Origin of the sequence: Streptomyces sp. NRRL S-350, from assembly GCF_000719705.1 — a bacterium.
Taxonomy (GTDB): Bacteria; Actinomycetota; Actinomycetes; order Streptomycetales; family Streptomycetaceae; genus Kitasatospora.
The window spans coordinates 57,672-113,273 of record NZ_JOHO01000019.1 but is presented as its reverse complement, the minus strand read 5'-3'; the positions used below and the strand labels follow the sequence as shown (position 1 = coordinate 113,273).

The following is a 55,602-nucleotide window of genomic DNA, read 5'->3' as shown; positions in this document are numbered from 1 at the left end:
GACTGCGGTTCGAAGTCCCGCACCTGGCCCGCGATCCTGAGCGGCAGCCCGGTGCAGCCCTCGCGGGAGATCCGGTCGAGGACGCTCACGCCCTGCCGGGTGGCCTTCCAGAAGGCGTCGGCCCCGACACCGTTCGGTGCCACCACGCCGAGGCCGGTGATGACCGCCCGACGGTTCTGCTGACGTGACGTCATGGAACTCACCCCGTTCTGTTGAGCACGACGGCGGACTGGAATCCGCCGAATCCGCTGCCGACCGAGAGGATGTGGCTCAGCGGCAGCTCGCGCGCGGTGCGCGGCACGTAGTCGAGGTCGCACTCCGGGTCCGGAGTCTCGTAGTTGGCGGTCGGCGGCACGACACCGTGGGCGAGCGCCAGGGTGCAGGCGACCACCTCGATGGCGCCGATGGCGCCGAGCGAGTGTCCGACCATCGACTTGATCGAGCTCATCGGGGTCTCGAAGGCGTGCCCGCCCAGTGAGCGCTTGACCGCGGCGGTCTCGTGGCGGTCGTTCTGTTTGGTGCCCGAGCCGTGCGCGTTGACGTAGTCGACGTCGGTGCGGTCGACCCGGGCGTGGGCGAGCGCGTGGTCGATCGCCCGGGACATCTCCAGCCCCTCCGTGGTGAGGCCGGTCATGTGGTAGGCGTTGCCGAAGGTCGCGAAGCCGCCGACCTCGCCGTAGATCCGGGCTCCGCGGCGTCGGGCGTGCTCCAGCTCCTCCAGTACCAGGACGGCGCCGCCCTCGCCGAGGACGAAGCCGTCGCGGTCGGCGTCGAACGGCCGGGAGGCGTGCTGCGGGTCGTCGTTGCGTTCGCTGGTGGCCTTGATGGCGTCGAAGCAGGCGACGGTGATGGGCGAGATCGGGGAGTCGGACGCGCCGGCGATGCAGATGTCGGCGCGGCCCTCCTCGACGGCCTGGAAGCCGTAGCCGATCGCGTCCAGGCCGGAGGTGCAGCCGGTGGAGACGGTCTGTACCGGGCCGTGGGCGCCGGTGCGCTCCGCGACGGCGGAGGCCAGGGTGCTGGGGGCGAAGGCCCGGTGCAGCTGCGGCTCCGCCTGCCGGTGGTCCACGTCCCACCGGGCGCCGGAGGCGCTGACCAGGGCGTAGTCGTGCTCCAGCCGGGTGGTGCCGCCGACGGCGGTGCCGAGGGAGACGGCGATCCGCCACGGGTCCTCGGCGGTGAGGTCCAGGCCGGCGTCGGCGATCGCCTCGTCGGCCGCGACCATCGCGAACTGCACGTAGCGGTCCGCCCGCTGGACGTCCTCCGGGCTCAGCCCGTGGGCCGCCGGGTCGAAGTCGACTTCGGCGGCGATCCGGGAGCGGAACCCGGCGGGGTCGAAGAGCGTGATGCCCCGGGTCGCGGTGCGGCCGGCCGTGAGGAGGTCCCAGAACGCCGGGACCCCGACCCCGCCGGGCGCGACCACACCGATCCCGGTGACGGCGACGCGCCGGGTCACGAGGCCACCTTGGCGTGTTCCGGCGGTCCCGAGGCGGCGGTCTCCTCGGTGTCCACGTGGCCGAGTTCGGGGCGCGGGGCGAGCGGGCCGAGGTGGAAGACCATCCGGGCCTCGGTGTCGCCGACGTTGCGGAAGCGGTGGCGCATGTTGATCGGGATCATCAGGCCCTGGTTGGGCTTGAGCGGGCGGGCCTCCCCGTCCAGGTCCACCTCCAGGTCGCCGCAGACGACGAACACGAACTCCTCGGAGTACGGGTGGTAGTGCTCGCCGATGCGCTCGCCGGGCTGGACGATCGCCAGCCCCATGAAGCCGCTGGTCGCCCCGCAGCTGGTCGGGGTGAGCATGGCGCGCAGGTCGCCGCCGCGGCGGCGGTTCTCCGGAGCCTCGTCGACGTTGACGATCCGTGGGTACTGCGTGGTCATGGTGGTCTTCCTCCGGGAGGGCTGACGTACCGTCAGTTGGCTTGGGGTTCGCTGGAGCTGCGGTCGGTGACCGGGTTCATGGCGCGGGCGGCGAGGAAGGCGCTGAGCCCGGCGACGGAGCGCAGGTCGCCCTGCGGGCCGAGGTCGAGCAGGCCGGCGAGCGCTGCCGCCTCCCGCTCGTCCGCCACGCCGAGGGCGGCCGCCGGGTCGGCCTCGGCCGGCACCCGCAGGTCGACCAGGCGCACCACCACGTCCTCGCGCTGGAAGACCGTGCCCGCCGCGACCGGACCGGTCGGGTCGGCGGTGGCCAGGTTGTCGTACCGGGCCAGCCGCTCGGCGACCGCCTGGCCCTGGCCGGGGCGGACGGGGTAGAGCACCGCGTGCCGGTGCAGGCGGCCGGAGGCGGGGGAGCTGGCGATCGCCTGGTGCTTGGCGGGCAGCGCCGCCTTGGCGAAGAAGGCGCGGGCGGCCTGCGGGTCGCCGAGCTGGCGGGCCTCCTCCAGGTACGGGTTGATCGCCTCCTCGACGGCCCGCACCTCGGGCTGCATCGCCACGTGGCGCAGCGCGTCGCCGAGGTCGCCGACCACCTCGACGGCCCGCACCACCCGGTTGCCGTGCATGAACAGCGAGGTGCGCCGCAGCCGGGTGTGCTCGTCGACCTCGGCCTTGGGGGAGGTGTAGCCGGACAGGATCCGGGCCACCTCGGGCTCGGTGCCGGGCTTGACCGTGAAGGTCAGCGCGTGGCGAATCACGCCGTCCGGGCCCGGGTCGGCCTTCGGCGGGCCCATGTGCCCGGCGGGCGAGGTGCGCGGCAGACCGGGCGGCACCTCCATCGGGGCGCGGGTGCCGGTCGAGCCGGCCGCCGAGGTCTGGCGCAGGACGGCGTAGCGCAGCGAGCGGAAGTTGTCGCTCACGCAGCCGTGCATCGGCTTGACCATCTCGCGGTGGGCGGGGCTGTCCACCCACTGCAGGAAGGTCTCCTGGTCCTCCCACTCGCTGGTGATCAGCCACTGGCGCGGGTCGTTGATCGACTGGCACAGCTGGTCGCTGACGTGCCCGGGGACCGACGCCACCTGGTGGCGCAGCTGTTCGTAGACGTCGAGGAAGCGCTGCTGGGCGCCGTCCTGGATCTCCAGCATCAGCACCACCCGCAGCCGGGTGTCGGACTCGGCGTGCTGCTTCGGCTGGGGTTCGGACAGAGTTGTCATGATCCACTTTCTGCTCTGGGCCGCACGCTGCGGGCCGTGTCGGCCGTGCCCGGCGGGTGCTCCCCGGCCTGGGAGGCGGTGCGACGGCGGTCGGCCCGGGCAGTCGGCGCCAGGCCTGAGGTCGATCGTGGGCGGCGCAGCGGGCGCGGCGCGAGATTTGCGGGCCATCCGGGCGAAGGGGCGCCGCAGGCCCCCTCGGGCGGGGGATGGAAGAGCGGGGCCCCCGGCTGCGCGGGCCCGTCGAGGGCGGCGCCGAGCCCAGTCGCCGGGCCGCGGAATCCCCTTACAGGGTGGAGCGATTGATGAATCCGAAGGTTGACGACCGGGTACCGGTCCTGATCGTGGGCGGCTCGCTGGTGGGGCTGTCGGCCTCACTCTTCCTCGGCCGGCTCGGGGTCAGGCACCTCCTGGTCGAGAAGCACGCCGACACCTCGCGTCACCCGCGCGGACGAGGGAACAACGTCCGCACGATGGAGCTGTACCGGGTGGCCGGGATCGAGCCGGCGATCCGCGAGGCCGCGTCGGTCCTCGCCCCCAACCACGGCATCCTGCAGGCCCCCTCGCTGACCGGCGCCGAGCAGGAGTGGCTGTTCCGCGAGATCGACCCGGGCGGGCGGCTGGCCCGGTTCAGCCCCAGCGCCTGGTGCCTGTGCAGCCAGAACGACCTGGAGCCGGTGCTGCTGCGCGCGGCCCGGGACCTGGGCGGGGACCTGCGGTTCGGCACCGAGCTGGTCTCCTTCGAGCAGGACGCCGACGGCGTGACGTCGGTGCTGCGCAGCCGGGAGACCGACGAGGAGCGGGTGGTGCGCTCGGAGTTCCTGATCGCGGCGGACGGTCCGCGCAGCCCCGTCCGCGAGAGCCTGGGCATCGGCCAGACCGGCAAGGGCGAGCTGTTCCACAACGTCAGCATCACCTTCCGGGCGAAGCGGCTGGCCGAGGTCGTCGGCGACCGGCACTTCATCGCCTGCTACCTGACGAACCCGGAGGCCGACGGCGCACTGCTGCCGGTGGACAACCAGGAGGAGTGGGTCTTCCACGCGCCCTGGCACCCGGAGCACGGCGAGCCGCTGGAGGCCTTCACCGACGAGCGCTGCGAACGGCACATCCGCACCGCCGTCGGCCTGCCCGACCTGGACGTCGAGGTGACCGGCCGGGCGCCCTGGCACGCCGCCGAGCGGGTGGCCGAACGGTACGGCGCCGGGCGCGTCTTCCTCGCCGGGGACTCCGCCCACGAGATGTCCCCGACCGGCGCCTTCGGCTCCAACACCGGCATCCAGGACGCGCACAACCTGGCCTGGAAGCTCGCCGCCGTGCTGTGCGGCTGGGCCGGGCCGCGGCTGCTGGAGACGTACGGGCTGGAGCGCCGCCCGGTCGCCCAGGTGACCGGCGAGCGCGCCTCGGCCCGCTCCGCCGAGCACAGCCACCCGGGCTACGCCGTGGTGCCGGGCGTCGGCCGGCAGGCCGGGGTGCTGGCGGTGGCGCTCGGCTACCGCTACCCGGTGGGCGCGGTGGTCGGGGCGGACAGCTCGGGCCCCGTCGTCCCCGAGCAGTTCGAGTCGACGGGCGAGCCGGGCAGCCGCGCCCCGCACCAGTGGCTGCTGCGGGCGGGCGTGCGGCTCTCCACGCTGGACCTGTACGAGCAGGCGATGGTGCTGCTCACCGGGCCGGAGGGCGGCGGCTGGCTCGCGGGCGCCCGGCGGGCGGCCGACCGGCTGGCGGTACCGCTGGACGCGTACCGGGTCGGCGACGGCGCGGAGGACGACCTGGCGCCGGAGCCGGGCACGGACTTCGCCGCGCTGCACGGCATCGACCCGGACGGCGCGGTGCTGGTCCGTCCGGACGGCTTCGTCGCCTGGCGTTCGCCCGGCCCGGCGGCGGACCCGGAGGCGGAGATCGGCGCGGCCCTGCGGACGGTGCTCGCCCTCTGAGGCATGCGGAAGGGCCCGCCGGTCGCACCGGCGGGCCCTTCCTCGGTTTCGTGGGGTCAGTGGTTCGGCGTGCGGGGGTGCCGGGGGTCAGTGGCCGCCCGCGTCGACCACCTCGACGTCGGCGACCTCGCGCTCGATCGCCTCGGCGGGCAGGGCGACCCGGATCGCCCAGTAGTAGATGGCGATCGCGAACACGGCGACCACGCCCATGTCGTACCACATCGGGATCCGGCCGGCGCCGTTGCCGAAGCCGCCCTGCCAGGAGATCAGGCCCAGGCCCAGCAGGTAGACCGGCAGCCACTGGGCGGACTTCCAGTTCAGGCGCGGCGCGTTCGGCAGGCCCTTCTTGATCGCGTACACGGCGTAGCCGCCGAGCAGGACGTAGCCGAGCACGATGGCGATGCCCAGACGGTACAGGGTCTCCCAGCCGGCCCAGTAGATGATCAGGCTGGAGACCACGAACGCGGCCGGGGAGATCACGCCGCCCAGCGGCAGCCGGTAGGAGCGCTCACGGTCGGGCAGTCGGCGGCGCAGCGCGCCGAAGGCCAGCGGGGCGCCGGCGTACATCAGCACGCTGGCGGAGGTGATGAAGTTGACCAGCTCGTGCCAGCTGGGGAAGGGCAGGAAGCAGATCACGCCGGTGACGAAGGAGAGGATCAGGCCGAACCACGGCACGCCGTTCTTGTCCAGCTGCTCGAACTTCTGCGGGGCGTAGCCGTTGCGGCTGAGGCCGTAGGAGATGCGCGAGGTGGAGGTGGTGTAGATCAGGCCGGTGCCGCCGGGGGAGATCACCGCGTCGACCTTCAGCACGTAGGACAGCCAGCCCAGGCCGACCAGGGTGGCGAGGCCGGCGAACGGGCCGTCGATGCCGGGGAAGTCGAGCTTCGCCCAGCCGTCGGCGAAGGCGGTGACCGGCAGCGCGCCGATGAAGACGACCTGCAGCAGGGTGTAGATCAGGGTGCCGATGGCGACCGAGCCGAGCACCGCGCGGGGGATGTCGCGCTTGGGGTTACGGCTCTCACCGGCGATCTGGATGGCCTGCTCGAAGCCGAGCAGCGCGAAGATGATGCCGCTGGTGCTGATCGCGGCGAGCACGCCCTTGGCGCCGAACGGCGCGAAGCCGTGCGAGGTGAAGTTCGAGCCGTGGAAGCTGGTGATCGCCAGCATGAAGATCGTGAACAGCGGGACGAAGATCTTCAGCCAGGTCGTGATGCTGTTGGTCCGGGCGAGGATCTTCACGCCGAGGAAGTTGATCGCGACGAACACCGCCATCAGCACGGTCGCGACGATGAATCCGCTGGTGGTGAGGGTGCCGTTGGCGTTCTGCAGCCCGCTGGCCCAGGGCGTGTCCTTGGCGTAGCCGATCATGGCCTCGACCTCGATCGGTGCCACGGTGGCCGCCTGGAGCCAGGAGAACCAGCCGAACGACATGCCGGCCAGGCCGCCGAAGGCGTAGTGCGGGTAGCGCGCGGTGCCGCCGGCGACCGGGAAGAGCCCGCCGAGTTCGGCGTGCACGAGTGCGAGGAGCACGATCGCGACGGCGCCGATGCCCCAGGAGATGACGGCTGCCGGTCCGGCGGTGGTGACGGCGTTCTTCGCGCCGAACAGCCAGCCGGAGCCGATGATCGAGCCGACCGAGGCCCACATGAGGCCGACGAGCCCGATGTGGCGGTTGAGCGACCGGGTGGTGGTGCCGGACTCGGAGCCGGCGCTCTGGCCGGGCGGCGAGATCTGGTTGAGGGAAGCCATTGACGATCTCTCTGTGTGTGGGGGCTCCGGGGTGGGCGGAGCGCGGAGAGTTGCCACACAGTAGGGCTATTCATAGAGCTCTGCACAGATTTCATTACTGAATGTTTACTTTCTTTGCCGGATATCCGTGCAGGTAGGAGGCATTCTGTTCAGTTGTCTGTTACGTTACTTGTGGGTAAGTCCAGTATTTGAGCGTGAATTGAGCATGACCGGCCGGTCGGGCAGTATTGACCGCCCGGCCGGTCATAGAAATAGCGGAAACCGCATAGGCATGCCGACGACCCGGAGTGGGACGGGCCGCCGGCGGCTCTGGGCGGGGGTGCGGCGCGGGGTGGCGGGTCGTCAGCTCGCCAGGTCGGACGGGTCGGTGTTGGCGCCGCAGAGCAGCACCGCGACGCGTTCCCCCTCGGCCTGGTCGAGGGCGGCGAAGGCGGTGGAGGCGGCGAACTCCACGGCGATCCGGTGGCCGTCCCAGAGCCGGCGGCGCGCCCGCACGATGGCCTCGTCGTCCACCAGCACGGAGCGGACGCCCTCGTGCGCGGCGGCACCGACCGCCAGCGCGGTGGCGCGACGGGCGCCGAGCGCGTCCTGGGCGACGGAGTCGACCGGCACGTCCACCGGCTGGCCGGCGGCCAGGGCGGCGTTCAGGGCGCGGCTGCCGACCGGCTCCACCGCGAGCACCCGGACACCGTGCTCGCGGGCCGCCACCGCCACGCCCGCGAACAGCCCGCCGCCGCCCACCGACACCACCACCGTGTCCAGCCCGGGCACCCGGGCGCGGATCTCGTCCAGGACCGTCCCCGCGCCCGCGGCGATCAGCGGGTGGTCGTACGCGTGCGAGGCCAGCGCCCCGCTGCCCGCCGCGAACTCCTCGCACGCGGCCAGCGCCTCCGCGTACTCCCGGCCCACCAGGCGCACCTCGGCGCCGTACGAGCGCAACCGCGCCAGCTTCACCGGGGAGGCCGTCTCCGGGAGGAACACCGTTGCCCGCACGCCGAGTTCACGCGCGGCCCAGGCGCAGGCCAGCCCGGCGTTGCCCCCCGAGGCGATGGTCACCCCGGCGTCCGGCAGGGTGCCCGCCTCGGCGTGCGCGAGCAGGAAGTTCTGCGCGCCGCGGGCCTTGAAGCTCCCGGTGTGCTGCAGGAACTCCAGCGCCAGCCAGGCCCGCCCGCCGCCGTCACCCGGCGCCACCGCCACCGGGCGCACCCGCCCGGCGATCCGCTGCCCGGCGGCCTCGATCTCGTCGTACGTCAACTGGTCCGTCACTGCTGCTCCTTCACTGAGAGGGCGGTCCGATCGAGGCCGACGGTACGGGGCGCGGCCGGGCGGAGAAAAGATCGTGATCGCATGACCGGCGAGCCGTACGCTGGGCCCGTGCGTCACGTGATCCTCCCCCCGCCCGCCCGCTGACGGGCGGCCCACTCCACCCACCCCGGCCGGCGGGACTCCGCCCGCAGCCGGGGCGATGACTGCCGCCCGCGCACCCAGCGGACCCGAACCGGCACCTCACCGTGGAGTACCGACGCATGACCTCGAACGCCGCCGCGCCCTTCCGGCACGGCCTGTTGTCCATCTCCGCCGCCGCCGTCGCCTGGGGTGCGGGCGGCGCCGTGGCCGCGCTGCTGATGCGCACCAGCGGCCTCGGCCCGGTGGCCGTCTGCTGCTGGCGCTTCGGCGTCGCGGCGCTCTGCCTGGCGCTGCTGCCGGCCGGCGCGCCCCGGGCCGGGCGGGCCGGCCCCCGACGGGGCACCGCGCGAACCGACGCCGGGCGTGCCGGCACCGGACGTACCGATGCCGGACGTACCGATGCCGGACGTACCGATGCCGGGCGCGGCACCGCCGTGCTGACCGGGCTGGGCCTGGCCGTCAGCCAGTGCTCCTACTTCGGCTCCGTGCACTACGCGGGCCTGGGGCTCGGCACCCTGGTCACCATCGGCGCCGGGCCGGTGCTCACCAGCCTCGGCGCCCACCTGCTGCTCGGCGAACACCTCACCCGCCGCGCGCTCGCCGCCGTGACCCTGGCCCTCGCGGGCCTCGCCGTGCTGGTCGCCGCCCCGGCGGCGGGGCCACGCCCGGTGCTGGGCGTCACCCTGGCCGTCCTCGCTGGCGCCGGCCAGAGTGCCCTCACCCTCTGGGCCCGCGGCGGCTCGGCCCGGGCCGGCACCGGAGCCTTCACCACCGGCCTGCTCTGCCTGCTGCCGCTCGCGGCCGTCCAGGGCGTCGTGCCGACAGCCGGGGAACCGGCGGTGACCGGGGCCGCGCTGCTCTTCCTCGGCACGGTGCCCACCCTGCTCGCCTACCGCTGGTACTTCACCGGCCTGGCGGCCGTCCCGGGCGCCATGGCGGCCGTGCTGGTGCTGCTGGAGCCGGCGACCGCGGCGGTGATCGGCGTGCTCTTCCTCGGCGAGCCGGTCACGGCCGCCCTGCCGGTGGGTTCGGCCCTGCTGCTCGCGGCGATCGCCGCGCTCGCCCGGGGGTAGCCGGGCGGTCACGCGGGGGCGGCCACCCGGGCGGCGCCCTGTGGTCGCAGGGCGCCGGCGGCCGTGCTGTCGTGGTCCGCATGAACCGCTCACTGCTGGCCCGGGTGGCCGCCACGACCGCGTCCGCCGTCCTGCTCACCGCCGCCGGTGCCGCGGCCGCCACCGCTGCTCCGGCGGCGGCGACCGGGCTCCGCGATGTGACCGCCGATCAGTGCCGGGGCGCGGGCGGGCACGTGGAGGGCAGTGGCTACTGCGTCGACGCGGCCGGCGACGACGCCTGGGGCCAGCCCGTCGACGGCCAGGCGATCAACCCGGACCCGCGCCCCGGAGAGGAGTGAGCACGCTCCCCGCGGCGGCGCGTCCGCTCCTCCCCGGGGCGCAGCTCACGGGACCGGTCGCAGGGCCACCGGGGCGGGGGTGAGGGCGCGCAGGACCAGGTCGATGCGGACCCTGGCTGCGCCGGCCCGGTGGAGGGCGGCGGCGACGGTCCGTAACTCCTCGGGCCCGGTGCAGGCGAGGCGGAGCTCCAGGTCGGCCTCGCCGGCGAGGGCGAGGCCGCTGCGGACGGCCGGGAACTCGGCGGCGAGCCGGTCGAAGTCGAGCGGCACCGGGCCGTAGCTGACCCGCGCGATCGCGTGCAGGAGCCGGGCCGGCTGCGGGTGGCCCTCGGCGGCCGGCCCGCCCGGGACGAGTCGGAGCGGGGCGGTCACCGGCGCTGGAGCTGTGCGGTCGGGGTCGGCGGGTGCGGCGCGGCCGGGGCGCTCGCCACGGCAGGGACGGCGGGCAGCCCGGCCGGTGCCGCGGCGGGCGGGGCGGCAGCGGGCGGGGCGGCGGGCGGTGCGACCAGCCTCGGGTCCAGTACCAGGGTGTCGACCCCGAGCGGGGCGACGAGGGCGCGCAGGGCGGGCTCGCCGAACTCGGCGGAGGCCTGGTCCGGTCCGAGCAGGGCGGCCAGGGCCCCGGGGCTGGAGAATCCGACCGCGCAGCGGCGGCCGTCGCGGAGGCGGAAGAGGCGGAGGGCGGTGGTGCTTCCGGTGCCGGAGATGGTGACGGGGACGTGCCAGACGACGCGGGCCGTGCGGATGCGGGCCATGCGGATGCTCCCGAGTGGGGTGGTGGTGCCTGCCGGAACTGCTGTCTCGACGCTAGGGCCGCCGGCCCCGCCCGTCGCCGGTCCTGACGCGGCATTGACCGAATGGGGTGGTGCGTTGACGCACTCCTGACGTTCGGCTCACCCGAGTGGACTACACCACTGTCCCAGGGCTGCCCGGTTGCCTCGCGCCGCTTCTCGGACGAGCGTGGAGTCCGTCCCGCGCCGAGGCCCCCGGAGCGCCCCGGACGCGCCCGGCGCGTGCCCCGGAGCGGGGGGAGGTGGAGCGAGGGGCCCGTGACGAGATATCTTGACGTCAAGACGTTGGAGACGTGAAGCGGAGTACCGATGACTGACTCGACCATCATCTATACGCACACCGACGAGGCTCCGGCCCTGGCGACCTACTCGTTCCTGCCGGTGGTCCAGGCCTACGCCTCGACCGCGGGTGTGCGGGTGGAGACCCGCGACATCTCTCTGGCCGGGCGGATCATCGCGAGCTTCCCGGAGTACCTGACCGAGGCCCAGCGGATCGGCGACGCCCTGGCCGAGCTGGGCGACCTGGCCAAGACCCCGAGCGCCAACATCATCAAGCTGCCGAACATCTCGGCCTCCGTGCCGCAGCTGAAGGCCGCCGTCGCCGAGCTGAAGGCCCAGGGCTACGCCCTGCCGGACTACCCGGACGACCCGCAGACCGACGAGGACAAGGACGTCCGCGCCCGCTACGACAAGATCAAGGGCAGCGCCGTCAACCCGGTCCTGCGCGAGGGCAACTCGGACCGCCGCGCCCCGCAGTCGGTCAAGAACTACGCCAAGACCCACCCGCACCGCATGGGTGCCTGGTCGGCCGACTCCAAGACCAACGTCGCCACCATGGGCGAGAACGACTTCCGGTCGACCGAGAAGTCCACCGTGATCGCCGCGGACGGCGCCCTGCGCATCGAGCTGGTCGGCGCCGACGGCACCACCACCGTGCTGCGCGAGAAGGTGCCGGTGCTGGCGGGCGAGGTCGTCGACGCCTCCGTGATGCGCGCCGCCGCCCTGAACGACTTCCTGGCCGCCCAGGTGGCCCGCGCCAAGGCCGAGGGCGTGCTGTTCTCGGTGCACCTCAAGGCCACCATGATGAAGGTCTCCGACCCGATCATCTTCGGCCACGTCGTGCGCGCCTTCTTCCCGAAGACCTTCGCGAAGTACGGCGAGGCCCTCGTCGCCGCCGGTCTGAACCCGAACAACGGCCTCGGCGGCATCCTGGCCGGCCTGGACGGCGTGCCGCACCTGGGCGCCGAGATCAAGGCCTCCTTCGAGGCCGAGCTGGCCGAGGGCCCGGCCCTGGCCATGGTCGACTCCGACAAGGGCATCACCAACCTGCACGTGCCGAGCGACGTCATCGTCGACGCCTCGATGCCGGCCATGATCCGCACCTCCGGCCACATGTGGGGCCCGGACGGCCAGGAGGCCGACACCCTCGCCGTGCTGCCGGACAGCAGCTACTCCGGCGTGTACCAGGCCGTCATCGACGACTGCCGCGCCAACGGCGCCCTCGACCCGGCCACCATCGGCTCGGTGCCGAACGTCGGCCTGATGGCGCAGAAGGCCGAGGAGTACGGCTCCCACGACAAGACCTTCGAGATCGCGGCCGCCGGCACCGTCCGCCTGGTCGACGCCGAGGGCAACGTGGTGCTGGAGCAGGCCGTCCAGCCGGGCGACATCTTCCGCGCCTGCCAGACCAAGGACCTGCCGATCCAGGACTGGGTCAAGCTGGCCGTCACCCGCGCCCGCGCCACCGGCGACCCGGCGGTGTTCTGGCTGGACGAGACCCGCGCCCACGACGCGGTGCTGATCGAGAAGGTCAAGCAGTACCTGCCGGAGCACGACACCACCGGCCTGCAGATCGAGATCAAGTCCCCGGTCGAGGCCACCAGGTTCTCGCTGGAGCGCATCCGCCGCGGCGAGAACACCATCTCGGTGACCGGCAACGTGCTGCGCGACTACCTGACCGACCTCTTCCCGATCCTGGAGCTGGGCACCAGCGCCAAGATGCTGTCGGTCGTCCCGCTGATGGCGGGCGGCGGCCTGTTCGAGACCGGCGCCGGCGGCTCCGCCCCGAAGCACGTCCAGCAGCTGGTCAAGGAGAACTACCTGCGCTGGGACAGCCTGGGCGAGTTCTTCGCCCTGGCCGCCAGCTTCGAGCACCTGGCCACCAGCACCGGCAACGCCCGCGCCCAGGTGCTGGCCGACACCCTGGACCGCGCCACCGGCACCTTCCTCAACGAGGACAAGTCGCCGAGCCGCCGCCTCGGTGGCATCGACAACCGCGGCAGCCACTTCTTCCTGGCCCTGTACTGGGCCCAGGAGCTGGCCAAGCAGACCGCCGACGCCGAGCTGGCCCAGGCCTTCGCGGGCCTGGCCGAGGTGCTGACCAAGCAGGAGCAGGCCATCGTGGACGAGCTGATCGCCGTCCAGGGTTCGCCGGTCGACCTCGGCGGCTACTACCAGCCGGACCCGGCCAAGGCCGCCGCCGTGATGCGTCCGTCCAAGACCTTCAACGAGGCGCTCGCCAACCTCGGCTGAACCGGCTGGACCAGCTCAGCCGGCTGAGCCAGCCGAGCCGGATCGGGTCGGATCGGATCGGATCGAGCAGAACCACCGGGAGGCCCCCGGGTCCGTGAGAACGGACCCGGGGGCCTTCCCGCGTTCCGCCGTGCTCCGAACGCGTCCCGCGGCCCGACGCGCCGGGGGCGCCGGGAGCGTCGGATGCTCCGGTGCGCAGGCGCTTCGGGAGCTTCAGGCGCGGCCGAGCAGTGCCAGCGCCGTGCCGACGGCCTCGCGCAGCAGCAGGTACGGGCCGTGCGCGAGCGGTCCGTCCGCGCCGAGCACCTCGGCGGGGGCGCCGGCCCGCCGGGCGGCGAGCGCGGAGCGGACGGTGTGGAAGCCGCTGGTGACGACCGTGCAGCGGTAGCCGGGGCGCTCGGCGGTCATCAGGGCGGCGCTGAAACGGAGGTTCTCGGTGGTGTTCACGGCCCGCTCCTCGCGCCGGATCCGCGCGGCCGGGACGCCCCGGGCGATCAGGTAGCGGGCCATCGCGGCGGCCTCGGTGCACTCCTCGTGCGGGCCCTTCCCGCCGGTGACCAGGACCAGCGGCGCGTACCCGGCGGCCTCCTCGGCGGCGAACCGTTCCAGCGCGGCGTCCAGCCGGGCCGCCAGGGTCCGCCCGGGCTCGCAGCCGTCCAGCGCGGCCCCCAGCACGACCAGGTAGTCGCGGCCGACCGGCACGGGCCGACGGATCTGGTGCAGCGCCAGGCCGAGGAAGCCGAGCAGCCAGAGCAGGCCGTACCCGCAGAGCAGGGCGGCGGCGGTCAGCAGGACGTGCATATCCGTTCGAACGCGTACGGCGGAACCGCCGTTCCAGGGCGCGCCCGAAACGGCGGAACCCCCGTTCCGGCGGCGGAACGGGGGTTCCCGGGAACGGGGGTTCCGGCGGCGGAACGGGGGTTCCCGGGAACGGGGGTTCCGGCGGCGGAGCCGGGGGCCGGGCTCAGCCCGCCTCGGCCGCCGGGACGGTCGGCGCGGCGGCAGCAGCCGTCTGGGCGCCCTGCGCGGTCGACGCGGCCGGCGCGGACGCCGGGCCCGCGCCCCGGGGCCGGTCGCCCTTGTGCAGCGACGCCAGGTAGGCGTTGTACGCCTCCAGCTCGGCGTCGCCGGAACGCTCCTCGGCGCGGTCGCGACGGCGGGCGTGCCGCTGCTCGGAGCCCATCCACTGGTAGACCAGGGCGATCAGCACGATCGCCGTCGGGATCTCGCCGAACGCCCAGGTGATGCCGCCGGCCAGCTTCTGGTCCTCCAGCAGGTTCGTCCCCGGTGGCGCGCCCGCCGCGGTGAAGGTGGTGACCAGCGGGTGGCCGGCCATCATCACCGCCACCCCGAAGAACGCGTGGAACGGCATGCCCATGAACAGTTCGATGATCCGCATGACGTGGCCGGGGCGGTGCGGGCCCGGGTCCACACCCATGATCGGCCAGAAGAACGCCAGACCGGTGAACAGGAAGTGCACCATCATGAAGACGTGCCCGAGGCGGTACTGCATCAGGGTGTCGAACAGCGGGGTGAAGTAGACCCCGTACAGGCTCGCGATGAACAACGGGATGGTGAACGCCGGATGGGAGACCACCCGGACGTACCGGCTGTGCAGCAGTGCCACCAGCAGCTCGCGGGGCCCGCGCGGGCGCCCCTTGCCGGCCGGGCGCAGCGCCCGCAGCGCCAGCGTGATCGGGGCGCCGAGCAGCAGCAGGATCGGCGTCAGCATGGAGAGCACCATGTGCTGGATCATGTGCGCGCTGAACAGCACCATGCCGTAGTCGTTCAGCCCGGTGCAGGTGACGGCCAGCATGCTGGCGACACCGGCCGCCCAGCCGACCATCCGCCCGATCGGCCAGCGGTCGCCGCGCCGGTGGAGCCGGACCACGCCCGCCGCGTAGAGGCCCAGGACGACCAGCCCGGCGAGCAGGAACACCCAGTCCGGGGACCAGGTCCACATGGTGGAGAAGCTGAACGGACCCAGCTGGGTCATCCCGCCGTGGTGGTGCATTCCTGACATTCCGTCGCCCATCGGCGGGTCCTGCTTTCCGTCCTCGTGGCCCCGGGACCGGGTCCGGTTCGCCCGTTTTGCTTGGCACACAGCCTAGGTGGGCCTTACCTCGGCCCGTGCCCCCACCCCCTCCGTCCGGGCTCTCCCCACCGGGCGGCCCGCTGGCTAGACTGACCGACCGGTCGGCAGGGAGGCCCCAGGCATGGCGACGGAACACAGCGCCGCGGCGCGGACCACGGTCGCGCTGACCGGGGCGACCGGCTTCATCGGTTCCGCGGTCCTCGCGGCACTCGTGGCCCGCGGCGCACGGGTGCGCGCGCTGGCCCGCAGGGTGCCGCAGAGCGCCGGCCGGGGCGCCGCCTGGGTGCCGGGCGACCTCGCCGACGCGGCGGCGCCGGCGGCCCTCTGCGAGGGCGCCACGGTGCTCGTCCACCTGGCCGCCCGGGTCGACGGCGGCGCCGAGGAGTGCGAGGCGGTGAACGTCCGGGGCACGGCCGCCCTGATGGCGGCCGCCACCCGCGCCGGGGTGCACCGGATCGTCCACCTCTCGACGGCGGCCGTCTACGGCGAGGGCCCGCACGCCGGGATCGCGGTCGACGAGGTGCCGCCCGCCCCGCTGTCCGAGGCCAGCCGCACCCGCCTGCTCGGCGAGCGCCACGCCCTGGACACCGGTGCGTGCGTGCTGCGCCCCGGTCTGGTGACCGGGACGGGCGACCGCTGGGTGGTGCCCGCCCTGGCCGAAGTGGTCCGCCGGGTGCCGGTCCGCTGGGAGGGCGGCGAGGCCCGGCTCTCGATGGTGGAGCGCACCGACCTGGCCCGGCTGATCACCGCGCTCGCCCTGGACGGGCCTGCCGCACCGCCCGGCGTCCACCACGCCTCCCACCCGGACCCGGTCCGCAGCGGCGACCTGGTCGCCGCGCTGGCCGACCTCGGCCTGCTGGCCGCCCCGGAGGGCCCGGACGTGCCGTGGGACGAGTGCCGCCGGCTGCTGGCCGCCGCGCCCGGCCGGGTCTCCGAGCGGCAGTTCGGCCTGGTCGCCCGCGACCACTGGTACCGCAGCGAGGACATCTGGCGGCTCGCCGCCTGCCCGCCCGGTCCCGGCCCGCTCGCCCGCCTCCCGGAAGCCGCCGGCTGGTACCGCGCGGCGCTCGGGCTGCCCGGCGGTGAAGCGGGCCCGGTGGTCGGTGACCGGAAGAGCTTCAGCGCCGCGACCGACCTCCCGGCCCGGTTCTGAGACGCGGACGCTCGGCCGGGAAACCCCGGCCGAGCGTCCGGTCGAACTCCTCGCGCCCGGACGACCGACCGCGTGCCACGGCGACCGCCGGAAACCGCCGGGCGGGTCGGGGGCCGTCGGGTGTTCGGGTGTTCGGGTGTTCGGGTGAGGGCGGAGGTCAGAGGACCGTCTCGGCCTCCAGGTAGCGCTCCTGCGGGACGGTCTTCAGCTCGGCGACGGCCTCCGCCAGTGGCACCAGGTTGATGTTGGTGCCCTGCAGCGCGGTGATGTGCCCGAAGGCGCCCTTGTGGACGGCCTCGACGGCGTGCCAGCCGAAGCGGGTGGCGAGCACCCGGTCGTAGGCGGTCGGGGTGCCGCCGCGCTGGGTGTGGCCGAGGATGACCGGTCGGGCCTCCTTGCCGAGGCGGTGCTCCAGTTCGCGGGAGAGCTGGGTGGCGATGCCGGTGAAGCGCTCGTGGCCGTAGATGTCCTTGGTGCCCTCCTCCCAGTGCATCGTGCCGGCTTCGGGCTTGGCGCCCTCGGCGCAGACCACGATGGCGAACTTCTTCTGGCGGTCGAAGCGTTCGCGGACGACGGCGGTCAGCTTGTCGATGTGGAACGGGCGCTCCGGGACGACGATGGCGTGCGCACCGGCCGCCATGCCCGCGTTCAGCGCGATCCAGCCGGTGTGCCGGCCCATGACCTCGACGACCATGACCCGCTGGTGGGACTCGGCGGTGGTCTTCAGCCGGTCCAGCGCGTCGGTGGCGACCGAGACGGCGGTGTCGAAGCCGAAGGTCACGTCGGTGGCGGCGATGTCGTTGTCGATGGTCTTCGGCACGCCGACGATCGGCAGGCCCGCGTCGCTCATCAGCTTGGCGGCCTTCAGCGTGCCCTCGCCGCCGATCGGGATGACGGCGTCCAGGCCGAGGTCGGAGCAGTACTTCTTGGCCCGCTCCACGCCGTCGCGCAGGTGGCTGGGCTGGACCCGGGAGGAACCGAGGATGGTGCCGCCCTGGGCCAGGATGCCGCTCACCGAGTCCAGGGTCAGGGGGCGGTGGTGGCCCTCCAGGAACCCGCGCCACCCGTCCTCGAACCCGATGATCTCGTCGCCGTGGTCGACCACCCCGCGGTGGACCACGGAACGGATCACCGCGTTCAGTCCGGGGCAGTCACCGCCGCTGGTCAGCACTCCGATACGCATTAGCTTTGCAACTCCCGAGCAGAACCGAGGAACGGCCGGACCACAGGCTGGGACGACGAGCCGTCACCGTGACGGGGCGCTCCCGCGCCGGGGTGGCGGGGAGGTGGCCGTGGGGTGAAGGAGCGGCCGATCAGGACGGAACGTCCCGAATCGGCCGTGGTGTCGAGCATACGACCCCTGGTCCGGCCGGGCAGGAGCCGACGCGGGGACGGCGCCGTCGGCGCCCCCGCGCGGAAATGCGGCCTGCTGCCGAGGAGGGTGTGCAGTAGGCAGCCCCATTGTCGTACGTCCGGGGCCGCCCGCGGGCCGGGTGACCGCATGGCGGGCACCCGGGCGGGGCGGTCGGGCGTACTAGGCGGGGCGCGTCGCGGCGGCGATGCGCTCGGCGCGCAGCGCGTCGTACCAGGTGGTGTCGGCCGGCGGGAGGGCGTTGACGTCCAGTGCCAGCTTGATCAGCATGTCGGCCACGGCAGGGTTGCGCGCCAGGACGGGGCCGTGCAGGTAGGTGCCGAAGACGGTGTCCCGCCAGGCGCCCTCGGTGCCGTCGCCGGTGCCGTTGCCCCGGCCGACGCTGACGTTCGCGAACGGCTGGACGCCCTGGCCGAGGTGGGTGATGCCCTGGTGGTTCTCGAAGCCGGTCAGCTGAGGCAGGCCGAGCCGGGGGTCGACGTCGGCCAGGACGTCGCCGACGCAGCGGGCGCCCTCGCCGCGCGCGGTCCAGACGTCGAGCAGGCCGAGGCCGGGCTCGCGCTCGCCGAGGTCGTTGATGAACTCGTGGCCCATGATCTGGAAGCCCGCGCAGACGCCGAAGATGATCGCGCCGTTCTCGGAGGCCCGGATCAGGCCGCTGTCGGCGCGCAGGCGTTCGGCGGCCAGGCGCTGCGGGCGGTCCTCGCCGCCGCCGATCAGGTAGATGTCACCGCTGGTGGGGATCGCCTGGTCGGAGCGGACGTCGATCCTGGTCACGTTGAGGTGGCGCTGGCGGGCCCGGCGCTCCACGACCAGGGCGTTGCCCCGGTCCCCGTAGGTGCTGAGCAGGTCCGGGTAGACCCAGACCACGCGCAGGCTGCTCTCACTCATCCTCGAAGGCCTTCCGTCGCGTAAAGGTGGGCGTGCGGGCGCGGCATCAGCCGGCCACGGCCTTCCGCAGCTGCTGGAAGGCGGTGTAGTTGGCGATGGCCTCGATCCGGCCGGGCGGGGCCATCCGGACGGCCTGCTCCAGGGTGTCGACCACGTGGAACTGAAGTCCGGCGACCTCGAGGCGGACGGCCAGGTCCAGCTTGCGCTGGCCCATCACGAAGACCGGGTGCCCGGCGAGGCGCTCGTAGTCGACGTCCCACAGCCAGGAGGTGTCGGTGCCGTCGGCGTCGAGGGCGTTGACGGAGAGGATCACCGGGGCGGGCGGGCCGTCGATCAGCGAGAAGGTCTCCAGCCAGCCGGCCGGGTTCTTGGCCAGCAGCAGCCGGATGTCGCGGCCCTGGTACTGGACCACGTCGTAGCGGCCGGCCACGGCGGTCACCGAGCGCATCCGCTCCAGGGCGATCTGCGGGGAGACGCCGAACACGGCGGCGACGGCGGCCGAGCTGGTGGCGTTGGCCAGGTTGGCGCGGCCGGGCAGCTGCAGCTGGATCGGCCAGGCGCCGCGCTGCGGGTCGATCACGTGGGTGCCCTGGAGCGCCCAGTGCGGGTTGGGGCGGCGGAAGCCGCAGTCCTGGCAGAACCAGTCGTCGCCGGGGCGCTGCATCACGCCGCCGCAGGCGGGGCAGGACCAGGCGTCCTCCTTCCAGGCCTGTCCGGCGGCCACCCAGACCACCTTCTTGCAGGAGGAGGCGGCCCACGTCACCAGGGGGTCGTCGGCGTTGGCGATGACCACGGCCTCGCTGTCCTGCAGGCCCTCGCGCCACTTCTCGGCCATCATCCGCGTCTCGGCGGCGCGGTCGAGCTGGTCGCGGGAGAGGTTGAGCAGGGCGATCGCCTTGGGGCGGGTGTCGCGGGCGACCGTCGCCAGGTACTTCTCGTCGACCTCGATCACGCCGAAGCGGGCCTCGGTGCCGCCCGCCAGGGCGGAGGTGATGCCGGCCGGCATGTTGGCGCCGAGGGCGTTGGAGACCACCGGGCCGGCGGCGCGCAGGGCCTCGGCGATCAGGCGGGTGGTGGTGGTCTTGCCGTTGGTCGCGCTGACCAGGACGACGTCGAGGTGGTCGGCGAGGGTGGCGAGCAGGTCGGGGTCGAGCTTGAGGGCGACCTTGCCGCCGATCACCGAGCCGCTCCCGCGTCCGGCCTTGCGCGACACGGCGGCGGCGACCCGGCCGGCCGTGACCGCGATCTTGGCGCGGGCCGGCAGCGAGGCGTCGCGTGCGCCTGTGGGCTCCGATTCGGTGCCTGCCATGCTCAGTGGTTCCTCCTTGCTGCGGCACCACCCGGGCCGGATAACGGGCCGTCGGGCGGCGGGGACGGGGGTCAGCCTACCGACTCCGTCGCCCGACCGGACGATCCGGACCCCGCGCCGCCTGCTGTGACGCGGCGGAGGGGGCTGCTGACGGCCCGTCGAGGAGGGCGGTGTACGGAGCGACCCTTCATCCCTTGACGACGCTCCACCGGGGCCGCCGGGTTCCCGGGGTGCCCGGGTGAGGATCTGGTGAAGAAATGATCAGCGGCCCGGGTGGCGGGTGTGGGCGGCCGGGTACCCGGCGCCCAGCGTCGCGGTGATCACCAGGGTGCCGCCCTCGGCGTCGAAGTCCAGCGGCACCTCCAACCGGCGCATCGCGGCGATCAGGCCGGTGTTGGCGGCGTGCGTCACCGCGTACACCGTCCCGATCCCGGCCGCCCCGGCCATCGCCGCCAGCCGCCGCAGCAGGGCCGGCCCCAGGCCGTGCCGCTGCCAGGCGTCCTCGACCAGGACGGCCAGCTCCGCCTCGCCGTCGTCCCACATCAGGTGCCCCAGGGCGAGGATCCGCCCGTCGGGGGATTCCACGGCCAGGCTGCGGCCGTGCCGCGCGTCCAGCAGGTGGTCGAGGTGGCGGTCGGCGTCGCGGACCGGGCCGTGGTAGCGCAGCCGCAGGGAGGCGGGGGAGCAGCGGCCGTGCATCGCCAGGGCAGCCGCCTTGTCGGCCGGCCCTGCGGCGCGCAGCAGCAGCTCCGTCCCGTCCGGCAGGGACAGCCGGGACGGCGCCTCCGGCGCCGGGCCGGCCGGACGCTCGGGGAGGGAGGGCGACGGGGGGTGCGACCGGGCGACCCGTACCGGGCCGGTCAGCGCGAGCAGCCGGGTGGCCTGGCCGTCGGGCGCCGCGCACCTGCGGTCGGACCTGCGGAAGGGCCGGTGCCAGAGCCGTTCGGGGCGAGTGCGGGATGCCGTCATGCCACCGACGCTACCGAGGGCTCGCTTCCGCTCGGTTACGTGATCGTGAACGGACGAATGTCCGGGACGCACCCGGGACGGCGGCGCACCGGAGCCGGGACCGCGCGCCCCCCGGGCGGGACCGCGCGCCCCTGGGCTGGGCCTGCGCGCACCCCCCCGGCCGGGACAGGGCGCCCCCGGGCCGGGACAGGGCGGCCGGGGGCGCCGGGACGAGGCCGCGAAAGGTCCGGACCGCGGCCTCATGCGGGTGGGACAACGGGCCGCCGACGGTGGATCACGAACCCGGCGCTCCTGGCGAGCAGGCCGCCGGGGCCCCGAACCCCGCACCGAAGGCACTTCCCATGCGCATCGACCCGTCCGTCTCCGCCGCCACCCCCGCCGTCCCGCACGCCCGCCGCGCCCCGGCCGGCGGCGCGCTCACCGACCTGCTCGACCGGCAGGTGCGCACCCGGCCCGACGCCCCGGCCGTCATCGGCGAGGGCCGGGGCCTCACCTTCCGCGAACTGGCCGGGACCGCCCGGCGACTGGGCGCGCACCTGCGCCGGCTGGGCGCCGGCGCAGACACCTGCGTCGGCCTCCACGTCGAGCCGTCCGTGGAACTGGTCGCCGGAGTCTGGGGCGTCCTGTACGCCGGAGCCGGCTACCTGCCGCTGTCGCCCGAGTACCCGGAGGACCGGCTCCGCTACATGATCGAGGACAGCGGCACCCGGATCGTGCTCACCCAGGAGCACCTGCGCGGGCGGCTGGCCGCGCTGGCCCCGGCCGGCACGGTGGTCGCCACCCCCGACGACGCGCCGCAGACCAACCCGGTGGCCGCGGACGGCGCCGCGCCGGAGGCGCTGGCCTACGTGATCTACACCTCCGGCAGCACCGGCCGCCCCAAGGGCGTGATGATCGAGCACCGCTCGGTGGTCTCCCAGCTGCGCTGGATGCTCGGCGCCGGGCACCTCGACCCCGGGGTCACCGTGCTGCAGAAGACCCCGATGAGCTTCGACGCCGCCCAGTGGGAGATCCTCGCCCCGGCGGTCGGCGCCCGTGTGGTGGCCGGCACGCCCGGCCTGTACCGCGACCCGGAGGCGCTGGTCGCCACCGTGCGGCGGCACGGCGTGACCGCGCTGCAGTGCGTGCCCACCCTGCTGCAGGCGCTGCTGGACACCGAGGGCTTCGCCGACTGCACCAGCCTGGCGCGGGTCTTCTCCGGCGGCGAGGCGCTGTCCCGGCGGCTCGCCCGCGCCGTGGGCCGGGCCCTGCCCGCCGCCTCGCTGGTCAACCTGTACGGCCCGACCGAGTGCACGATCAACGCCACCGCGCACGTCGTCGACCCCGCCGAACCGGGCGACGGCGCCGGCACGGTGCCGATCGGCCGGCCCGTGGACGACACCCAGTGCCACATCCTGGACGAGAACCGGGCGCCGGTCGGCGCCGACGGCGTGGGTGAGCTGTACATCGGCGGTGTGCAGCTGGCCCGCGGCTACCTGCACCGCCCGGAGCTGACCGAGGAACGGTTCGTCCCGTCCCCGTTCACCCCCGGCGAGCGGCTGTACCGCACCGGCGACCTCGTGCGGTGGAACGCCGACGGCACCATCCAGTTCGTCGGCCGGGCCGACAACCAGGTCAAGCTGCGCGGCTACCGGGTCGAGCCGGACGAGATCGCCCGCGCGATCGAGGAGCACACCTGGGTGCGCCGCTCGGCCGCGGTCGTCACCGCGGACGAGCGCACCGGCCACCACGACCTCGTCGCCTGCGTCGAGCTCGACCCCCGCGAGGCCGCGCTGATGGACCAGGGCAACCACGGCGGCCACCACCAGTCCAAGGTCGGCAAGCTGCAGGTCAAGGCCCAGTTGTCCGACCCCGGCGTGCGCGACCGCGGGCAGCTGGCCGGCCGCGAACGGGTCGAGCTGCCCGGCCGGCGCGAGAGCGGGACCCAGCGCCGGGAGACCTTCGCCCGCAAGACCTACCGCTTCTACGACGGCGGCCCCGTCACCCGCGACGACCTCGCCGCGCTGCTCGCCCCCCGTCCCGCCGACACCTTCGGCCGGGACCTGGCGCTGCTGAGCTTCCCCGAACTCGGCCGCGTCCTGCGGTGGTTCGGCCAGTTCCACAGCGACGAGCGGCTGCTGCCCAAGTACGCGTACGCCTCGCCCGGCGCGCTCTACGCCACCCAGCTGTACCTGGAGACCGGCGGCCTGGACGGACTCGCGGCCGGGCTGTACTACTACCACCCCGTCGAGCACAGCCTGATCCGGATCGCGGCCGCCGAGACCCGCGAGGAGGCGTACCTGACGCTGCACTTCTCCGGCAAGCACGGCGCCATCGAGCCGGTGTACAAGAACAACATCCGCGAGGTGCTGGAGTTCGAGACCGGCCACATGCTCGGCGTCCTCGAGGAGGTGCTGCCCGAGTACGGGCTGGACGTGCGCCCGCTCGGCCTCGACCCGGCGGTCAAGGACCGGCTGGACGTCGCCGCGGAGGACCACTACCTGGGCAGCTTCACGGTCGTCCGCAACGGCGGCGCCCCCCGCGCCGAGTGCACCGAGCTGTACGTCCAGGTCCACGACGGCCGGGTGGACGGCCTGCCCGGCGGCCTCTACCGGTACGCCGACGGCGCGCTGGCGCACGTCGCGGACGCCGTGGTGGAGTCGCGGCACGTGATCGCGATCAACCAGTCCGTCCACGCCCGGGCCGCGTTCGGCATCACCGCCGTCAGCCGCGCGCCGCACGAGTGGCTGGAGTACATCGCGCTCGGCACCAAGCTGCACCACCTGCAGCGCAACGGCCGGGGCCTGGGCTTCATGTCCTCCGGCTACAGCTCCAGGACCGGCCACCCGCTGCCCGCCGCGCGCCGCATCGACGAGATCCTCGCCGGCCACGGCATCGCCACCGGCCCGTCGTACTTCTTCCTCGGCGGCAGGGTGAGCGAGGAGCAGATCCGCAGCGAGGGCATGCAGGAGGACGCCGTCCACATGAAGGGCCCGGCCGAGATCATCAAGGACGAACTCGCTGACCTGCTGCCCGACTACATGCTCCCCAACCGGGTGCTGGTCGTGGACGCCCTGCCGCTCACCGCGAACGGCAAGGTCGACCTCAAGGCGCTGGCCGCCTCGGACGCCGTCCGCACGGCCGACGCCCGCAGCGCGTACGTCGCCCCGCGCACCGAGGACGAGCGGTGGCTGGCCGAGGCCTGGGGGCAGGCGCTGAACTACGAGGACGTGTCCGTCGCGGACGAGTTCTTCGCCGTCGGCGGGAACTCGCTGATCGCCGTGGCCCTCGTCCACCGGATCAACCGCGAGTTCGCCGTCACGCTCCCGCTGCAGGTGCTGTTCGAGTGCCCGACGCTGGGCGACCTGGCCGCCCGCATCGAGCGGGCGCGCGGCAGGAGCGGTGACGGCGGTGAGGGTGGAGACGCCGGTGGGGGCGGCGACGGCAGGGCCGACGCGGCCGGCTCCCGGCTCGTCCCGCTGCACCCGGGCGACTCCGGCCGACCGGTGTTCTGCTGGCCCGGACTGGGCGGCTACCCGATGAACCTGCGGCTGCTGGGCCGCGAGGCGAGCGACGGGCGGGCTTTCTACGGCATCCAGGCGCACGGCATCAACGACGGCGAGACGCCGTACCCGACCATCCGGGAGATGGCCGCCGCCGACGTCGCCGAGCTGCGCCGGGTGCAGCCCGAGGGCCCGTACACGCTGTGGGGCTTCTCCTTCGGCGCCCGCGTCGCCTTCGAGGCGGCCTGGCAACTGGAACAGGCAGGCCGGCGGGTGGAGCGCCTGCTGCTGATCTGCCCCGGCAACCCGCAGGTGCGCCGGGACGACGGCCGGCAGTGGGGCCGCGAGGCCTCGTACGCCGACCCCGCCTACGTGACCATCCTGTTCGGGGTGTTCACCGGCCGGATCGGCGGGGCCGAGCTGGAGCGCTGCCTGGCCGAGACGACGGACGAGGACACCTTCGTCGCCTCCGTACACCGGCTGCTGCCGGACCTGGACGAGGAGGTGATCCGCCGGATCACCGGGATCGTCGGGGAGACCTACGAGTTCGAGTACAGCTTCCGCGAACTCGCCGAGCGGCGGCTGTCCGCGCCGGTGACCGTCTTCAAGGCGGCCGGCGACGACTACTCCTTCATCGAGGGCAGCAGCGGCTACTCCGCCGCCCCGCCCACCGTGGTCGACCTGGCCGGTGACCACTACGGGGTGCTGAAGGAGCACGGCGTGACCGAACTCGCCGCCGCGATCCGGGCCGTGGAACGGATCGCCGACGAGGAGACCACCTCCGGCCGCTGACCCGGACACGCTCACGGATGGCCCAGAATCCGTGAGTGGGGGAACCCCCTCGGATAGGGATGGCTCGGCTTTTCCGCCGGTCCCACCGTCTCCGAAGGGGTTCCCCATGCCTGTCCTGACGTTCGCCCGGAAGTCCGCACTGGCCGCCGCGTGTTGCGCGCTGCTCCTCTCCGCCCCGCTCGCCCTCGCCCAGCCCGCCGCGGCCGCCGACAACCACGGCCCCAAGACCCCGCAGGAGGCCGCCGCCTGCCGGAACGTGGTCGGCACCCTGCTCGGCGGCTTCGGCTCGATGCTCGCGAACTCGGCCTGCGTCATCCAGCCGGACGACCGGGGCTGACCTGCGCTCGCGTCGGAGTGCGGCGCAGCGGACCGGCAGGTTCGCTGCGCCGTCCGGGTCGCGGTGAAGGCCCGATACCGTCGGCCGGGGCGGGGGGCGCCGCGGCAGGCCTCAGGGCGTCGACGGGAGCTGGTCCAGCCGGGAGACCTGGTAGTGGGCGATCGCCCATCCCTGGCCCGTCCGCTGGAGCAGGACACCGAGGTGCACGGTGAGGGTGGGCCGGTCGGTGAAGGCGAAGTCCACGCTCAGGTAGCCCAGGACGAGGTGTTCGGCGGGTCGTCTGGTCTCCAGGACGCGGTAGTCGGCGGTCATGCCGAGGGGCTGGGCGTCGTAGTAGGCGGCGACACCGGCCCGTCCGACGCTGTAGGGGTGCAGGCCCTGGAAGATCGCGTCCTCGGTGAAGTGGGCGGCGGCCCGGTCGGGCCGGTGCTGGTCGACGGCGGCCTTCCAGCCGTCGAGGACGCCGCGCAGGATCGTCTCGTCGGCCGCGGTGCTGCGGTGCATGGCGGTACTCCCGGGGGTGGGGCGCGGGGATCGGTGGGCGGCGCTCGTCCGGCCGTCCACGGGGAGGAGCCCGCCCTCGGGGGGCGGCGCGCCCCCGGTCGGCGGACGCCCGCGGGAGATCGCCCTCGATTTCGCCCGACCGGCCCACGGGTGTGGGCCGGTCGTGGCGGCGGGCGGGCGGCGGGCCGACCATGAGGGGGCGAGAGGCGGGGCAAGCGGCGAGGGGGCGAGAAGGGAGCATGACCGTGATCGAGTTCCTGGTCGAGATCACCACCGCCATTCCCGAGGGCACCCCCGCGGAGGAGGTCGAGCGGCGGCGCGCCGCCGAGGCCGTCCGGGCCGGGGAACTGGCTGCGACCGGCCATCTGGCCCGGTTGTGGCGCCCGGTCGGCGAGCGGCGCAGCATCGGCGTCTGGCGGGCGGCCGACGAGGCGGAGCTGCGGGAGGCGGTGCTCGGCAGCCTGCCGATGTGGCCGTGGATGGCCGCAGTGGTGACCCCGCTCGAACCGCACCCGAACGACCCCGGCACGCCCTGACGTACCGTCACATCGCCGCTGTGGTGGCCGAGGTGTGGATCAGGCGATCCGGGTCGGCAGGTCCTCGACGGTGTGGCCCGTGGTGGTGAGGAGGGTGGCGAGGTCGGCCGTGGTGAGCGACCGGGGGGTGTGCAGGAAGAGCTCGTCGGTCGTGGGGTGGACGGAGAGCAGGGTGATCCGGTGGTCGGCGAGGGTCGTGTGGGTGTGCGCGAGGACCGTGGCGCGGACCCGCCAGAGCGTGGCCGGGGGCGGTGCGTGCGGGGACCACCAGGAGTGGAGCAGGGCGGTGGCGAGCAGCGCGAGCGCGGAGGCTCCCACCACGACCGGGCCGTCGGGCCCGTGGACGACGACCTTGGCGATGAGGTCGGCCGCCGTGACGGACAGGAAGACGGCGGCGAGTTCGACGGTGTCCCGGCGCCAGCGGTGGGTGCGTCGGGCGCCGGGGACACGGTGGAGGGAAGGCTTCGAGTGCTCCATGCCACCACCGTGCCCGACCGGTGTTTCCCGACCGCGTAGCCGCCGTGACCAGGTGGTTACGGTCCGCTCGGGGCTGTCGCGGGGCTGTTACGCAAGCAGGTCGCGGGCCGCGTCCTTGACTTCGGCGAGGAGGAGGCGCAGGTCGTCCTCCGTCGTCGCGGCGTTGAGGAGGCAGGCGCGGAGCATCTCGTGCTCGCCGAGGCGGGCGCCGGTGACGAAGACGCGGCCGCGTCGCTGGACGGCGGCGGGCAGGTCGCGGTTGAGGGCGTCGCGGGCGGCCGGGTCCAGTCCGGAGGCGCGGTGTCGGAACGCGACGATCGAGGTCTGGACCTCGGCCAGCAGCTCCAACTCATCGTCGGCCCGGACGAGTTCGCCGAGGCGGCGGGCCAGGTCGGTGCACCGGGCGATGTCCCGGGCGAGGCCGGTGCGGCCCCGGTGGGCGATGGTGGCCCAGACCTTGAGGGCCCGGAACGGGCGGGTCTGCTCGGTGCCGTACTCGGAGAACCAGCCGAGCGCGCCCGCCGCCTCGTCGCGCAGGTAGGACGGGACGAGGCTGAAGGTGGCGCGCAGCTCGTCGGTGTCGCGGACCAGGGCGCAGCCGCAGTCGACCGGGACGCCGAGCCACTTGTGCGGGTCGAGGGCGAGCGAGTCGGCGCGCTCCAGGCCGGCGTAGCGGTGGGCGATGGCCGGGTCGAGCCGGCCGAAGGCGCCGTACGCGCCGTCCACGTGCAGCCAGAGGTCCTGCTCCTCGCACAGGTCGGCGATCGGGCCGAACTCGTCGACGGCGCCGGTGCCGACGGTGCCGGCGGAGGCGACGACGAGGAAGGGCAGCAGGCCGGCCGCGCGGTCGCGTTCGACGGCGGCGCGCAGGTCGGCGGTGTCCAGGCGGCCGTCGGGGCCGGTGGCGACGGTGCGCAGGTGCCTGCTGCCGAGGCCGAGGAGTTCGGCGGCCTTGCGGACGCAGGAGTGGGTCTCGCCGGTGACGTAGCCGACCAGCGGGGGCAGCCCCGCCAGGCCGTCCTCGCGGATGTCCCGGCCGGCTCGGCGGGCGGCGCGGTCGCGGGCGGCGGCGAGGCAGACGATGGTCGCCATCGAGGTGCCGGAGGTGAGCAGTCCGCCGCCGGCCGGGTGCGGGAAGCCGACGAGTTCGGCGATCCAGCGGACGACGGCGCGCTCCAGGTGGACGTCGGCGTGGTCGCCGCCGGCCGAGCTGGGGTTCATCGCGGCGGCGGCGAGGGTGGCGAGCACTCCGGCGGGGGCGGGGGCCGAGTTGACCCAGCCGAAGAAGCGCGGGTTGCCGTTGCCCATGGGGTGGGGGAGGACGTCCTGCCCGATGGCGGCCAGCAGCTCGGCGAGCGGGCGGCCGCCGGCGGGCAGCGGGGCGTCGAGCAGGGCCCGGCGGGCGTCGTCGTCCATCGGCTGCCAGACCGGGCGGCCGGGGAGTTCGGCGAGGTAGTCGGAGACCAGCTCGGCGGCGGCGTGGGCGGCGGCCCGGAAGTCCTCGGCGGAGAAGTCCTCGGCGAGGGGGTGTTCGGCGGGGAAGTCCTCGGTGCGAGGGGTTTCGGCGCCGGTGTCCTCGGTGGTCATGGCGGGCGTGCTCCAGGGGGGCCGGGGAAGGCGCGGCGTCCTCGGCGCACCCGGTGGTCCGGTGATCCTACGGAAGAGGCCCGCGCCGTGCGGCGCGGGCCTCTTCCGGTGGGATCGGACGTGATCAGTCCAGGGAGCCGGACAGGCCGCCCGCCGAGCGGCAGTAACTCTGCATCTCCTTGTTGGTGATCTTGGCGCAGAGCCGTCCGGCCGCGCCGCCGTCGGTGTAGTTGACCGTGTAGTAGCTGACCAGACCCTCGGCGCAGGCCTTGCGCTGCCAGCCGTCCGCGGCGGTGGCGCACTGCTGGGCGGCCCAGTCCTCGCGGTCGAGGTTGTACTTCATGGTCCGCGAGCCGACGCCCCGGCTGCAGTCCACCGCCCCGCCGCTCGCCTTGCCGTTGAGGCACCACTTCAGGGCGTCGGCGTAGACCTCGGGGTGGTTCGGGTAGTCGTGCGAGGAGAGGTAGAAGGTCGGGGCGTAGAAGAAGCAGGCGGACTGGAACAGCGAGGGCTGGTCCTTGCAGGGGTAGAGCGGGTCCTGGGCGAGCTTGTCGGCGGGCAGGTTGGCCTTGGCCTGCTCGTCCTCCTCGTCGGGGCCGAAGAGCTGCATGAACAGGCCCTCGGAGCAGCGGATCCGGTTCTGGTCCGTGGTGAACTTGTTGCACAGGTCGCGGGCCTTGGTGACGTCCTGCTTGGCGACGAACATCGTGCCGTGGCCGACGCCGTGGATGCAGGGGCCGCTGTTCTTGGGCGCGCAGAGCTTGAGCAGGTCGACCTCGGGCTGGGTGGAGGCGTTGAGCATCTCCTCGACGGCGCCGTGCAGGTAGCCGGCCGCGCAGGTCTCGTGCGGGAACGAGATGACCTTCTGGAAGTCCGCGTTGAAGCGCTTGACCGCCGCGTGCCCGAGCTCGTGCGCGATCGGGTGGCAGAAGCGCACGGTGTACGGCTTCTCCTTGGTGATCTTGTCGAGGTCGGCGAGGGCGACGCCTGGATCGGTGGCCTCCATCTCGGCCATCATCTTGTTGCGCAGGGTCGAGCGGGTCCACACCGCCGGATCGCCCGTCGGGGCGGCGCTCGCGGGGCCCCCGGTGCCGGCTGCCGCCGGCTGGGCCCCGGCGGGGGCCGGGGTCGCGGTGGCCGCCGCGGGCGACCAGTCGGTGACGGCCACCGACCCGAGGCCCAGGACGCCCAGGAGCACGGCGGTGAGAATCGCGAAGACTCGCGGCTGCATGGCGGGATCCCCCGGCGGATCGAGGTGAACGGTTCGCTCCCATCCTGACGGCACGGGGGCGGGAAACCGTGATTTCGCCCGCCATTCGGGAGGTGTCGGCGACGCTACCGCACACTGCGACGCCCGGGCGCGGCGGGATGGTTCCCGATGATCACCCGGCGGCGCGGCGGCCCGCGCGCCCGGACCGCCGCGCCGGCCGGTGCCGGGGTCAGAGCTCCAGCGTGACCTGGTACTCCGTCAGCCAGGCGTCCAGGTCGAGCGCGAGGTCGACACCCAGCCGGACGGTCTGCGGGTCGGTGTCCGGGGCGAGCGCGTCGGCGAGGCGCCGCCGGTCGAGGAGGCCGAGCGCCGGGGAGGTCCGCGCGGCGGCGAGCCGGGCGAGGCCGGAGCGCAGCTTCGCGGGGTAGTGCGGATCGGTGGTCACCGGGTACGGGCTCTTCGGTCGGTCGGCGATCGCCGCGGGCAGGACGTCCCGGACGGCGGCGCGCAGCAGGCTCTTCTCCCGTCCGTCGAAGCTCTTCATCGCCCACGGAGTGTTGAAGACGTACTGGACGAGCCGGTGGTCGCAGAACGGCACCCGCACCTCCAGCCCGTTGGCCATGCTCATCCGGTCCTTGCGGTCGAGCAGGATGCAGACGAAGCGGGTCAGGTTGAGGTACGAGATCTCGCGCATCCGCCGTTCGAGCGGGTCGGCCCCCGGGAGGTGCGGGACTTCCGCGATCGCCTCCCGGTAGCTGCTCCGGCGGTAGTCGTCCAGGTCGAGCTTGCGGAGCAGGTCGGCGTCGAGCAGCTGTTCGCGCGGGCCGCAGCCCGCGCCGGCGATGCGGGTGAGGGCGGCGGCCCAGGGGAAGTCCTCGGTGGCGATGCTCGCCGGGTCGTGGAACCAGCGGTAGCCGCCGAAGAGCTCGTCCGCGGACTCGCCGGAGAGGGCGACGGTGGAGTGGCGGCGCACGCCCCGGAAGAGCAGCAGCAGCGAGACGTCCATGTCGCCGACGCCGTTCGGCAGGTCGCGGGCGCGCAGCACGACGGAGCGCTGGGAGGGGTCGGTGAGCTCGGCGCCGTCCAGTTCGACCACGCTGTGGTCGGCGCCGACGTGCCGGGCGAGCAGCCGGGCGTACGGGCCGTCGGGGGTCTGCCGGACGGCGTCGGCGTGGAAGGCCTCGCCCTGGCCGGCGAAGCCGACGGAGAAGGAGCGCACCGGGCCGGCTCCGGCGGTGCGCAGGAGCCGGGCGGCGAGGGCGGTGACGGCGCTGGAGTCCAGGCCGCCGGAGAGCAGGGAGCAGAGCGGGACGTCCGCGTCGAGCTGGCGGTGCACGATGTCGTCGAGCAGGGCCCGGACGGTGGCGACGGTGGCCGCCAGGCCGTCCGTGTGCTCGCGCGCCTCCAGGGCCCAGTACCGGCGCACCGACACGCCCTCGCGCCGCACCCGTACGACGTGTCCGGGCCGCACCTCGCGGATGCCCCGGTACGGGGTCAGTCCGGGGGTGCGGGTGTAGCCGAGGAGTTCGCGCAGCCCGTCCAGGTCGACCGCGGGGCGGACGGCGGGGTGGGCGAGCAGGGCCTTGACCTCGGAGCCGAAGACCACGCCGTCGGGGGTGGGGTGGTAGTGCAGGGGTTTGACGCCCATCCGGTCGCGGACCAGCAGCAGCTCCTCGCGCCGGGCGTCCCAGACGGCGAAGGCGAACATGCCGTTGAGCCGTTCGGCCAGGCCCTCGCCCCACTCCAGGTAGGCCCGCAGCACGACCTCGGTGTCGCTCCTGGTGCGGAAGCGGTGCCCGGCCGCCTGCAGTTCGGCGCGCAGCTCGCGGTGGTTGTAGACCTCGCCGCTGTAGGTGAGCGCGGCCAGCAGTCGGCCGTCCCGCTCGACCGTCATCGGCTGGGCGCCGCCCTCGACGTCGATCACCGCGAGCCGGCGGTGGCCGAGGGCGGCGTGCGGCTGGAGCAGGACGCCGCCGGCGTCGGGGCCGCGGCGGCGCTGGGTGGCGGTCATCGCGTCGAGGATGTCCCGTTCGGCGGTGAGGTCCCGTTCGAAGGCGACCCATCCGGTGATCCCGCACATCAGCACGCCTCCGGTCTTCCGCTTCGTGATCAGGGGATCACGCTACGTGTGGAGCCGATGCCGCTACAAGGGTCGGAGTGAAGACGGCAGGGGGGATCGGAGGGCCGCCGAGCGCGGTTTCTGCGGGAAGCTGAGCTGAAAGTCGTAAAGTCTGCCCGATTTCGGGCAGGAACTTTGGTTCCGGCGGTCCGCCCCACCTAGGCTCCTCACTCGTGCCGAGCTCACCCCACCCTCACGAAGACCTCCTCGCCCACCTCACCCGGACCAGCCCGCTCGGGCCCCGGGAGGCGGCGCGGGTCGTGGCGGAGGTGCTGGCGTACTTCTCCGAGAACACCGAGGAGTACGTGCGCCGCCGCCACACCGAGCTGCAGGCACGAGGTCTGACCAACGAACGGATCTTCGCGCGGCTCGCCGAGGAGCTCCCGCAGCGCCGCGTCGCCGCGCCGGAACTCTCGGCCCGCCAGCTGCGCCGGATCGTCTACGGCTGAGCGCCGCCGCCCCGTCACTACCAACGAGGAGTCCACGCATGTGCGGAATCGTGGCCTACATCGGCCCCAAGGACGCGACCCCCTTCCTGCTGGAGGGACTGGCCCGGCTGGAGTACCGCGGCTACGACTCGGCCGGTGTCGCCGTCACCGGACGCGGCGGCGGCATCAAGCTCCGCAAGGTGAAGGGCCGGGTCGCCGACCTGGCCGCCGCCGTACCGGCCCGGTTCAAGGGCACCACCGGCATCGGGCACACCCGCTGGGCCACCCACGGGGTCCCCAGCGACGCCAACGCCCACCCCCACCTGGACAACGCCGACCGGATCGCCGTCGTCCACAACGGCATCATCGAGAACGCCGACGAACTGCGTGCCAAGCTCACCGCCGACGGCGCCGTCTTCCGCTCCGAGACCGACACCGAGGTGCTCGCGCACCTGATCGCCGCGCACGTCACCGAGGGCGTCGAACTGGAGGACGCCGTCCGGGCCGCGCTCGGCAAGGTGGTCGGCACGTACGGCATCGCGGTGCTCGACGCCGAGCAGCCGGACCGGATCGTGGTCGCCCGCAACGGCAGCCCGATCGTGCTGGGCATCGGCGAGAAGGAGATGTTCGCCGCCTCGGACGTCTCCGCGCTGGTCCGCTACACCCGCCAGGTCGTCCACCTGGAGGACGGCGAGCTGGCCACCGTCCGGGCCGACGGCTTCCGCACCTTCACCGCGGACGCCCGCACCACGCACCGTCAGCCGTCCACCGTGGACTGGGAGGTCGACTCCTACGACACCGGCGACTACGAGCACTTCCTGCTCAAGGAGATCCACGAGCAGCCCGGCTCGGTCGAGCGCACCCTGAGCGGCCGGCTCGACGAGCGCTTCGCCACCGCCCACCTCGGCGGCCTCAACCTGGACGCACGGGAGCTGCGCGAGATCCGCCGGGTCAAGATCCTCGGCTGCGGATCCGCCTACTACGCGGGCGAGATGGGCGCGCAGCTGATCGAGGAACTGTCCCGGATCCCCGCGCACAGCGAGCCCGCCTCGGAGTTCCGCTACCGCAACCCCGTCATCGAGGCGGACACCCTGTACGTCGCGGTCAGCCAGTCCGGCGAGACCTACGACACGCTGGCCGCCGTCCAGGAGATCAAGCGCAAGGGCGGCCGGGTGCTCGGCGTCGTCAACACCGTGGGCAGCGCCATCGCCCGCGAGTGCGACGGCGGCATCTACCTGCACGCCGGGCCGGAGGTCTCGGTCGCCTCCACCAAGGCCTTCACCTCCACCGTGGTCGCCTTCGCCCTGCTCGCCCTCCACTTCGGCCGGATCCACGACCTGTCGCCCGCCGACGGTCGCCGGATCGTCTCCGCCCTGCAGGCCCTGCCCGACCAGATCCGCGAGGTGCTGGACCAGAGCGAGGCGATCGCCGCGATCGCCGCCGAGTACGCCGAGTCGACGGGCATGATGTTCATCGGCCGGGTGCGCGGCTACCCCGTCGCCCGCGAAGGCGCGCAGAAGCTCAAGGAGATCTCCTACATCCACGCCGAGGCCTACCCGGCGAGCGAGCTCAAGCACGGCCCGCTGGCCCTGATCAGCCCCGAACTGCCCACCGTGGCGCTCGTCCCCGACGACGAACTGCTCGACAAGAACCTCACCTCCCTCGACCAGATCAAGGCCCGCCACGGCCGCGTCCTCGCCGTCGCGCACCGCCGCCCGGAGGAACACCTCGCGGACCACTGCATCCTGGTGCCCAAGAGCGAGCCCGAGCTGGACCCGCTGCTGCTCAACATCCCGTTGCAGCTGCTGGCCTACCACGCGGCCGTCGCCCTGAAGCGGGACGTGGACAAGCCGCGCAACCTGGCGAAGAGCGTGACGGTGGAGTAGCCGTCGGCGCGGCGAGGCAGCGGGCCCCGGTCGTCGTGCGGACGACCGGGGCCCCGGCGCTTGAGGGGGCGGGTGGTCGCGGGCCCGGGTGGTCTGCTCGCGGGCCCGGGTGCCCGTGGGCCCGGGTGCTCTGCTCGTGCGCCCGGGTGCTCGGGCGTGGGTGGTGCGGGCTGCTCAGAAGACGGAGCAGCCGGAGAGCGTGGTCAGGGTGTCCAGGGCGGTGACCGCCGCGACGGAGTTGCCCGCCTGGTCGAGGCGCGGGCCCCAGGCGCAGACGGCGGCGCGACCGGGGAGTATGGCGAGGATGCCGCCGCCGACGCCGCTCTTGCCCGGCAGGCCGACCCGGAAGGCGAACTCGCCCGCGGCGTCGTAGGTGCCGCAGGTGAGCATGACGGCGTTGAGGCGCTTCGCCTCGCTGCGCGACACCAGGCGGGTGCCGTCCGCGCGCACGCCGTAGCGGGCGAGGAAGGAACCGGCCAGGACCAGGTCCCGGCAGCCGGCCGTGAGCGCGCAGTGGGCGTAGTAGTGCTCCAGGACGGTCTCGACCGGGTTCTCCAGATTGCCGTGGCTGGCGATGAAGTGCGCCAGGGCGGCGTTGCGGTGGCCGTGTTCGGCCTCGGAGGCGGCGACCACCGGGTCGGTGTCGAGGCCGGGGTTGCCGGACTCGCGGCGCAGGAACTCCCGCACCGCGCCGGAGGCGTCACCGGTCAGCGTCTGCAGGCGGTCGGTGACCACCAGGGCGCCCGCATTGATGAACGGATTGCGCGGGATGCCGTGCTCCGTCTCCAACTGCACGAGGGAGTTGAACGGGTTGCCGGACGGCTCCCGACCCACGCCCCGCCAGAGCGCGTCGCCGCCGTACGCGACCGCGAGCGCCAGGGAGAACAGCTTGGACACGCTCTGGATGGAGAACGGCTGCTCCCAGTCCCCGACGCCGTACAGCTCGCCGTCGACGGTGGCGACGGCCATGCCGAACGCCTCCGGATCGGCGGTGGCCAGCGCCGGGATGTAGTCCGCGACCTTCCCCCGGCCCGTGGTCGCCCGGGCGGCTGCTTCCGCGGCCTCCAGCAGCACCGGCCAGTCCAGGCTCTCCCCGCCGGGCACACCGTTCAACGTTCCTCCTCCACCGGCACCGCGTACGGACATGATCGGGACCGGGCGCGCGGTGCGGGCGGCGTCCGGTCCGACCAGGATTATCCGCGTTTCGGGAGGGCGGTCCGCTACCGGGTGGGAGACCGCGGACCCGCGCCCCGGATCACGGCGCGTTGGTGGGGGCCTGCACGGGCGGGCCGGTGAGCAGGGCGCCGGTGTCCGAGTAGGGCCAGCCGTTGGGCACGCAGCCGTGCAGGCCCTTGATCTGCTGCATCATCACCGGCGCCGGGGCGCCCGGGCCCGGGCAGTCGACGTGGCCGTTGCCGAGGATGTGGCCGACCTCGTGGTTGACCGCCAGCGCGTGGTACAGCTCGGGCCGGCCCTGGTAGAACTCGGACAGCTCGGTCCAGCGCTTGAGGTTGATGACGACCTGGTGGGTGACGCCGCAGTTCACCCAGCCGCCGGTGTCCAGCCCGTACTGGCCGCAGATCCGGTCGGTGGAGCGGGGGGTGGCCAGGTAGACGGTGAAGTCGACCGGGTCGGCGGGCACCCGCTGGAAGGCGGCCGTACCGTCGGCGGCCCAGCCGTGCCGCACGTCGCCCAGGATCGCGTCCACCTCGGCGGCGAACTGCTCCGGGCTCTCCGCGATCCCGTTCTCCACCCGCACCTTGTAGCGGTACAGGTGCTCGCCGGTGCCGAACCGGGCTGAGCCGCCGGGCGCCGTGGTGAAGGCGAGCGGGGCCGACCCGTGGCCCCGCCCGCTCCACGGCTGCCACCACAGCAGACCGGCCGTCAGGGCCGCGACGGCCGCCAGCGCGAGAACGCCGTGCAGGCGCCTGCGGGGACGGAACCGGGTGAGCGCCCTCAACGGGTGCTCGCAGCCGTGAGGCGGGCGCGGCCGGTGGGGCGCGCGGATCCGGTGGGGCGCGCCGAGTCGCGGCGCAGGCCGGAGTCGCTGTGCGGTGTGGGCCCGCTGGGCGGGGTGGGCCCGGTGGGCGGCGCGGCTTGGGGCGGGAGGAAGGCGGTGGTGTCCGGTCGGGCGTGGGGCGGGGCCAGGATGGACATTGCGGTACGGCTCCAGTGCGGGGTCGGCGGTCGGGGCGGCCGGGCCCGGCCGGGGCCGGCCACGCGACGGGGTCTGCACCTGGAGGACGGAAGGAGGCGGAGCCACGGTTCGGACAAGTGGCGGACGTCACGTTCGCCGCCCCCTGTCGGACACGGGGTGCGCCCGGTTCCCGGAACCGCTCGATGGTGTCACCCGTACGGCGTGTCCCTGGGACCGGCCGCCGGAATCCGGTGTCGTGGGTCGAGCCGACCGCGGGCCGATCCGCGGTCGGCCCATCCACCGGAACGCCCATGGAGGCACCCTCATGTCCACCACCGTCGTATCCGCCGTGTTCACCGTCGACGGGATGAGCTGCGGCCACTGCGAGAGGACGGTCAGCGCCGGGATCGCCGCCCTGCCGGGAGTCATCGACGTCGTCGCCGACGCACCGAGCGGGCGGGTCACCGTCGCCTCCGCGCAGCCCCTGGAGGAGGCCGCCGTCCGCGGCGCGGTCGGCGGGGCCGGGTTCACGCTCGTCGGACGGGTCTGAGGGCGGGGTGGTGGGCGGCGGAGGGATGCGGCGGTGGGGCCCCGGGGGTTGCCCGGCGGCCCCACCGCCGACGGGCTCAGGCCCCACCGCCGACGGGCTCAGCCCATGCTCTTCGCGCCGTCCAGCGACTCGCGGATGATGTCGGCGTGGCCCGCGTGCTGGGCGGTCTCGGCGAGGACGTGCAGCAGCACCCGGCGGGCCGACCACTCGGCATCCTGCTCGAACCAGGGGGCCTTCGGCAGCGGCTGGGTGGCGTCCAGGTCGGGGAGGGCTGCCACCAGCTCGTCCGTCCGCTGCGCCACCTCCTCGTACGCGGCCAGCAGGCCGGCCAGCGTCTCGCCGGGCAGCATCCGGAAGTCGTCCGCGCGGCGGGCGACATCGGCCTCGGTCCAGTTGGTGAAGTCGGGCATCGCGGTCGGGCCGGCCACGATGAAGTCGGCCCAGCTCCGCTCGACCGTGGTCACGTGCTTGATCAGGCCGCCCAGGCACAGCGCGCTCGCGGTGGTCCGCAGGCCGGCCTGCTCGTCGGTGAGGTCGCGGGTGGTGAAGCGCAGGAAGTGCCGCTGCTGGCCCAACGCGGCCAGGAGGTCGGCGCGCTCACCGGTCGCGGCGGTGGCGGCGGTGGCGGTGGTGGCAGTGGTGGAGGGGGTGGTGGCGGTGGTGGCGGTCGTGGTCATGGCTCTGGCCTTCCGTTCGGTTCCTGCTCCCTCGGACAAGAACCACGCTACGGACCATAGCGGCCACTTTCCGTCCTGAATTCCGGCGAGAATCGGAGGCATGGCCAACACCAGCTCCCGCACGCTGCGCCTGCTGTCCCTCCTCCAGACCCACCGCTACTGGCCCGGCGGGGAACTGGCCGACCGGCTCGGAGTCTCCGTCCGCACCCTGCGCCGCGACGTCGACCGGCTCCGCGAACTCGGCTACCCCGTGGAGGCGCAGCGCGGTGTCGACGGCGGCTACCAACTGGCAGCGGGCGCGGCGCTGCCACCCCTGACCATCGACGACGAGGAGGCCGTGGCCCTGGCACTCGGCCTGCAGGCCGCGGCGGAGAGCCCGGTGGAAGGCGTCGCCGAGGCCTCGGTCCGGGTGTTGGCGAAGGTGGCCCAGGTGATGCCGGCCCGGCTGCGCCGCCGGGTCGAGGCACTGCGGGCGATGACCGTCCCGGCCGACTGGGGCACCCCGGCGGGCGCGGGCGTCGACCCGGACGCCCTCACGGTGGTGGCGCTCGCCTGCCGGGACGGCGAACGGATCCGCTTCTCGTACACCGCCGCCGACGGCAGGGGGACAGACCGGCAGGTCGAACCGCACCGGCTGGTCTGCCTGAACCGTCGCTGGTACCTGGTCGCCTACGACCTCGACCGGGCCGACTGGCGCAGCTTCCGCCTCGACCGGCTGACCGCGCCGACCGGCAGCGGTGCACGCTTCGCGCCGCGCCCCCTGCCGGCCGCCGATGCCGCCGAGTTCGTCCGTGCGGGCCTCCACGGCGTGCCCCGCCCGCACCGGGTGGAGGCCCTGGTCGAGGCACCGGCCGACTACGTCAGGGAACGGGTCGGCCGCTGGGGCACCGTCGAGCCCGTCGCCACCGGGCGCTGCCGGCTCCTCATGACCGCCGACTCCCTCGACTGGCCCGCCATGGCGCTGGGCTCCCTGGGCGCCGACTTCCAGGTGGTCGGGCCGCCCGGGCTGCGCGCGCTGCTGGCGGACTGGAGCGACCGCTTCGGCAGGGCGGCGGAGTCGGGGGAGCCGGGGGAGTCGGACGCGGGGGCGGGGGAGTCGCTGGAGGGGGATGCGGGGGCGGTGGACGCGGAGCCGGGGGAGTAGGACGTCGCCTTCGCCGACCCCTGGTGGCCCCGGCCGGGGCGTATCACCGCCGCGTCCGTTTCCGATCGGCCGTCGAGCCGGTGGAGCCGAGGAACCGGTGGAGTCGAGGAACCGGTGGAGGCGAGCGAGCTGTGGGCGCCGGTGACCCGTCGGCAGCCGCGGCTGGGCCACGGACTCGGCGTGTGGTGCGTCCGCCGGGGCTTCGACGGGACCGGGCGCAGTCACTCCTCCTGGGGCCGGTGATCGGCCGGCGGGGACGGGGCGGGCGCGGCGCAGTGGGCGGCCACGGTGTCGGCGAAGGCGCGGGCGAGGGGGCCGAGGTTGTCCCAGTCGCGGACGGCCCAGCCGGCGGTGAGGGCGGGCAGGTCGGGCAGGGGCAGGAGCCGCAGGTCCGGGTGGCCGGGGCCCTGCCACTGCGGGAGGGCCGGGACGACGGCGTGGCCGAGGCCGAGTTCGGCGAGCAGGATCGCGGTGTCCCAGTCCGCGACGCTGGTGTCGAAGACCGGGCGGATGCCCGACTTGCCGAGCCAGGAGTCGAGTTGGGACCGGGCGACCGAGTTCTGCGGCAGCCCGATGAGCCGGGCGTCCTGCAGGTCGGCGGGCTTGACGGGCGCGGTGCGGGCCCGGGTGGCGAGCGGGTCGCCCGCGGCGACGGCCAGCACCCACGGCAGGTCGACGACCGGCCGCTGGTCGATGCCGCGGACCGGTGTGCCGAGGGTGATCCAGGCGAGATCGACCCGGCCGGCGGTGAGCGCCTCCAGGCAGCTGCGGCTGGAGACCTCCGTTTGGAACTCCAGGCTGACGTGCGGGAACCGCCGCCGGAACGCCACCACGGCCGCGGACATGAAGTGCCGGATGCTGGTGGCACCGGTGGTGATCCGGACGGATCCGCCCTCACCGCGCGCGAGTTCCGCGATCCGGTGCAGCGCGTGGTCGATGCTGCCGAGACCGGTGGAGACGGCGGCCTGGAGCAGACGGCCCGCGCTGGTGGGGACCACCCCGCGCGGGTGTCGCTCGATCAGGGAGAGGCCGAGTTCCCGTTCGAGGCGCTTCACGTGCTGGCTGACTGCGGACTGGGTGCAGCGGAGGTCGCGGGCGACGGCGCTGAGCGAGCCGGCCCGGCAGACCGCGGCGAAGACGCGGAGGTCGTCGATGGTCACGGAGGCCCAAGGTATCGCTTGGAGGTCCCCCAGCAAACCGGTGGATTGACTTGGGTGTTCACCTGGATCGATCATCGACCCAGGGCCCAGGGCGGCAACCCGCCCGCTTCCTTCGCGGCGTTCCGGGCGCACAGGCGGGGGCGCGGGCGGGTGTCGACCCGCACTGATTCAACCTATTCGAACCTAGTCGACCCGTTCGACCTGCAAGACGTGTCACGGGCAGCAGCAGAGGGGGAGCGGGTATGCGGTACGCCGACGGGCCGGGTACGACGTGCGAGGTGTTCGTCCGGGCACCGATGGAACGGGTGTGGGAGTTGGTCACCGACATCTCCCTGCCCGCCCGGCTCAGTCCGGAACTCCACCGCGTCGCCTGGCTGGACGGCGCGGACGGCCCCGCGCCGGGCGCCCGCTTCGAGGGCCACAACCGCCGGGCGGACCTGCCGGACTGGCGGACGGTCTCCGAGGTGACAGAGGTGACCACGGTGACCGCGGTGACCGCAGTGACCGATCTGGCGGAGGCAGCAGAGGTGACCGAGCTGAGCGGTTCGGTTGATGCGGCCGACCCGGCCGTGCTCAGCGGTCCGGCCGGCCACCGCGCGTTCGCCTGGGCCGTCATGGACGTGGACGGCCGCTACGGCGACCCGGTCTCCGACCCGGCCGGCGCGCTGGCCCGTTGGCGCTTCGACCTCACCCCCGAGGACGGCGGCATCCGGCTGCGCCAGTCGGTGGTGATCGGCCCCGGCCGCAGCGGCGTCAACCTCGCCATCGACGCCAAACCGGCGTACGAGGAGAGGATCGTCGAATTCCGCCTGGGCGAGCTGCGCACCGGCATGACGGCCACCCTCGACGGCATCAAGTCGCTGGCGGAGCAGGACTGATCCGCGGTGTCGCGCTGGTCCGGTGTCGCGCTGGTGCGGTGTGTGTCGCCCCGCCCGCCATTCCTGCTCGGTGCGTGAGCCGGTGCGACGTCCCCGCTGAACGGGGGGAGTGGGCGGCCGCTCTTCCGATCGGATGACCCCGGCCTGCCGCGCTCACCAGGAGAGCGGGTAGCGGACCGGATGCCCGCCGATGCGGCCGGGCAGCAGGCCGATGACGACCAGGAGCCCGGTGGCCAGCACGAGCAGGGGGAAGAAGGGCACGGGGTGCGGTGCCTGCAGGACCACGATCACGGACGTGGCCGCCGCGGGGGAGTGGGAGAGGTGAGTGAGCATCATCGCGCCCAGCGAGAGCCCGGCCGCGATCGCCGCGCCCCAGGCAGTGCTGCCGGTGACAGCGAGAGTGGCGAAGCCGATCACGGCCGACATCAGCTGACCGCCGACCAGGTTGCGCGGCTGTGAGATTGGCAGGCCGGGTGCGCCGTGCACCAGTGCCGCGCTGGCCGCGAGCGGCGGGATCAGCAGCGGTTGGTGGAGCAGTACGCCGACCGCGACCAGGAGGAGCAGGGTGCCGATGGCGAAGACCGTGGCCCGCAGGACGTGCAGCGGGTGCGGTCTGGGCGTGGCGGCGGCGGACGGGGGCGTGGGCATGCGCGAGTGCTCCGGATGGGGGAACGGGGGGCTCGCCGATGATAAACAGATTGTTGAGGGAAAGGCCGGGCGTTTTGCCTGCTGGACAACGCCGTCCACGAACCCCGATCAGCGCGGGTCGACCAACGAGGCCGGGAGGTAGCCGGACGATATCCCCAGCTCCCACCCGTGCGCCCGGACGGCGAGCGCGGCCAGGGCGATCGTGACCACCGGGAGCAGGGTGCGGGGCTCGGCCGTTGCGGGCATGCTGTCGCGGTGCCGGTCCAGGCGGGCGACGAGCGCCTCCTCGAAGGCCGCCTGGTCGTCGTCCAACAGGACCCGCAACAACTGCTGGTCCGGGCTCAACCCCGTGCCCCAGGACTCGGCCGCGGCGTCCAGGGCCCGACCGGCGGCCGCGCGTTCGTCGGCGTCCGGCTTGCGCAGCGGCTCGGGGCTGGAAGCGACCCACGGCGACGTGTCCGTCTTCACGAGGTGGAGGTAGGCGCAGAGCGCGTCCATCTCGGCGAGGCTCACCGGGTCGGAGACGGACGTCCGCTCCGAATACGGCAGACGGTCGCGGACCGAGGGCGCGTAGTCGTTCACCAGGAGCGGGCCGAACACCAGGTCGCGGCCCCACAGCAGACCGCTGATCACGCACATGGCGAAGGCCTCCACCCATGTGCCGGCCTTGGGCGCGAAGTCCACGGTGGAGGCGCCGAAGCCGATCCGTTCGCTGTCCAGCGTCTCGCCGATGTACGGGAAGGGGACCCGGAAGTCTCCCCGGGGGAAACAGCCGAGGTCCAGCACGCCGACGGCGCACTCGGCCGCCGTCTCCATGGCCACGCGCGCGTCCGCACCGGTGAGCGCCGGATCCTCCAGGCTCAGGGCGGCTACGTAGTCGAGCAGTTCGTCGCCCATCGCGCGGATGGACGCGATGGTCAGATCGTCCTCGATCGCGTACCAGTGGGCGAGGGCCCGGCCGCGGATGTCGTGCAGAGCCGCACTGATCCGCTCGTGGTCCACCGTGTGGCACGTCACTTCCACCACTTGCTGCCGCCTCCCCCTCGTGGCGCGGTCATCCACCGCGATCTTGCTGAGGAAAGGCACGCTAGCAGTGACCTCTGACAGCCCGTGATCGGCGGCCTCGGCGTGCTCGGCGCCACCGCCGGCAACGCCCTGACCGCCCACCGCGCGTGGGTCGAGCCGGGGCCCTGCCTCCGCCGCGCGCCAGTTCCGTGCGCGGCGGCAGCAGGGCGGACGGAATGGGTGGGCAGCTCGGGAGGCCGGGCCGGCTGGGGAGGCAGAGCGGCCGGGGCGGCTGGGTCGGCCGAAACGGAAACGGCAAGGAGATCGCACTCCCTGCCACTTCCAAGCTATAGCGCACCCGGGGGCTTGCGGCAAGGCCCCGGTCGTGCCGCAGAATCGACGGCCTGAGGCCATGACCTGCGGAAACGGGAGGCACAACATGCGTGCGTTGTTGACGACATGGGGATCGCGAGGAGATGTCGAACCGCTGGCGGGGCTGGCGGCGGCGCTGCTGGGGCTCGGCGCCGAGGTGAGGGTGTGTGCGCCGCCGGACGAGGAGTTCGCGACCCTGCTGGCCCGGATCGGCGTGCCGCTGGTGCCGCTCGGACCGACGGTGCGCTCGGTGGTCGCCGGTCCGAAGCCGCCGACCGCGCAGGACGCGTTCCGGCTGGCCCCCGAACTGGTCGCCGCACGGTTCGAAACCCTCACGGCGGCGGCCGAGGGCTGCGACGTGCTGCTGGCGACCGGCCTGATGCCGGCCGGTGCACCGGACGTGGCCGAGCACCTCGGCATCCCCTACGTGCTCGCGTGCTTCCACACCCTCGGGTTGCCGTCGCGGCACTTCCGCCCCGGGGCGCGCCCCGGCACGCCGTCGTCGCAGGACGAGACCGACCACCGGGTGCTGTGGAAGCAGGACGCCCAGCGGGTGAACGCCCTGTACGGCGAGGCGCTCAACCGCCATCGGGCGGCGATCGGGCTGGCACCGGTGGACAACGTCCGGGACCACGTCCTCACCGGCCGGCCGTGGCTGGCGGCGGATCCGGCCCTGTGCCCGTCGCAGGGCCTGACGGAACTCGACGTGGTGCAGACCGGGGCGTGGATCCTGCCGGACGAGCGCCCGCTGCCCGACGGCCTGGAGGCGTTCCTGGAGGCCGGTGAACCGCCCGTGTACGTGGGCTTCGGAAGCATGGCCTCGTACGCCCCGCAGGGCATCGCCCGGGTGGCGGTCGAAGCGTGCCGCGCGCTCGGGCGCCGGGTCGTCCTCGCGCGCGGCTGGGCGGACCTCGCCCCGATCGACGACCGGGACGACTGCCACGTGGTCGGCGAGGTCAACCAGCAGGCGCTGTTCCGTCGGGTGGCCGCCGTCGTCCACCACGGCGGGGCGGGTACCACGACGGCGGCGGCCCGGGCCGGTGCTCCCCAGGTGGTCGTCCCCCGGATCGCGGACCAGCCGTACTGGGCCGCGCGGGTGGCCGAACTGGGCATCGGCGCGGCCCACCTCGACCCCACGCCGACCGTCGACTCCCTGCACGCCGCGCTCACCACGGCCCTGGCGCCGGAGACCAGCGCCCGGGCGGGGGCGGTGGCCGGGACCATCCGTGGCGACGGGGCCACGGTGGCCGCGAAGCTGCTGTTCGAGGTGGCGGCCGGCCGGTAGGAGCCGCGCGGATCCGGCTGAGTCCGCGCCGGTCCGGGGTGAGCCACGGGCGCGCCGGGGCGGACCAACGGCGGTGCGTGACCGGCGAGTTCCGCTGCCGGATGAGCCTCCGCCCGGTCGCCGGGGGTGCGTGGCAGTCCGCGCGGGGCCCGTTCCGGCACCGATCGGGTGACCGGGCCCCGGCCGTCGGCGGCGTCGATTAGGGTGCCCACCGGCGCAGCGGCCACCGTGGGCCGGTGCGAGGGGAGGGGCGGTATGGCCGACGGGACGCGCACAGCAGGGGGGAAGGGCGGCGACGGCATCCAGTGGCTCGCGGAGATCGGCGAGCCGGGTGCCCGTGCCCGTGGACTCGCACCGGGCGGGCCCGACGCGGACGGCGAGGTCGGTGGGGTGGTCTTCGCCCGGGGGATCAGCCCCGAGGAACTCGCGCGCCGGATGGGTGCCGACCCGGCTGCCGGGACGGCACCGATCAGTGGCACCGAACTCCGAGACCTGGACATCGAGGTCTACCGCCCTGGCGACGAGGGCGACGGGGTGATCAGGATCGGCGACTGCGGGGCCTGGTCGTTCGCGATCGAGTACGGCGACTCCACGGGCGGCGAACTGCTCATCGAGATAGCGCGCGACGGGGTCGAGGTGGTGCACTTCCGCCCGATGCCGGAACAGCGGCCGGCGCTGCTCGACTACGCCCGCGACGGTGCCGTGCTGTGCGGCTTCGGCCTCGGCGAGGAACGCTGGCGCTGGGGCCAGGAGCCGGACCTGCTGGTGCCCGACCTCGTCGCCGCGAGGGTGCTGGAGCCGGACGGCATCACCCGCTGCGGATCCGACGGCGCGGGCGGCGTGGCCGCCCACCGCCGAACCCTCGGCGCCTTCGAGCGGCGCTTCGGGCTGAGCCTGCCCCGGGCCGCCCTCGACGGGCTGCGCCTTCCGGCGTACGCGGTGCGGGGCACGCCGGGGATGGTGCCGTACTGACGCCCGGGAATCCGCGATGGCGAAGGCGCAGGCCAGAGCAGTGAAAACCACGGCTGCGGTGGTGAGAACGAGAACCATGGGAAACCGTGAGAACGCGAGGGACCGGACAGCCACGGCAGTGCTCCTTCCCGGGCCCGCTGGAGGGGCCCTGATGACCGTCATCCTTGTGCGGTGGCGGTCGTCGCACGTGTGCCGATCGGGAGGTTCCAGAGGGGGAATTCCCGCAGGCCCCTCCCGATCGGCAGGGGCACGGGCAGGGGCAGGCGGCAGGCGGCAGGGTGGGGAGTAAGCGGAGGCCGGGAGCCGGTGTCCGCTTCGCGGCGTCCGATCACGGCCGTGAGCGCGGCACACGGCGCGGGACTTCGGCGCCCTCCCGCCTCCCGCTTCCCGCCCTCCCGCCTCCCGCAGCCGGCCGGCGCTACGCGGGCCCGCCGTGGGGCTCCCCGGGGCGGCGGGGGCGCCAGGCGGCGAGGTGGGCGGTGAGGACGGCGGCCGGGTCTGGGGTGGTGTCGCGGAGGGCGACCATGGCGGCGGTGATCACGTCGCAGAGTTCGCTCTGCAGGTCGGCGAGGGTGTGGCTGACGCCCTTGCGGGGGTTGGCGCCGAGGACGCCCAGCAGAGCCTCGGCGACCTCGCCGGCCTCCTCCTGGATCTTGATCACCTGGAGCGGCAGCAACTCCTGCCCGGTGGCCGCCCGGTGTTCGCGGAGGTGGCGGTGGACGGCGTCGATCACCGCCCAGTCCTCGGCGCGTGAGGCCGCGTCCTCCTGCTCGTTCGCCGCCAACCGGGCCTGCAGCCGGCGCAAGTCGTCCTTGAGGTCCGGCGGCACCTTCATTCCCTGCGCCTCGGTGATCGGGACGAACCGCAGGTCCTGGCCCTCGCCGAGGACCAGCGCGGACGGGTCGGCGTCCACCACCGCGTGGAAGGCCGGCCGCCGGTCGGTGCCGGCGTCGCCCTCGTAGGGGGCGGGCGGGAAGGGCCGCAGCCAGGGCACGTCCAGCCCGGTCTCCTCTCGCAGTTCGCGGACGGCGGTCCGGTAGGGCGTCTCGCCGGGTTCGCGGTGCCCGCCCGGGACGACCCAGTACGCGGGCCAGCGGATGTCCGGCTTGTCGTCGCGTAGTTGGAGCAGGACCTCCTGGCGGCTGTTGGTGACGAAGACGTCCACGCTGTCGAAGTCGGGCAGGCCGCCTTCGTCGGATGCGCTGGTGTCGCTGTTCAACTCGCCCTCCGTACCACGGTTCCGGTGCCCGATGCGGGCGGACGGCGGTAAGGCTGCCACGGCGCGGGCGGGCTGAACCCTCACCCGGTCGGCGGGTGGAAGCCGGCGCGGCGCACGCCCCCGTCCGGAGGTTTCCGGCAGGCACCGGCGGTGCCCGGCCCCTAGGGTCTGTGGTGCGCCGACCGTGCCGAGCGCCGGGCGTACGCCGTCCCGCCGGGCGCCGGGTGCCCGGCAGACCCGAGAGGTGGACCCGCCCCATGCACACCGTCGTCCGCGGCGCCGGAGCGCTCGGCCTGACCGCGCTGCTGCTGACCGCCGCCACCGGCTGCCAGGGCGACGGTTCGTCCGCCGCCGAGCCCGCGCCGACCGCCCCGGCCGCCAGTTCCTCGGTGGCAGCCACCGGCTTGGCCGCCCAGACGCTGGACTGGCACGCCTGCGCCGCCCCCAGCGCCGCCCAGGGCAGCGGCACCGCCCCGGCCGCCGACTGGCAGTGCGCCACCCTCAAGGCCCCGCTCGACCACGGGAAGCCGGACGGCAAGACGATCGACCTCGCGATGATCCGCAGCCGGGCGAAGGACGAGCCGCACCGGATCGGCTCGCTGCTCTTCAACTTCGGCGGCCCCGGCGCCTCCGGCGTGGCCACCCTGCCCGCCCTCGCCCCGGTCTACGCCTCCCTCAACACCCGCTACGACCTGGTGGGTTTCGATCCCCGCGGGGTCGGCGCCAGCGCCGGGGTGACGTGCCTGGACGACAAGGCGACCGACGCCAACCTCGCCGTCGACAGCACCCCTGAGAGCCCGGCCGCGGTGAAGGCGCTCGACGACAGCAACGCCGGGTTCGTCGCCGCCTGCGAGCGCAACTCCGGCGCGGTGCTGCCCTACGTCGACACCGAGAGCGCAGCGCGGGACATGGACCTGATGCGGCAGGTGCTCGGCGACCGGAAGCTCTCCTACTTCGGCATCAGCTACGGCACCCAGCTCGGCGGCGTGTACGCGCACCTGTTCCCGCAGGGGGTCGGCCGGCTCGTGCTGGACTCGGTGGTCGACCCGACGAAGGACCCTCAGCAGTCCGCGCTCGGCCAGGCCCAGGGCTTCCAACTCGCCCTCGACGACTTCATGAAGGCCTGCGCCACCCAGGCCGGTACCTCCTGCCCGACCGGCGCGGGCGGTGACGAAGGCACGGCGAAGGTCACCGCGCTGGTGCAGAAGCTGGAGCAGTCGCCGCTGCCCACGGCGGACGGGCGGCAGCTCACCGAGAGCCTGGCCGTCACCGGCATCGCGGGCGCCCTGTACAGCCAGGAGACCTGGCCCGCGCTGGCCGCCGGGCTCACCGAGGCGACCGAGCAGGGCACCGGCACCACACTGCTCCAGCTCGCCGACGGGTTGAACGGGCGCGACGCGCAGGGGCACTACACCAACCTCAACGCCGCGAACCGGGCGATCAGCTGCGTGGACGCGCGACAGCGCTACTCCGACCAGGACGTCGAGAAGCAGCTGCCGGAGTTCCGGGCCGCCTCCCCGGTGTTCGGCGCCTTCACGGCCTGGGGTCTGACCGGCTGCACCGGCTGGCCCGTCCCGGGCAAGGCCGACCATCCGGAGGTCGCCGCCCCCGGCGCCGCCCCGATCCTGGTGGTCGGCACCACGGGCGACCCGGCCACCCCGGTGGAGGGCGCCCGCGCGATGGCGCAGCAGCTGGGCGCGGGCGTCGGCGTCACCGTCACGCTGACGGGCGAGGGCCACGGCGGTTACAACACCGGCAACCCGTGCCTGAAGCGGACGGTGGACGCCTACCTGCTGGACGGCACCGTCCCGGCGGACGGGACGACCTGCAGCTGAGGGGCCCGGGCACTTCGAAGCGGCTCTCGAGGGGCCCGCATGTGGGACCTGAATGCCCCAATCACCCCAAACACCCCCGGCGCCCCAAGTGGCCCACTGGAACAGGTGTGAATTGGCTCTGTGGAATGGTCCACTCGACCGCTAGTCTCGTCGACGTGACGAACATTGCGACTGACGACTCCGCGACCGACAACACGACGACCACCAAGGTCGACTTCTACTTCGACCCCATCTGCCCGTTCGCCTGGATCACCTCCCGGTGGATCATGGAGGTCGACCGCCACCGCGAGCTCGACCTCACCTTCCGGGTGATGAGCCTCTCCGTCCTCAACGAGGGCCGCACCGACCTCCCCGAGCGCTACGAGCGCCTCATGACGACCGGTTGGGGCCCCGTCCGGGTCTGCATCGCGGCTGCCGAGAAGCACGGCCAGCACGTGCTGCGCGACCTGTACACCGAGCTGGGCACCCGGCTGCACGACCAGGACCGGGCCGCCGACGACGCCGTCATCCGGGAGGCCCTGGTCGCAGCCGGTCTGCCCGAGGAGCTGGCCGACGCGGCGAACAGCACCGAGTACGACATCGCGCTGCGCAAGAGCCACCACGAGGGCATGGACCCGGTCGGCGAGGAGGTCGGCACGCCGACCATCCACGTGGACGGTGTCGCCTTCTTCGGCCCGGTCCTGACCGCGATTCCGCGCGGCGAGGACGCCGTGCGGGTCTTCGAGGGCGTCCGACTGCTGTCCGGCTACCCGAAGTTCTTCGAGCTCAAGCGGACCCGGACGGGCTCGCTCGACTTCTCCTGAAGCGAGGGGCGGCCCGCCGCCCGGTCCGGGCGCGGTGGCGGCGGGAATGGCGAACACTGGTGGGGTGCGGGTTCCGGCGCGGTCGGTCGGCCGGACGGTCGGTCGGACGGCCGGAGGCGATCCGAAGCCGCTGATGGCCGGGGCGGGACCGCCCCGACCTGACCGGGATTCCCGCCCCAGGCTCCCGTTCGGGCGCCTGGCGTTCGACCATGGAGTGGAGACGGAGCTCCGGCGGCCCCGAGCGGTCGCCGAGTCGGCTCCGAGCGGGCTCCGAGCGAGTTCCGCGTGGGTCCACGAGTGGTCCCGAGAGGCGGTGAGCGTGGATGGTCATACGAATCCGGCTCCACGCTGCCCGCCACCCCGCGACACCTCCGGGCTCCGGACCAGGCCCGAGCCCCAGCTCCGGGCCAGGCCCAAGCCCCAGCTCCGGACCAGGCCCCGGCTCCGGCCAGGGCTGGAACACCGGCCCGGGCCAAGGCCAGGGTCCACGCCCAGGCCGGAGCCCCGGCCCCGGCGGCCCGCCCAAGCCCCCGCCGCCCTCGTGGCGCCGCTGGCTGCTGCCCGTCGCCGTGGTGGTGACGCTGCTCCTGCTCGTGCTCTTCTCCCACCCCGGCACGCCCGGCGCTCGCTACGGCTACACCGATTTCCTGAACCGGGTCGACGCCGGCCAGGTGCGGACCGTGGACGTGACCGACACCGGCGGGGTCAGCGGCACGCTCAAGGACGGCACCCGCTTCACCAGCCAGATCCCCACGGCCCTGGACACCTCCCAGCTCAGCCGGGCGCTCAGCACCCAGCACGTGACCGTCACCGGCACCCGCGCGGGCGGCAGCTCGATCTGGTCCACGCTGCTGCTGTTCCTGCCGCTGCTGCTCTTCGGCGGCCTGTTCCTGTGGTCGGGCCGGATGGCCGCCAAGTCGCTCGGCGGCGGCCTGAGCACGATCGGCCGCTCCCGGGCGAAGATCATCGAGGCTGAGCGGCCCGCCACCGGGTTCGCCGACGTCGCGGGGTACGAGGGAGTGAAGCAGGAGGTCAGCGAGGTGGTCGACTTCCTGCGCAGCCCGGAGCGGTACGCCGCCGCCGGAGCCAAGGGGCCGCGCGGAGTGATCATGGTGGGGCCGCCGGGCACCGGCAAGACCCTGCTGGCCCGGGCCGTGGCCGGTGAGGCCGAGGTGCCGTTCCTCTCCGTCACCGGCTCCGGGTTCGTGGAGATGTTCGTCGGTGTCGGCGCCTCCCGGGTCCGCGACCTCTTCGACGAGGCCCGCAAACGGGCCCCGTCGATCATCTTCATCGACGAGATCGACGCCGTCGGCGCCCGCCGGGCGGGCGGCACCAGGATCGGCGGCAACGACGAACGCGAGCAGACCCTGAACCAGCTGCTCGCCGAGATGGACGGCTTCGACCAGGGCACCGGCATCGTCGTCATCGCCGCCACCAACCGGCCGGACGCCCTGGACCCGGCCCTCCTGCGCCCCGGCCGCTTCGACCGGCAGGTCACCGTCCCGCTGCCCAACCAGGCCGAACGGGCGGCCATCCTCACCGTGCACACCCGCGGCAAGACCCTGGCCCCGGACGTCGACCTGAACCGGATCGCGCGTGGCACCCCCGGCTTCTCCGGAGCCGACCTCGCCAACCTCGTCAACGAGGCCGCCATCAACGCCGTCCGCGCCGAGCGCGCCACCCTCACCGCCGACGACCTCGACACCGCCCGCGACCGCGTGCTCCTCGGCCGCCGGGAGTCCTCCAACGCGCTGCTGCCCGACGAACGGCACGCCGTCGCCGTGCACGAGTCCGGGCACGCGCTGATGGCCGCGCTGTGCGAACGCGCCGACCCGGTCGCGAAGGTGACCATCCTCCCGGCCGGCGTCGCCCTCGGCGCCACCGAGCAACTGCCCGAGGCGGAGCGGCACCTGTACAGCGAGGGCTATCTGACCGACCTGCTGACCGTCCAACTCGGCGGGCGCGCGGCGGAACTGGTGGTCTTCGGCGAAGGCTCCACGGGCGCCGCCAACGACCTCGCCAACGCCACCTCGGTGGCCACCCGGATGGTCCGCGAGTTCGGCCTCTCGCCGGAACTCGGCCCGGTCGGCTACTCCAGCGGCAGCCCGCACTACCTCGGCGACAGCCCCGAGGACCTGCTGCACCGCCCGTACTCCGAGCAGACGCAGCGCGCCGTGGACGAGGCGGTCGCCGGGCTGCTGCGGAAGGCCGAGCGCCGGGCCGTCGGACTGCTGACCGAACACCGGCACCACCTGGACGAGTTGGCGACCCTGCTGGTCGCCCAGGAGACGGTGGACGGCAGGCTGGTCCTCGACATCCTGAAGCACCCGCCGGCGTCGGAGTACCCGCCACCGCCTGGGCACCCGGTGTCGGACAGGCCCCGGAGCCCCGTGTCGCTGACCAAGGAGGGCCGGCCCTGAAGGTCCGTCCGCTCCGCGCACCGACGCCCGGTCGGCCGGCGGCGAGGTCGGTCCGGTCGTTGCCGGGCAGGTCGGATCCCCGGGCGGGCGCGCGGACCTGGGTCAGGGCGTGGGCGGCCGCTCGAAGAAGGTCTCCAGGACGACGGTCGCCTGGGTGCCGCTGACGCCCTGGATCGCGTAGAGCCGCCGCAGCACGTCCTGGAGCTGCTCGGTGGACGCCGTCCGCACCTTGACCAGCACCGAGGCGCTGCCGGCGATGACGTGCGCCTCCTCGATCTCGGGGATCGCGGCGAAGGCCTGGGCCGAGTCACCCACCCAGGCCGAGGACTCCACCATCACGAAGGAGAGCACCCCCAGCCCGAGGCTCTTCGGGTCCACCTCCACGGTGGTGCGGCGGATCACTCCGCGCTCGCGCAGCTTGCGCACCCGCTCGTGAGCCGCCGCGGTGGAGAGGCCCACGGCCTTGCCCAGCGCCGCGTAGGCCTGCCCGGCGTCCTGTTGCAGCAGGGCGAGCAGCGCGCGGTCCGTGTCGTCGAGGTGATCGGTGATGGCCATGGTGGGACCATATCGCGTTCTGACATACTCCTGGTCGTCGGGATAACATTCGGTCAATCGAGCCGTGAGGTGAATGATGTCCGGTTCAATTTATTTCGGACTGTACGAGGTCCTGGACGATCGGTTCCGCCGCTGCGCCAACGGCGACACCCGGCTGGAGAAGCTGTACGGCGACTGCCGCTGGGCCGAGGGCCCGGTCTACCTGCCGGCCTGGCGCCAGGTGATCTGGAGCGACATCCCCAACGACCGCCTGCTGCGCTGGGACGAGGCCACCGGCACGGTCGGCGTCTTCCGCTCCCCGGCCGGGCACCCCAACGGCAACACCATCGACCGCGAGGGCCGGCTGATCAGCTGCGAGCAGGGCCACCGCCGGGTCACCCGCACCGAGCACGACGGCCGGATCACCGTGCTGGCCGACCGCCACCAGGGCAAGCGGCTCAACTCGCCCAACGACGCGGTCGTCCACTCGGACGGCACGATCTGGTTCTCCGACCCGGATTTCGGGATCACCACCGACTACGAGGGCCACCGCGCCGAACCCGAGATCGGCGCCCGCAACGTCTACCGGATCGACCCGTACAGCGGAGAGGTCCGGCTCGCCGCCGAGGACTTCGAGGGGCCCAACGGGCTGGTCCTGTCGCTCGACGAGCGGCAGCTGTACGTCAACGACAGCCGGGCCGGACACATCCGGGTCTTCGACATCCAGGAGGACGGCACCCTCTCGGGCGACCGGATCTTCGTCAAGGGCGGCGATGGCCCGTCGGGGCCGATCCGCTTCGACAACATCCGCTTCGACCTCGACGGCCGGCTCTGGGTGGCCGCGTTCGGCGACGGCGTCCACTGCTACGCCCCCGACGGCACCCTCATCGGCCGCATCCTCGTCCCCGAACCCGTCTCCAACCTCACGTTCGGCGGCCCGAAGAACAACCGCCTGTTCATCACCGCCACCACCTCGCTGTACTCGCTGGTGACGACGATGACCGGCCCCCACCGCGTCGCCCGGCCCGCCACCCCGACCGGGAAGGCGCAGTGACCAGGGCGCCGCCGCTCCGGCCGCCCCCGGTCCCGGTGGCCGCGCCGCTGCGTCCCCTCCTCCGTGCCGGCCGCCCGCGTGCCTCGCTACGGTACCGGGAGCGGCCGGGGCCTAAGGGGCAGCGGTGCCCGGGATCCTGCCGCAGCCGACCTACGAGGGGGACGAAGTGGCGGAGGAGAAGCTGGCGGTGGTGTCCGGCGGTGGCACCGGGATCGGCCGGGCGATCGCGGCCCGGCTGGCCGGGTGCGGGCACCGGGTGGTCGTCATCGGACGCCGGGCGGCCGTGCTGGAGCAGGCGCGGGAGGAGATCGAGTGGACGGTGGGGCCGGGCCGGATCGTCCCGGTGGCGGTCGACCTGACCGACCCGGAAGCGGTCGAGGCGGCGGCCGCCCGGATCACCGGACTCGGCCCGGTGGACGTCCTGGTGAACAACGCGGGCGCCATCGTCACCCCGCCCGCCGACGACGGCCTGGCCGCCCTGGCCGCCTCCTGGCGGCGGGACCTGGACGGCAACCTGCTCACCGCCGTCCTGCTGACCACCGCTCTGCAGGACGCGCTGCGCCGCCCCGGCGGCCGGCTGGTGGTGATCAGCTCGGCGGCGGCGCAACGCGGCGGGGCGGGCCCGCACTCGGCGGGGTCGTACGCCGCCGCGAAGGCCGCCCTGCACGGCTGGGCCTTCGGCCTGGCCCGGCGGTTGGGGCCGGACGGGATCACCGTGAACGTGCTCGCGCCGGGCTACGTCGAGGAGACGGAGATCTTCGGCGAGCGCTGGAACGAGGAGTTCCACGCCCGGAAGGTCGCGGACACCCTGGTCGGCCGGGCCGGCACCCCGGCCGACGTGGCGGAGGCGGTCGCGTACATCGCCTCCCCGGCGGCCGGCTACCTGACCGGCCAGGTGATCGGTCTGAACGGCGGTGCGGTGCTGGGGCGTTGAGGCGCGGCGTTCGCCCGTCCCGAGGGCGGCCGGTCAGTCCCCGTCGGCGTCGGCCTCGGGGGTGGGCGCGCCGCCGGCTCGGATGCCGAGCTTGACCTCGGCCGTGGTCCAGTCGGTGGCGATCGCCTGCTGGGCCGCGGCGAGGGTGATCTGGCCCTTGCAGATCGCGGTGTGCAGGTGCGTCTCCACCGAGTCCTTGGGGTTGTTGGGGCCCTTGCCGGGGACGTGGCCGGGGGAGGGCGGCTGGATCCACAGGTTGCGCGCGTCGTTGGGGTCGCCGCCGAGCTGCAGGCTGATCAGGTGGTCGTACTCGGCGTCGCCCATCGGGCCGGTGTAGCCGTAGGACTTGGCGTTCTCGGCCTTCTCCTTGCCGGTGAGGTTCGCCGGCGGGCGGATGGCCGAGGTGTAGCCGCCCTGCTTGCAGATGGTGTCCTTGAGGTTGTCCTGGCTGACCGCCGGGCTGATCGCCCCCGGGGTGCAGTTCGGGTCGGGCAGCGGCTGCTTGTCCGCGGTGTAGCGGTAGTGGCAGCTGCCCGGCGCGGGCTGCGGCTGGACGTCGTACGAGCTCTTCGGGCCGGGGCCGGTGACGATCGCGGCCGGGACGGGCGGCGCGCCCGCCGCGGCGTCGCCGGCCGCAGGGGCGGAGCTGTGGCCGCCGCCCTTGGCGGTGCGGCCACCGCCGGACGAGCAGCCTGCGGCTGCGGCGAGCAGGACGGCCGCGGCTATGGCCAGGGCGGCGCGGCGGGCGGGAGCCGGCACGGGTTCCTCCATCGGGGTGTGCGTGAGCGGCGGTCACCTGGCGTGCAGGGGACCGCGCCAGCGGACACTACCGTGTCGGCGGGACCGAACGGGTGACGTCACGTCCGGGCGCGGGAAGCCTTCGCCGGGCGCGCGGAACCGTTTCCGCACCCGGCTGCCGTCCCCCGGCCCCGCCGGTGAGGGCTACCGGCGTGACGGGCCGTCGGTCAGCGGTAGGCCTCGGGTGCGGCGGGCCTGCCCGCGTCCTGCACCTCGACCAGGTAGCGCCAGCAGTCCGGGCGGCTGCCGTCCAGGTCGGTGAAGCCGTACTCCCGGGCGAGCTGGCCGCTGGACGTGGACCGGCCGTTCCACCGGGCGACGTCCCGGTCCGCGGCCAGCGCGGCGACCGCCCGGCCGACGTAGGACGGGGACTCGGAGATGCCGAAGTGCGGCTCCCGGGCGACGGCGTCGCGCCAGTTGTCCTCGGTGACGCCGAAGTGCTCCAGCATGATCTCTGAGCGCATCCAGCCCGGGGTGAGCGCGACGGCGGTGGCGCCGCGCGGGCCCAGCTCGTGGCCGAGCGAGAACGCCATCCGCAGCACCGAGGACTTCGCCAGGTCGTAGAAGAACGAGTTGCGGTAGGTGCCGCGGTTGTACTCGGCGGTGCCGTCCGTCATCTCCACGACCAGGCCGCCCGGGCCCTTCAGCAGCAGCGGGAGGACGTGGTGGCTGGTGACGGCGTGCGTCTCCACCGCCAGGCGCAGCAGCCGCAGACCGTCCTCCAGGTCGTGCTCCCAGACCGGGACGTTCCAGCCGAACAGCTTCTCCGCGCCCCAGATGTCGTTGACCAGGACGTCGAGGCGCCCCTGCTCGGCATCGATCCGCTCGGCCAGCGCGGCCACCTGGGCGGGGACCAGGTGGTCGGTCGGCACCGCGATGCCCCGGCCGCCCGCGGCGGTGACCAGGTCGGCGGTGTCCTCGATCGTCTCGGGGCGGTCGTACTCCGAGCGCCGCTCCCGGGTGCTGCGGCCGGTGACGTACACCGTCGCCCCGGCCGCGCCGAGTTCGACCGCGATGCCCCGCCCCGCGCCCCTGGTCGCTCCCGCGACCAGGGCGATCCGCCCCTCCAGTGCCCCTGCCACCCGTCGGCCTCCCCGTCTCCTGGACCCCGCCCGGTCCGTTCGAA

General features: G+C 73.9%; 50 protein-coding genes (1 of these 50 cut by a window edge). 20 read left to right on the top strand and 30 right to left on the bottom strand.

Going from position 1 to position 55,602, the window contains the following annotated elements:
- The 4 genes in view from IF30_RS0119215 to IF30_RS0119200 are tightly spaced (at most 32 nt apart) and all read right to left on the bottom strand, a layout consistent with a single transcriptional unit that may run on beyond the window.
- On the bottom strand, window positions 1-194 hold the 5' end (the start) of the coding sequence (locus IF30_RS0119215) for a ketosynthase chain-length factor (protein WP_030239736.1). Its footprint begins 1,048 nt before the window's first position; 194 of the gene's 1,242 nt are visible here — the first part of the coding sequence; the start codon lies at window positions 192-194; its stop codon lies off the left edge, out of view.
- 5 nt (window positions 195-199) lie between these two features.
- Complete coding sequence (locus IF30_RS0119210) at window positions 200-1,456, bottom strand: beta-ketoacyl-[acyl-carrier-protein] synthase family protein (protein ID WP_030239734.1); 1,257 nt, start codon at window positions 1,454-1,456, stop codon at window positions 200-202.
- Window positions 1,453-1,878, bottom strand: coding sequence for a cupin domain-containing protein (locus tag IF30_RS0119205; RefSeq protein WP_030239732.1), 426 nt, complete (start codon window positions 1,876-1,878; stop codon window positions 1,453-1,455). The genes IF30_RS0119210 and IF30_RS0119205 overlap by 4 nt, the downstream gene beginning before the upstream one ends.
- A gap of 32 nt (window positions 1,879-1,910) precedes the next feature.
- Window positions 1,911-3,086, bottom strand: a complete 1,176-nt coding sequence (locus tag IF30_RS0119200; RefSeq protein WP_030239730.1) for a SchA/CurD-like domain-containing protein — start codon at window positions 3,084-3,086, stop codon at window positions 1,911-1,913.
- Window positions 3,087-3,388: 302 nt separating this feature from the next.
- On the opposite strand from IF30_RS0119200, the gene IF30_RS0119195 reads away from it, so the two are divergent.
- On the top strand, window positions 3,389-5,014 hold the full coding sequence (locus IF30_RS0119195) for an FAD-dependent oxidoreductase (RefSeq protein ID WP_030239728.1): 1,626 nt from the start codon (window positions 3,389-3,391) through the stop codon (window positions 5,012-5,014).
- A gap of 87 nt (window positions 5,015-5,101) precedes the next feature.
- Here IF30_RS0119195 and IF30_RS0119190 read toward each other — a convergent pair whose 3' ends face one another.
- Together IF30_RS0119190 and IF30_RS0119185 are read right to left on the bottom strand one after the other, a co-directional pair.
- A complete protein-coding gene (locus tag IF30_RS0119190) occupies window positions 5,102-6,763 on the bottom strand; it encodes an APC family permease (protein ID WP_030239726.1) in 1,662 nt (553 codons plus the stop codon).
- Between the two features lie 342 nt (window positions 6,764-7,105).
- Entirely contained in the window at window positions 7,106-8,029 is a 924-nt protein-coding gene (locus IF30_RS0119185) for a serine/threonine dehydratase (protein ID WP_030239723.1), read from the bottom strand.
- Window positions 8,030-8,289: 260 nt separating this feature from the next.
- Between IF30_RS0119185 and IF30_RS0119180 the strand changes: the two genes are divergently transcribed.
- Together IF30_RS0119180 and IF30_RS0119175 are read left to right on the top strand one after the other, a co-directional pair.
- Complete coding sequence (locus IF30_RS0119180) at window positions 8,290-9,243, top strand: DMT family transporter (protein WP_030239722.1); 954 nt, start codon at window positions 8,290-8,292, stop codon at window positions 9,241-9,243.
- An 80-nt stretch (window positions 9,244-9,323) separates the two neighbouring features.
- Entirely contained in the window at window positions 9,324-9,581 is a 258-nt protein-coding gene (locus tag IF30_RS0119175; protein WP_030239720.1) for a hypothetical protein, read from the top strand.
- Window positions 9,582-9,626: 45 nt separating this feature from the next.
- On the opposite strand, the gene IF30_RS0119170 is transcribed toward IF30_RS0119175, so the two are convergent.
- On the bottom strand, window positions 9,627-9,953 hold the full coding sequence (locus IF30_RS0119170) for a hypothetical protein (protein WP_030239718.1): 327 nt from the start codon (window positions 9,951-9,953) through the stop codon (window positions 9,627-9,629).
- Entirely contained in the window at window positions 9,950-10,336 is a 387-nt protein-coding gene (locus IF30_RS0119165; RefSeq protein WP_051710602.1) for an SAV_915 family protein, read from the bottom strand. The genes IF30_RS0119170 and IF30_RS0119165 overlap by 4 nt, the downstream gene beginning before the upstream one ends.
- Window positions 10,337-10,681: 345 nt before the next feature.
- On the opposite strand from IF30_RS0119165, the gene IF30_RS0119160 reads away from it, so the two are divergent.
- Complete coding sequence (locus tag IF30_RS0119160; RefSeq protein ID WP_030239713.1) at window positions 10,682-12,904, top strand: NADP-dependent isocitrate dehydrogenase; 2,223 nt, start codon at window positions 10,682-10,684, stop codon at window positions 12,902-12,904.
- 213 nt (window positions 12,905-13,117) lie between these two features.
- Here the strand turns inward: IF30_RS0119160 and IF30_RS41675 are convergent, their stop codons facing one another.
- Together IF30_RS41675 and IF30_RS0119150 are read right to left on the bottom strand one after the other, a co-directional pair.
- Complete coding sequence (locus tag IF30_RS41675) at window positions 13,118-13,705, bottom strand: YdcF family protein (RefSeq protein ID WP_051710600.1); 588 nt, start codon at window positions 13,703-13,705, stop codon at window positions 13,118-13,120.
- Window positions 13,706-13,868: 163 nt separating this feature from the next.
- Complete coding sequence (locus tag IF30_RS0119150) at window positions 13,869-14,918, bottom strand: cytochrome c oxidase assembly protein (RefSeq protein WP_030239707.1); 1,050 nt, start codon at window positions 14,916-14,918, stop codon at window positions 13,869-13,871.
- A gap of 202 nt (window positions 14,919-15,120) precedes the next feature.
- Between IF30_RS0119150 and IF30_RS0119145 the strand changes: the two genes are divergently transcribed.
- The gene (locus IF30_RS0119145; protein WP_063752699.1) at window positions 15,121-16,152 is read left to right on the top strand and encodes an NAD-dependent epimerase/dehydratase family protein; all 1,032 of its coding nucleotides are present in this window, start codon (window positions 15,121-15,123) and stop codon (window positions 16,150-16,152) included.
- A gap of 157 nt (window positions 16,153-16,309) precedes the next feature.
- On the opposite strand, the gene IF30_RS0119140 is transcribed toward IF30_RS0119145, so the two are convergent.
- The 4 genes from IF30_RS0119140 to IF30_RS41670 form a co-directional block, all read right to left on the bottom strand.
- On the bottom strand, window positions 16,310-17,335 hold the full coding sequence (locus IF30_RS0119140; protein WP_030239703.1) for a 6-phosphofructokinase: 1,026 nt from the start codon (window positions 17,333-17,335) through the stop codon (window positions 16,310-16,312).
- Window positions 17,336-17,686: 351 nt separating this feature from the next.
- Window positions 17,687-18,415 (bottom strand): type 1 glutamine amidotransferase, encoded by a 729-nt coding sequence (locus IF30_RS0119135; RefSeq protein WP_030239701.1) that lies wholly within the window; start codon window positions 18,413-18,415, stop codon window positions 17,687-17,689.
- 46 nt (window positions 18,416-18,461) lie between these two features.
- Entirely contained in the window at window positions 18,462-19,724 is a 1,263-nt protein-coding gene (locus tag IF30_RS0119130; RefSeq protein WP_030239698.1) for a MurT ligase domain-containing protein, read from the bottom strand.
- 261 nt (window positions 19,725-19,985) lie between these two features.
- Window positions 19,986-20,693, bottom strand: coding sequence for a GNAT family N-acetyltransferase (locus IF30_RS41670; protein WP_030239696.1), 708 nt, complete (start codon window positions 20,691-20,693; stop codon window positions 19,986-19,988).
- Between the two features lie 341 nt (window positions 20,694-21,034).
- On the opposite strand from IF30_RS41670, the gene IF30_RS0119120 reads away from it, so the two are divergent.
- Complete coding sequence (locus IF30_RS0119120) at window positions 21,035-24,967, top strand: amino acid adenylation domain-containing protein (protein WP_030239693.1); 3,933 nt, start codon at window positions 21,035-21,037, stop codon at window positions 24,965-24,967.
- 106 nt (window positions 24,968-25,073) lie between these two features.
- Window positions 25,074-25,304, top strand: a complete 231-nt coding sequence (locus tag IF30_RS0119115; RefSeq protein WP_030239690.1) for a hypothetical protein — start codon at window positions 25,074-25,076, stop codon at window positions 25,302-25,304.
- A 111-nt stretch (window positions 25,305-25,415) separates the two neighbouring features.
- Here IF30_RS0119115 and IF30_RS0119110 read toward each other — a convergent pair whose 3' ends face one another.
- Window positions 25,416-25,808: a nuclear transport factor 2 family protein gene (locus IF30_RS0119110; RefSeq protein WP_030239687.1), complete on the bottom strand. Its 393-nt coding sequence runs from the start codon at window positions 25,806-25,808 to the stop codon at window positions 25,416-25,418.
- A 245-nt stretch (window positions 25,809-26,053) separates the two neighbouring features.
- Between IF30_RS0119110 and IF30_RS0119105 the strand changes: the two genes are divergently transcribed.
- Entirely contained in the window at window positions 26,054-26,344 is a 291-nt protein-coding gene (locus IF30_RS0119105; protein ID WP_030239686.1) for a muconolactone Delta-isomerase family protein, read from the top strand.
- Between the two features lie 39 nt (window positions 26,345-26,383).
- Here IF30_RS0119105 and IF30_RS0119100 read toward each other — a convergent pair whose 3' ends face one another.
- The 4 genes from IF30_RS0119100 to asnB form a co-directional block, all read right to left on the bottom strand.
- Entirely contained in the window at window positions 26,384-26,821 is a 438-nt protein-coding gene (locus IF30_RS0119100) for a hypothetical protein (protein WP_030239685.1), read from the bottom strand.
- 87 nt (window positions 26,822-26,908) lie between these two features.
- Complete coding sequence (locus IF30_RS0119095) at window positions 26,909-28,408, bottom strand: pyridoxal phosphate-dependent decarboxylase family protein (RefSeq protein ID WP_078891513.1); 1,500 nt, start codon at window positions 28,406-28,408, stop codon at window positions 26,909-26,911.
- 124 nt (window positions 28,409-28,532) lie between these two features.
- Window positions 28,533-29,639: a hypothetical protein gene (locus tag IF30_RS0119090; RefSeq protein ID WP_030239683.1), complete on the bottom strand. Its 1,107-nt coding sequence runs from the start codon at window positions 29,637-29,639 to the stop codon at window positions 28,533-28,535.
- A 208-nt stretch (window positions 29,640-29,847) separates the two neighbouring features.
- Window positions 29,848-31,698, bottom strand: coding sequence for an asparagine synthase (glutamine-hydrolyzing) (gene asnB / locus IF30_RS0119085; protein WP_030239682.1), 1,851 nt, complete (start codon window positions 31,696-31,698; stop codon window positions 29,848-29,850).
- A gap of 212 nt (window positions 31,699-31,910) precedes the next feature.
- Here asnB and IF30_RS0119080 point away from each other — a divergent pair, with 212 nt between their 5' ends.
- Window positions 31,911-32,186, top strand: a complete 276-nt coding sequence (locus tag IF30_RS0119080; RefSeq protein ID WP_030239679.1) for a hypothetical protein — start codon at window positions 31,911-31,913, stop codon at window positions 32,184-32,186.
- Between the two features lie 38 nt (window positions 32,187-32,224).
- Window positions 32,225-34,051: a glutamine--fructose-6-phosphate transaminase (isomerizing) gene (gene glmS, locus IF30_RS0119075; protein WP_030239675.1), complete on the top strand. Its 1,827-nt coding sequence runs from the start codon at window positions 32,225-32,227 to the stop codon at window positions 34,049-34,051.
- A gap of 174 nt (window positions 34,052-34,225) precedes the next feature.
- Here the strand turns inward: glmS and IF30_RS0119070 are convergent, their stop codons facing one another.
- The 3 genes from IF30_RS0119070 to IF30_RS48705 all read right to left on the bottom strand — a co-directional run bounded on the left by IF30_RS0119070 (window position 34,226) and on the right by IF30_RS48705 (window position 36,208).
- Entirely contained in the window at window positions 34,226-35,137 is a 912-nt protein-coding gene (locus IF30_RS0119070) for a glutaminase (protein WP_030239672.1), read from the bottom strand.
- Window positions 35,138-35,306: 169 nt separating this feature from the next.
- Complete coding sequence (locus tag IF30_RS0119065; protein WP_051710598.1) at window positions 35,307-36,011, bottom strand: DUF3152 domain-containing protein; 705 nt, start codon at window positions 36,009-36,011, stop codon at window positions 35,307-35,309.
- Window positions 36,008-36,208 carry a hypothetical protein gene (locus IF30_RS48705; protein ID WP_030239667.1) on the bottom strand — a complete coding sequence of 67 codons (201 nt, stop codon included), beginning with the start codon at window positions 36,206-36,208 and terminating at the stop codon, window positions 36,008-36,010. The genes IF30_RS0119065 and IF30_RS48705 overlap by 4 nt, the downstream gene beginning before the upstream one ends.
- Window positions 36,209-36,513: 305 nt before the next feature.
- Here IF30_RS48705 and IF30_RS0119055 point away from each other — a divergent pair, with 305 nt between their 5' ends.
- The gene (locus IF30_RS0119055) at window positions 36,514-36,738 is read left to right on the top strand and encodes a heavy-metal-associated domain-containing protein (protein WP_030239664.1); all 225 of its coding nucleotides are present in this window, start codon (window positions 36,514-36,516) and stop codon (window positions 36,736-36,738) included.
- Window positions 36,739-36,836: 98 nt separating this feature from the next.
- Here the strand turns inward: IF30_RS0119055 and IF30_RS0119050 are convergent, their stop codons facing one another.
- On the bottom strand, window positions 36,837-37,415 hold the full coding sequence (locus IF30_RS0119050; RefSeq protein WP_030239661.1) for a DinB family protein: 579 nt from the start codon (window positions 37,413-37,415) through the stop codon (window positions 36,837-36,839).
- Window positions 37,416-37,515: 100 nt separating this feature from the next.
- Between IF30_RS0119050 and IF30_RS0119045 the strand changes: the two genes are divergently transcribed.
- Window positions 37,516-38,559: a helix-turn-helix transcriptional regulator gene (locus IF30_RS0119045; protein WP_051710596.1), complete on the top strand. Its 1,044-nt coding sequence runs from the start codon at window positions 37,516-37,518 to the stop codon at window positions 38,557-38,559.
- 221 nt (window positions 38,560-38,780) lie between these two features.
- Here IF30_RS0119045 and IF30_RS0119040 read toward each other — a convergent pair whose 3' ends face one another.
- Entirely contained in the window at window positions 38,781-39,719 is a 939-nt protein-coding gene (locus IF30_RS0119040) for a LysR family transcriptional regulator (protein ID WP_030239653.1), read from the bottom strand.
- A gap of 242 nt (window positions 39,720-39,961) precedes the next feature.
- Between IF30_RS0119040 and IF30_RS0119035 the strand changes: the two genes are divergently transcribed.
- Window positions 39,962-40,597, top strand: a complete 636-nt coding sequence (locus IF30_RS0119035; protein ID WP_030239650.1) for an SRPBCC family protein — start codon at window positions 39,962-39,964, stop codon at window positions 40,595-40,597.
- A 153-nt stretch (window positions 40,598-40,750) separates the two neighbouring features.
- On the opposite strand, the gene IF30_RS0119030 is transcribed toward IF30_RS0119035, so the two are convergent.
- Both IF30_RS0119030 and IF30_RS0119025 read right to left on the bottom strand, forming a co-directional pair.
- A complete protein-coding gene (locus IF30_RS0119030) occupies window positions 40,751-41,245 on the bottom strand; it encodes an HPP family protein (RefSeq protein ID WP_030239648.1) in 495 nt (164 codons plus the stop codon).
- Between the two features lie 108 nt (window positions 41,246-41,353).
- Window positions 41,354-42,271, bottom strand: a complete 918-nt coding sequence (locus IF30_RS0119025; RefSeq protein WP_030239606.1) for an immunity 49 family protein — start codon at window positions 42,269-42,271, stop codon at window positions 41,354-41,356.
- A gap of 418 nt (window positions 42,272-42,689) precedes the next feature.
- Here IF30_RS0119025 and IF30_RS0119020 point away from each other — a divergent pair, with 418 nt between their 5' ends.
- Window positions 42,690-43,907: a glycosyltransferase gene (locus tag IF30_RS0119020; protein ID WP_030239605.1), complete on the top strand. Its 1,218-nt coding sequence runs from the start codon at window positions 42,690-42,692 to the stop codon at window positions 43,905-43,907.
- Between the two features lie 255 nt (window positions 43,908-44,162).
- Window positions 44,163-44,879 (top strand): DUF6461 domain-containing protein, encoded by a 717-nt coding sequence (locus IF30_RS0119015; RefSeq protein ID WP_234322757.1) that lies wholly within the window; start codon window positions 44,163-44,165, stop codon window positions 44,877-44,879.
- A gap of 418 nt (window positions 44,880-45,297) precedes the next feature.
- On the opposite strand, the gene IF30_RS45355 is transcribed toward IF30_RS0119015, so the two are convergent.
- Window positions 45,298-46,098 carry an NUDIX domain-containing protein gene (locus IF30_RS45355; RefSeq protein WP_158835249.1) on the bottom strand — a complete coding sequence of 267 codons (801 nt, stop codon included), beginning with the start codon at window positions 46,096-46,098 and terminating at the stop codon, window positions 45,298-45,300.
- Between the two features lie 257 nt (window positions 46,099-46,355).
- On the opposite strand from IF30_RS45355, the gene IF30_RS0119000 reads away from it, so the two are divergent.
- From IF30_RS0119000 to ftsH, 3 genes are all read left to right on the top strand, one after another.
- A complete protein-coding gene (locus IF30_RS0119000; RefSeq protein ID WP_030239603.1) occupies window positions 46,356-47,933 on the top strand; it encodes an alpha/beta hydrolase in 1,578 nt (525 codons plus the stop codon).
- Window positions 47,934-48,097: 164 nt separating this feature from the next.
- The gene (locus IF30_RS0118995; RefSeq protein WP_030239602.1) at window positions 48,098-48,736 is read left to right on the top strand and encodes a DSBA oxidoreductase; all 639 of its coding nucleotides are present in this window, start codon (window positions 48,098-48,100) and stop codon (window positions 48,734-48,736) included.
- A 572-nt stretch (window positions 48,737-49,308) separates the two neighbouring features.
- Entirely contained in the window at window positions 49,309-51,156 is a 1,848-nt protein-coding gene (gene ftsH, locus IF30_RS0118990) for an ATP-dependent zinc metalloprotease FtsH (protein WP_234322755.1), read from the top strand.
- Window positions 51,157-51,258: 102 nt separating this feature from the next.
- Here ftsH and IF30_RS0118985 read toward each other — a convergent pair whose 3' ends face one another.
- Entirely contained in the window at window positions 51,259-51,711 is a 453-nt protein-coding gene (locus tag IF30_RS0118985; RefSeq protein WP_030239597.1) for an Lrp/AsnC family transcriptional regulator, read from the bottom strand.
- A 76-nt stretch (window positions 51,712-51,787) separates the two neighbouring features.
- Between IF30_RS0118985 and IF30_RS0118980 the strand changes: the two genes are divergently transcribed.
- Window positions 51,788-52,744, top strand: a complete 957-nt coding sequence (locus IF30_RS0118980) for an SMP-30/gluconolactonase/LRE family protein (RefSeq protein WP_030239596.1) — start codon at window positions 51,788-51,790, stop codon at window positions 52,742-52,744.
- Window positions 52,745-52,868: 124 nt separating this feature from the next.
- Window positions 52,869-53,678 carry an SDR family oxidoreductase gene (locus tag IF30_RS0118975; RefSeq protein WP_324605643.1) on the top strand — a complete coding sequence of 270 codons (810 nt, stop codon included), beginning with the start codon at window positions 52,869-52,871 and terminating at the stop codon, window positions 53,676-53,678.
- A 33-nt stretch (window positions 53,679-53,711) separates the two neighbouring features.
- On the opposite strand, the gene IF30_RS0118970 is transcribed toward IF30_RS0118975, so the two are convergent.
- Window positions 53,712-54,449 (bottom strand): hypothetical protein, encoded by a 738-nt coding sequence (locus IF30_RS0118970; protein WP_037900467.1) that lies wholly within the window; start codon window positions 54,447-54,449, stop codon window positions 53,712-53,714.
- Window positions 54,450-54,643: 194 nt separating this feature from the next.
- Complete coding sequence (locus IF30_RS0118965) at window positions 54,644-55,558, bottom strand: SDR family oxidoreductase (protein WP_030239581.1); 915 nt, start codon at window positions 55,556-55,558, stop codon at window positions 54,644-54,646.
- Between the last annotated feature and the right edge of the window lie 44 nt (window positions 55,559-55,602).

What these genes read in the sequence shown, in the direction of transcription:
- IF30_RS0119205 (WP_030239732.1), bottom strand. Translation starts at nt 1,878, where the DNA reads ATGACCACGCAGTACCCACGGATCGTCAACGTCGACGAGGCTCCGGAG.
- IF30_RS0119200 (WP_030239730.1), bottom strand. Translation starts at nt 3,086, where the DNA reads ATGACAACTCTGTCCGAACCCCAGCCGAAGCAGCACGCCGAGTCCGAC.
- IF30_RS0119195 (WP_030239728.1), top strand. Translation starts at nt 3,389, where the DNA reads ATGAATCCGAAGGTTGACGACCGGGTACCGGTCCTGATCGTGGGCGGC.
- IF30_RS0119190 (WP_030239726.1), bottom strand. Translation starts at nt 6,763, where the DNA reads ATGGCTTCCCTCAACCAGATCTCGCCGCCCGGCCAGAGCGCCGGCTCC.
- IF30_RS0119180 (WP_030239722.1), top strand. Translation starts at nt 8,290, where the DNA reads ATGACCTCGAACGCCGCCGCGCCCTTCCGGCACGGCCTGTTGTCCATC.
- IF30_RS0119175 (WP_030239720.1), top strand. Translation starts at nt 9,324, where the DNA reads ATGAACCGCTCACTGCTGGCCCGGGTGGCCGCCACGACCGCGTCCGCC.
- IF30_RS0119165 (WP_051710602.1), bottom strand. Translation starts at nt 10,336, where the DNA reads ATGGCCCGCATCCGCACGGCCCGCGTCGTCTGGCACGTCCCCGTCACC.
- IF30_RS0119160 (WP_030239713.1), top strand. Translation starts at nt 10,682, where the DNA reads ATGACTGACTCGACCATCATCTATACGCACACCGACGAGGCTCCGGCC.
- IF30_RS41675 (WP_051710600.1), bottom strand. Translation starts at nt 13,705, where the DNA reads ATGCACGTCCTGCTGACCGCCGCCGCCCTGCTCTGCGGGTACGGCCTG.
- IF30_RS0119150 (WP_030239707.1), bottom strand. Translation starts at nt 14,918, where the DNA reads ATGCACCACCACGGCGGGATGACCCAGCTGGGTCCGTTCAGCTTCTCC.
- IF30_RS0119145 (WP_063752699.1), top strand. Translation starts at nt 15,121, where the DNA reads ATGGCGACGGAACACAGCGCCGCGGCGCGGACCACGGTCGCGCTGACC.
- IF30_RS0119140 (WP_030239703.1), bottom strand. Translation starts at nt 17,335, where the DNA reads ATGCGTATCGGAGTGCTGACCAGCGGCGGTGACTGCCCCGGACTGAAC.
- IF30_RS0119135 (WP_030239701.1), bottom strand. Translation starts at nt 18,415, where the DNA reads ATGAGTGAGAGCAGCCTGCGCGTGGTCTGGGTCTACCCGGACCTGCTC.
- IF30_RS0119130 (WP_030239698.1), bottom strand. Translation starts at nt 19,724, where the DNA reads ATGGCAGGCACCGAATCGGAGCCCACAGGCGCACGCGACGCCTCGCTG.
- IF30_RS41670 (WP_030239696.1), bottom strand. Translation starts at nt 20,693, where the DNA reads ATGACGGCATCCCGCACTCGCCCCGAACGGCTCTGGCACCGGCCCTTC.
- IF30_RS0119120 (WP_030239693.1), top strand. Translation starts at nt 21,035, where the DNA reads ATGCGCATCGACCCGTCCGTCTCCGCCGCCACCCCCGCCGTCCCGCAC.
- IF30_RS0119115 (WP_030239690.1), top strand. Translation starts at nt 25,074, where the DNA reads ATGCCTGTCCTGACGTTCGCCCGGAAGTCCGCACTGGCCGCCGCGTGT.
- IF30_RS0119110 (WP_030239687.1), bottom strand. Translation starts at nt 25,808, where the DNA reads ATGCACCGCAGCACCGCGGCCGACGAGACGATCCTGCGCGGCGTCCTC.
- IF30_RS0119100 (WP_030239685.1), bottom strand. Translation starts at nt 26,821, where the DNA reads ATGGAGCACTCGAAGCCTTCCCTCCACCGTGTCCCCGGCGCCCGACGC.
- IF30_RS0119095 (WP_078891513.1), bottom strand. Translation starts at nt 28,408, where the DNA reads ATGACCACCGAGGACACCGGCGCCGAAACCCCTCGCACCGAGGACTTC.
- IF30_RS0119090 (WP_030239683.1), bottom strand. Translation starts at nt 29,639, where the DNA reads ATGCAGCCGCGAGTCTTCGCGATTCTCACCGCCGTGCTCCTGGGCGTC.
- asnB (WP_030239682.1), bottom strand. Translation starts at nt 31,698, where the DNA reads ATGTGCGGGATCACCGGATGGGTCGCCTTCGAACGGGACCTCACCGCC.
- glmS (WP_030239675.1), top strand. Translation starts at nt 32,225, where the DNA reads ATGTGCGGAATCGTGGCCTACATCGGCCCCAAGGACGCGACCCCCTTC.
- IF30_RS48705 (WP_030239667.1), bottom strand. Translation starts at nt 36,208, where the DNA reads ATGTCCATCCTGGCCCCGCCCCACGCCCGACCGGACACCACCGCCTTC.
- IF30_RS0119055 (WP_030239664.1), top strand. Translation starts at nt 36,514, where the DNA reads ATGTCCACCACCGTCGTATCCGCCGTGTTCACCGTCGACGGGATGAGC.
- IF30_RS0119050 (WP_030239661.1), bottom strand. Translation starts at nt 37,415, where the DNA reads ATGACCACGACCGCCACCACCGCCACCACCCCCTCCACCACTGCCACC.
- IF30_RS0119045 (WP_051710596.1), top strand. Translation starts at nt 37,516, where the DNA reads ATGGCCAACACCAGCTCCCGCACGCTGCGCCTGCTGTCCCTCCTCCAG.
- IF30_RS0119035 (WP_030239650.1), top strand. Translation starts at nt 39,962, where the DNA reads ATGCGGTACGCCGACGGGCCGGGTACGACGTGCGAGGTGTTCGTCCGG.
- IF30_RS0119030 (WP_030239648.1), bottom strand. Translation starts at nt 41,245, where the DNA reads ATGCCCACGCCCCCGTCCGCCGCCGCCACGCCCAGACCGCACCCGCTG.
- IF30_RS0119020 (WP_030239605.1), top strand. Translation starts at nt 42,690, where the DNA reads ATGCGTGCGTTGTTGACGACATGGGGATCGCGAGGAGATGTCGAACCG.
- IF30_RS0119015 (WP_234322757.1), top strand. Translation starts at nt 44,163, where the DNA reads ATGGCCGACGGGACGCGCACAGCAGGGGGGAAGGGCGGCGACGGCATC.
- IF30_RS0119000 (WP_030239603.1), top strand. Translation starts at nt 46,356, where the DNA reads ATGCACACCGTCGTCCGCGGCGCCGGAGCGCTCGGCCTGACCGCGCTG.
- IF30_RS0118985 (WP_030239597.1), bottom strand. Translation starts at nt 51,711, where the DNA reads ATGGCCATCACCGATCACCTCGACGACACGGACCGCGCGCTGCTCGCC.
- IF30_RS0118980 (WP_030239596.1), top strand. Translation starts at nt 51,788, where the DNA reads ATGTCCGGTTCAATTTATTTCGGACTGTACGAGGTCCTGGACGATCGG.
- IF30_RS0118970 (WP_037900467.1), bottom strand. Translation starts at nt 54,449, where the DNA reads ATGGAGGAACCCGTGCCGGCTCCCGCCCGCCGCGCCGCCCTGGCCATA.